At 44.9% G+C, this 57,671-nt stretch carries 53 protein-coding genes, 2 tRNA genes and 2 pseudogenes (2 of these 57 cut by a window edge); 11 read left to right on the top strand and 46 right to left on the bottom strand.

From position 1 onward, the window contains the following. A protein-coding gene (cueR, locus tag VV1_RS15725) for a Cu(I)-responsive transcriptional regulator (protein ID WP_011081098.1) crosses the window boundary here: on the top strand, positions 1–272 show its 3' portion. Its footprint begins 115 nt before the window's first position; only the last 272 of its 387 coding nucleotides appear in the window; the start codon falls outside the window, past its left edge; its stop codon occupies positions 270–272. Between the two features lie 50 nt (positions 273–322). Here the strand turns inward: cueR and vctC are convergent, their stop codons facing one another. From vctC to nifW, 4 genes and pseudogenes are all read right to left on the bottom strand, one after another. Then, the gene (gene vctC / locus VV1_RS15720) at positions 323–1,078 is read right to left on the bottom strand and encodes an iron chelate ABC transporter ATP-binding protein VctC (RefSeq protein WP_011081097.1); all 756 of its coding nucleotides are present in this window, start codon (positions 1,076–1,078) and stop codon (positions 323–325) included. A 7-nt stretch (positions 1,079–1,085) separates the two neighbouring features. After that, entirely contained in the window at positions 1,086–2,036 is a 951-nt protein-coding gene (locus VV1_RS15715; RefSeq protein WP_011081096.1) for an iron chelate uptake ABC transporter family permease subunit, read from the bottom strand. After that, positions 2,029–2,965: pseudogene (gene vctD / locus VV1_RS15710) on the bottom strand (iron chelate uptake ABC transporter permease subunit VctD). Before vctD ends, VV1_RS15715 begins: the two are co-directional and overlap by 8 nt. Before the next feature lie 499 nt (positions 2,966–3,464). Further along, positions 3,465–3,740: a nitrogenase-stabilizing/protective NifW family protein gene (nifW, locus tag VV1_RS24005; RefSeq protein ID WP_011081094.1), complete on the bottom strand. Its 276-nt coding sequence runs from the start codon at positions 3,738–3,740 to the stop codon at positions 3,465–3,467. 182 nt (positions 3,741–3,922) lie between these two features. On the opposite strand from nifW, the pseudogene VV1_RS15705 reads away from it, so the two are divergent. After that, positions 3,923–4,294: pseudogene (locus VV1_RS15705) on the top strand (MazG nucleotide pyrophosphohydrolase domain-containing protein). A 15-nt stretch (positions 4,295–4,309) separates the two neighbouring features. Next, the gene (locus VV1_RS15700; protein WP_011081092.1) at positions 4,310–4,765 is read left to right on the top strand and encodes an NUDIX hydrolase; all 456 of its coding nucleotides are present in this window, start codon (positions 4,310–4,312) and stop codon (positions 4,763–4,765) included. A 60-nt stretch (positions 4,766–4,825) separates the two neighbouring features. Here the strand turns inward: VV1_RS15700 and VV1_RS15695 are convergent, their stop codons facing one another. The 3 genes from VV1_RS15695 to VV1_RS15685 all read right to left on the bottom strand — a co-directional run bounded on the left by VV1_RS15695 (position 4,826) and on the right by VV1_RS15685 (position 7,816). Next, entirely contained in the window at positions 4,826–5,419 is a 594-nt protein-coding gene (locus tag VV1_RS15695) for a sugar O-acetyltransferase (protein ID WP_011081091.1), read from the bottom strand. Positions 5,420–5,579: 160 nt separating this feature from the next. Beyond that, a complete protein-coding gene (locus VV1_RS15690; RefSeq protein WP_011081090.1) occupies positions 5,580–6,254 on the bottom strand; it encodes a response regulator in 675 nt (224 codons plus the stop codon). A gap of 2 nt (positions 6,255–6,256) precedes the next feature. Next, entirely contained in the window at positions 6,257–7,816 is a 1,560-nt protein-coding gene (locus VV1_RS15685) for a GHKL domain-containing protein (RefSeq protein ID WP_011081089.1), read from the bottom strand. Between the two features lie 277 nt (positions 7,817–8,093). Between VV1_RS15685 and VV1_RS15680 the strand changes: the two genes are divergently transcribed. Then, the gene (locus VV1_RS15680; RefSeq protein WP_011081088.1) at positions 8,094–9,497 is read left to right on the top strand and encodes an anion permease; all 1,404 of its coding nucleotides are present in this window, start codon (positions 8,094–8,096) and stop codon (positions 9,495–9,497) included. A gap of 117 nt (positions 9,498–9,614) precedes the next feature. Further along, the gene (locus tag VV1_RS15675) at positions 9,615–10,403 is read left to right on the top strand and encodes a lipase family protein (RefSeq protein WP_040111225.1); all 789 of its coding nucleotides are present in this window, start codon (positions 9,615–9,617) and stop codon (positions 10,401–10,403) included. Between the two features lie 65 nt (positions 10,404–10,468). Here VV1_RS15675 and VV1_RS15670 read toward each other — a convergent pair whose 3' ends face one another. The 4 genes from VV1_RS15670 to VV1_RS15655 all read right to left on the bottom strand — a co-directional run bounded on the left by VV1_RS15670 (position 10,469) and on the right by VV1_RS15655 (position 12,254). Further along, positions 10,469–10,723 (bottom strand): hypothetical protein, encoded by a 255-nt coding sequence (locus tag VV1_RS15670; protein WP_011081086.1) that lies wholly within the window; start codon positions 10,721–10,723, stop codon positions 10,469–10,471. A 219-nt stretch (positions 10,724–10,942) separates the two neighbouring features. Next, positions 10,943–11,016, bottom strand: a tRNA-Cys gene (locus VV1_RS15665). 32 nt (positions 11,017–11,048) lie between these two features. Next, positions 11,049–11,135 (bottom strand) — tRNA-Leu (locus VV1_RS15660). Positions 11,136–11,327: 192 nt separating this feature from the next. Further along, positions 11,328–12,254 carry an endonuclease/exonuclease/phosphatase family protein gene (locus VV1_RS15655; protein ID WP_011081085.1) on the bottom strand — a complete coding sequence of 309 codons (927 nt, stop codon included), beginning with the start codon at positions 12,252–12,254 and terminating at the stop codon, positions 11,328–11,330. A 164-nt stretch (positions 12,255–12,418) separates the two neighbouring features. Between VV1_RS15655 and VV1_RS15650 the strand changes: the two genes are divergently transcribed. Beyond that, positions 12,419–12,799: a cystatin domain-containing protein gene (locus VV1_RS15650; RefSeq protein ID WP_011081084.1), complete on the top strand. Its 381-nt coding sequence runs from the start codon at positions 12,419–12,421 to the stop codon at positions 12,797–12,799. A gap of 238 nt (positions 12,800–13,037) precedes the next feature. Here the strand turns inward: VV1_RS15650 and VV1_RS15645 are convergent, their stop codons facing one another. The 13 genes from VV1_RS15645 to VV1_RS15585 are packed head-to-tail and all read right to left on the bottom strand — an operon-like array spanning position 13,038 to position 24,292. Then, positions 13,038–13,604 (bottom strand): OmpA family protein, encoded by a 567-nt coding sequence (locus tag VV1_RS15645; protein ID WP_011081083.1) that lies wholly within the window; start codon positions 13,602–13,604, stop codon positions 13,038–13,040. 1 nt (position 13,605) lies between these two features. Then, complete coding sequence (locus tag VV1_RS15640) at positions 13,606–14,934, bottom strand: TadE/TadG family type IV pilus assembly protein (RefSeq protein ID WP_043921118.1); 1,329 nt, start codon at positions 14,932–14,934, stop codon at positions 13,606–13,608. Beyond that, a complete protein-coding gene (gene tadF, locus VV1_RS15635; protein WP_043921117.1) occupies positions 14,888–15,469 on the bottom strand; it encodes a tight adherence pilus pseudopilin TadF in 582 nt (193 codons plus the stop codon). The genes VV1_RS15640 and tadF overlap by 47 nt, the downstream gene beginning before the upstream one ends. Next, positions 15,459–15,986 (bottom strand): TadE family protein, encoded by a 528-nt coding sequence (locus tag VV1_RS15630; RefSeq protein WP_011081080.1) that lies wholly within the window; start codon positions 15,984–15,986, stop codon positions 15,459–15,461. The genes tadF and VV1_RS15630 overlap by 11 nt, the downstream gene beginning before the upstream one ends. After that, positions 15,983–17,131, bottom strand: coding sequence for a tetratricopeptide repeat protein (locus VV1_RS15625; protein WP_011081079.1), 1,149 nt, complete (start codon positions 17,129–17,131; stop codon positions 15,983–15,985). The genes VV1_RS15630 and VV1_RS15625 overlap by 4 nt, the downstream gene beginning before the upstream one ends. Further along, positions 17,124–18,002 carry a type II secretion system F family protein gene (locus VV1_RS15620; protein WP_011081078.1) on the bottom strand — a complete coding sequence of 293 codons (879 nt, stop codon included), beginning with the start codon at positions 18,000–18,002 and terminating at the stop codon, positions 17,124–17,126. The genes VV1_RS15625 and VV1_RS15620 overlap by 8 nt, the downstream gene beginning before the upstream one ends. Next, positions 17,999–18,916, bottom strand: a complete 918-nt coding sequence (locus VV1_RS15615; RefSeq protein WP_011081077.1) for a type II secretion system F family protein — start codon at positions 18,914–18,916, stop codon at positions 17,999–18,001. The genes VV1_RS15620 and VV1_RS15615 overlap by 4 nt, the downstream gene beginning before the upstream one ends. Further along, positions 18,913–20,178: a TadA family conjugal transfer-associated ATPase gene (locus VV1_RS15610; protein WP_011081076.1), complete on the bottom strand. Its 1,266-nt coding sequence runs from the start codon at positions 20,176–20,178 to the stop codon at positions 18,913–18,915. The genes VV1_RS15615 and VV1_RS15610 overlap by 4 nt, the downstream gene beginning before the upstream one ends. After that, a complete protein-coding gene (locus VV1_RS15605) occupies positions 20,175–21,377 on the bottom strand; it encodes a CpaE/TadZ family protein (RefSeq protein WP_011081075.1) in 1,203 nt (400 codons plus the stop codon). Before VV1_RS15605 ends, VV1_RS15610 begins: the two co-directional genes overlap by 4 nt. Then, a complete protein-coding gene (locus VV1_RS15600) occupies positions 21,377–21,838 on the bottom strand; it encodes a hypothetical protein (RefSeq protein ID WP_011081074.1) in 462 nt (153 codons plus the stop codon). Before VV1_RS15600 ends, VV1_RS15605 begins: the two co-directional genes overlap by 1 nt. Continuing rightward, positions 21,838–23,163: a type II and III secretion system protein family protein gene (locus VV1_RS15595; RefSeq protein WP_011081073.1), complete on the bottom strand. Its 1,326-nt coding sequence runs from the start codon at positions 23,161–23,163 to the stop codon at positions 21,838–21,840. The genes VV1_RS15600 and VV1_RS15595 overlap by 1 nt, the downstream gene beginning before the upstream one ends. 2 nt (positions 23,164–23,165) lie before the next feature. Next, positions 23,166–23,984, bottom strand: coding sequence for a hypothetical protein (locus VV1_RS15590; RefSeq protein WP_011081072.1), 819 nt, complete (start codon positions 23,982–23,984; stop codon positions 23,166–23,168). A 17-nt stretch (positions 23,985–24,001) separates the two neighbouring features. Next, positions 24,002–24,292 (bottom strand): Flp family type IVb pilin, encoded by a 291-nt coding sequence (locus tag VV1_RS15585; protein WP_011081071.1) that lies wholly within the window; start codon positions 24,290–24,292, stop codon positions 24,002–24,004. Between the two features lie 199 nt (positions 24,293–24,491). On the opposite strand from VV1_RS15585, the gene VV1_RS15580 reads away from it, so the two are divergent. Next, the gene (locus VV1_RS15580; RefSeq protein WP_040110663.1) at positions 24,492–24,932 is read left to right on the top strand and encodes an A24 family peptidase; all 441 of its coding nucleotides are present in this window, start codon (positions 24,492–24,494) and stop codon (positions 24,930–24,932) included. Positions 24,933–24,935: 3 nt separating this feature from the next. On the opposite strand, the gene VV1_RS15575 is transcribed toward VV1_RS15580, so the two are convergent. From VV1_RS15575 to VV1_RS15530, 10 genes are all read right to left on the bottom strand, one after another. Continuing rightward, positions 24,936–25,787 (bottom strand): LysR family transcriptional regulator, encoded by an 852-nt coding sequence (locus VV1_RS15575; protein ID WP_011081070.1) that lies wholly within the window; start codon positions 25,785–25,787, stop codon positions 24,936–24,938. Positions 25,788–26,307: 520 nt separating this feature from the next. Then, a complete protein-coding gene (locus VV1_RS15570; RefSeq protein ID WP_011081069.1) occupies positions 26,308–30,168 on the bottom strand; it encodes a M6 family metalloprotease domain-containing protein in 3,861 nt (1,286 codons plus the stop codon). A 423-nt stretch (positions 30,169–30,591) separates the two neighbouring features. Next, on the bottom strand, positions 30,592–33,657 hold the full coding sequence (locus tag VV1_RS15565) for an AAA family ATPase (RefSeq protein ID WP_011081068.1): 3,066 nt from the start codon (positions 33,655–33,657) through the stop codon (positions 30,592–30,594). A gap of 8 nt (positions 33,658–33,665) precedes the next feature. Next, complete coding sequence (locus VV1_RS15560; protein ID WP_011081067.1) at positions 33,666–34,799, bottom strand: exonuclease SbcCD subunit D; 1,134 nt, start codon at positions 34,797–34,799, stop codon at positions 33,666–33,668. A gap of 146 nt (positions 34,800–34,945) precedes the next feature. After that, positions 34,946–36,082 (bottom strand): response regulator, encoded by a 1,137-nt coding sequence (locus VV1_RS15555; RefSeq protein ID WP_011081066.1) that lies wholly within the window; start codon positions 36,080–36,082, stop codon positions 34,946–34,948. Then, positions 36,066–39,284 carry a hybrid sensor histidine kinase/response regulator gene (locus tag VV1_RS15550; protein ID WP_011081065.1) on the bottom strand — a complete coding sequence of 1,073 codons (3,219 nt, stop codon included), beginning with the start codon at positions 39,282–39,284 and terminating at the stop codon, positions 36,066–36,068. The genes VV1_RS15555 and VV1_RS15550 overlap by 17 nt, the downstream gene beginning before the upstream one ends. Further along, positions 39,277–39,861 (bottom strand): SpoIIE family protein phosphatase, encoded by a 585-nt coding sequence (locus tag VV1_RS15545; protein ID WP_011081064.1) that lies wholly within the window; start codon positions 39,859–39,861, stop codon positions 39,277–39,279. Before VV1_RS15545 ends, VV1_RS15550 begins: the two co-directional genes overlap by 8 nt. A gap of 2 nt (positions 39,862–39,863) precedes the next feature. Beyond that, entirely contained in the window at positions 39,864–40,274 is a 411-nt protein-coding gene (locus VV1_RS15540) for an anti-sigma regulatory factor (protein WP_011081063.1), read from the bottom strand. 25 nt (positions 40,275–40,299) lie between these two features. Further along, on the bottom strand, positions 40,300–40,653 hold the full coding sequence (locus tag VV1_RS15535; RefSeq protein ID WP_011081062.1) for an STAS domain-containing protein: 354 nt from the start codon (positions 40,651–40,653) through the stop codon (positions 40,300–40,302). A 2-nt stretch (positions 40,654–40,655) separates the two neighbouring features. After that, entirely contained in the window at positions 40,656–41,576 is a 921-nt protein-coding gene (locus tag VV1_RS15530; protein ID WP_011081061.1) for a protoglobin domain-containing protein, read from the bottom strand. Between the two features lie 206 nt (positions 41,577–41,782). Between VV1_RS15530 and VV1_RS15525 the strand changes: the two genes are divergently transcribed. Continuing rightward, positions 41,783–43,342 carry a methyl-accepting chemotaxis protein gene (locus VV1_RS15525; protein ID WP_011081060.1) on the top strand — a complete coding sequence of 520 codons (1,560 nt, stop codon included), beginning with the start codon at positions 41,783–41,785 and terminating at the stop codon, positions 43,340–43,342. 260 nt (positions 43,343–43,602) lie between these two features. Then, complete coding sequence (gene ylqF / locus VV1_RS15520; protein WP_011081059.1) at positions 43,603–44,547, top strand: ribosome biogenesis GTPase YlqF; 945 nt, start codon at positions 43,603–43,605, stop codon at positions 44,545–44,547. Between the two features lie 92 nt (positions 44,548–44,639). Here ylqF and VV1_RS15515 read toward each other — a convergent pair whose 3' ends face one another. Next, positions 44,640–45,188 (bottom strand): GNAT family N-acetyltransferase, encoded by a 549-nt coding sequence (locus VV1_RS15515; RefSeq protein WP_011081058.1) that lies wholly within the window; start codon positions 45,186–45,188, stop codon positions 44,640–44,642. Positions 45,189–45,357: 169 nt separating this feature from the next. Here VV1_RS15515 and VV1_RS15510 point away from each other — a divergent pair, with 169 nt between their 5' ends. Further along, entirely contained in the window at positions 45,358–46,482 is a 1,125-nt protein-coding gene (locus VV1_RS15510; RefSeq protein WP_173652424.1) for an acyl-CoA desaturase, read from the top strand. An 86-nt stretch (positions 46,483–46,568) separates the two neighbouring features. Here the strand turns inward: VV1_RS15510 and VV1_RS15505 are convergent, their stop codons facing one another. From VV1_RS15505 to rbsD, 8 genes are all read right to left on the bottom strand, one after another. Next, entirely contained in the window at positions 46,569–47,552 is a 984-nt protein-coding gene (locus VV1_RS15505) for a chemotaxis protein (RefSeq protein ID WP_011081056.1), read from the bottom strand. A 432-nt stretch (positions 47,553–47,984) separates the two neighbouring features. Further along, entirely contained in the window at positions 47,985–48,200 is a 216-nt protein-coding gene (locus tag VV1_RS25500) for a hypothetical protein (RefSeq protein ID WP_011081055.1), read from the bottom strand. Between the two features lie 230 nt (positions 48,201–48,430). After that, positions 48,431–49,450 carry a substrate-binding domain-containing protein gene (locus tag VV1_RS15500; protein WP_011081054.1) on the bottom strand — a complete coding sequence of 340 codons (1,020 nt, stop codon included), beginning with the start codon at positions 49,448–49,450 and terminating at the stop codon, positions 48,431–48,433. A gap of 20 nt (positions 49,451–49,470) precedes the next feature. After that, entirely contained in the window at positions 49,471–50,391 is a 921-nt protein-coding gene (rbsK, locus tag VV1_RS15495; protein ID WP_011081053.1) for a ribokinase, read from the bottom strand. A 155-nt stretch (positions 50,392–50,546) separates the two neighbouring features. Further along, entirely contained in the window at positions 50,547–51,425 is an 879-nt protein-coding gene (gene rbsB, locus VV1_RS15490; RefSeq protein WP_011081052.1) for a ribose ABC transporter substrate-binding protein RbsB, read from the bottom strand. Between the two features lie 75 nt (positions 51,426–51,500). Next, positions 51,501–52,487, bottom strand: a complete 987-nt coding sequence (rbsC, locus tag VV1_RS15485; protein ID WP_011081051.1) for a ribose ABC transporter permease — start codon at positions 52,485–52,487, stop codon at positions 51,501–51,503. Beyond that, positions 52,484–53,989, bottom strand: coding sequence for a ribose ABC transporter ATP-binding protein RbsA (gene rbsA / locus VV1_RS15480; protein WP_011081050.1), 1,506 nt, complete (start codon positions 53,987–53,989; stop codon positions 52,484–52,486). The genes rbsC and rbsA overlap by 4 nt, the downstream gene beginning before the upstream one ends. Before the next feature lie 43 nt (positions 53,990–54,032). After that, the gene (gene rbsD, locus VV1_RS15475) at positions 54,033–54,452 is read right to left on the bottom strand and encodes a D-ribose pyranase (protein WP_011081049.1); all 420 of its coding nucleotides are present in this window, start codon (positions 54,450–54,452) and stop codon (positions 54,033–54,035) included. A gap of 283 nt (positions 54,453–54,735) precedes the next feature. Between rbsD and VV1_RS15470 the strand changes: the two genes are divergently transcribed. Further along, complete coding sequence (locus VV1_RS15470; RefSeq protein WP_011081048.1) at positions 54,736–55,356, top strand: LysE family translocator; 621 nt, start codon at positions 54,736–54,738, stop codon at positions 55,354–55,356. A 32-nt stretch (positions 55,357–55,388) separates the two neighbouring features. Here the strand turns inward: VV1_RS15470 and VV1_RS15465 are convergent, their stop codons facing one another. From VV1_RS15465 to viaA, 3 genes are all read right to left on the bottom strand, one after another. Next, the gene (locus VV1_RS15465; protein ID WP_011081047.1) at positions 55,389–55,826 is read right to left on the bottom strand and encodes an Mpo1 family 2-hydroxy fatty acid dioxygenase; all 438 of its coding nucleotides are present in this window, start codon (positions 55,824–55,826) and stop codon (positions 55,389–55,391) included. A 36-nt stretch (positions 55,827–55,862) separates the two neighbouring features. Further along, entirely contained in the window at positions 55,863–56,204 is a 342-nt protein-coding gene (locus VV1_RS15460; RefSeq protein WP_015727711.1) for an MmcQ/YjbR family DNA-binding protein, read from the bottom strand. A 128-nt stretch (positions 56,205–56,332) separates the two neighbouring features. Continuing rightward, a protein-coding gene (gene viaA / locus VV1_RS15455) for an ATPase RavA stimulator ViaA (protein WP_011081045.1) crosses the window boundary here: on the bottom strand, positions 56,333–57,671 show its 3' portion. 107 nt of this gene lie beyond the right edge of the window; 1,339 of the gene's 1,446 nt are visible here — the last part of the coding sequence; its start codon lies beyond the right edge, outside the window — the gene reads right to left on this strand; the stop codon is at positions 56,333–56,335.

Below are 57,671 nucleotides of genomic sequence, written 5' to 3'. Positions count from 1 at the left end.
ATGGACAAAAACACATCGTCGAACTCAATCTGGTATCACGCGCTAAAAATGCCGGGTTCTCTCTTCAAGAGTGCAAAGAATTTGTTCAACTGGCACAAAACCCTAACCGTAAAAGCAGCGAAGTCAAAGAAAAGACCAAAGAAAAACTGGCTGAAATTGAACAGAAGTTGGCGCATTTGCACGAGATAAAAAAGCAGTTGGAAGGTTGGGTTTCTTCCTGCCCTGGTAATTCAGACAGTCATTGCCCGATAATCGAAGAGCTCACCAAATAGCAAGGTTTTTACCATCGCCTCCTCATCTGGGAGGCGACTTACTCACTAGTTTAAAAGTAGGTACACATACGTTTACCGTCGCGCTCAATGACACTAAACGGCGTTTCGTAGATCTTCTCAAGCACCGCTTCTTCAATCACCTCTTCAACACTACCACTGGCGACAATTTGACCTTTTTTCAAAGCAATAATCTGGTCGGAATAACACGCCGCAAAGTTAATGTCGTGGATTACCACCACCACTGCCTTGTTCATCTCTTTGGCCAATCGGCAAATCGTCTGCATGATCTGCTTTGAATGGCGGATATCCAGATTGTTCAGTGGTTCATCAAGGAAAACATAATCGGTATCTTGGGCAATCACCATGGCGATAAAAGCGAGCTGCCGCTGCCCACCACTGAGTTCATCGAGATATTTATCTTGGATATCACTGAGATCAAGATACTGAATCGCGCGGTCGATCTGTTGATGATCTTGCGCCGTCAATCGACCACCAGAATGAGGAAAACGGCCAAAGGCCACCATTTCGCGAATAGTAAATCGCATCGTGATGCTGTTTGCTTGGCGTAAAACAGCCAACTTCTTAGCAAGGACTTTGTTATCCCACGTTTGAATCTCTTTCCCTTCGATCAACACCGCCCCGCCATCACGATCAAGCAAACGCGACGCCATCGACAGCAGTGTACTTTTACCAGCCCCATTCGGCCCAATAATGGAGGTGACGTTTCCTTTTTCAAATTGGCCACTAGCCGATGACACAACAGCACACTTGCCAAAATGTTTAGTGAGTTTATCTAGAACAATCATAGCCTACCTACACAATACGATTTCGCAGCAACATCGACATGAAATAGATGCCACCCACAAAGTTGATGATTACGCTGAGCGTTGTTTGAAATGTTAAGACGTTTTCCACCAGCCATTGGCCGGCTAGCAACAGTGTGACACCCAAAATGGCGCAGCCGGGTAATAACTGGGCATGACGATAGGTGTGAAACATCTCCCTAGCCAAGTTAGTCACGAGTAAACCAAAGAACAAGATTGGCCCGATTAGCGCAGTGGCGACGGCAATTAAAACCGCGCTCAACATCAGCACCTGCTTGGTTACTTGACGAACATTCACCCCCAAACTGGTGGCGTTATCTTTATCTAACCAAAACACGTCCATGACGGCGTGCATGCGATACATGAGCAGCGATGCAATCAACAGAATGGGTGCCGTAAAGTAAACCAATTGGGTATCAATATTGTTGAAGCTCGCAAACATACTGGCTTGAACCGTCGCGTAATCATTAGGATCCATGATCAAAACAAAGAAAGAGGCAACGTTATAGAAGAGCTGGCCAACAATTAAACCCACCAACAACAAAGTAATCAGATTTTTCTCTTTTCCTCGAAAATAAAAGCCGAACAATGCCATAGAGAACAAAACCATGGCCACGACGGAGAGCGAAAAATTCAAGTAGGCGTTAAGTACATACTGGCTCAAACCGCCGAAGACCACCACAATGATGACTTGCACCAATAAATAGAGAGAATCAAATCCCAATATTCCCGGTGTCAGTATGCGATTGTGCGTCACGGTCTGAAAAAGAAGCGATGCTTGAGAAATCGCAACACCCGCTAGTACCATCGCCAACACTTTGGGGATACGGCGAGAGAGAAAGTATTGATAATTGTCCAGTGTAAGTCCTTTGCCCAAAAACAGAGTCACCATCACTAGACTTATCGCCAGCAGCAGCCACATTTTGCCACGATCAGACACGTTGCTTCCCTCTCAAGATCAGATAGATAAACACAGCGCCACCCAAAATGGCGATCACCATGGAAATGGGCACTTCATAAGGGAAAATAATCAAGCGGCCAAGCAAGTCACAACCAAGCACCAGCAAGCCGCCATATAGAGCTGTCAGGGGAATATTGCGGCGTAAATTATCACCATAAAAATAGCTCACCAGATTTGGCACAATCAGCCCCAAGAAAGGCAATTGGCCAACAATCATGACGACACTGGCGGAAAGTACCGAGACTAATAGGACACCAATCACCACCACCTGCTGATAGTTCAAACCAAGGTTGAGAGCGAAGTCCTTACCTAAGCCTGCAGCGGAAATTCTTGTTGCATAGAGATAGCTGAATATTCCCACCGGAAGCGCAATGTAGAGCAGTTCGTAATCACCTTGCAAAAGGTTGGCAAAATTGGCGACCGACCAAGCAGAAAGGTTTTGCAGCAAGTCATACCGATAAGCAATAAACGTCGCCAGAGAATCAATGATGTTGCCAAAAATGATGCCGATAAGGGGAATAAACACGGCATTTTTGAACTGTATACGTTGAACAAACGTGACAAACAACCATGTTCCACCCATCGCAAAGCTGAAGATCAGTAACCAACTGTCCCCTTTGCCAAAAAACACTAAGCTGACGATGTAGCCCAACATGGCACATTCAATCGTGCCGGACGTAGATGGCGCAGCAAATCGGTTTTGGCTGATTTGCTGCATAATCAAGCCCGCGATACTCAAACCCGCACCAGAAAGCAATATCGCCAGCAGGCGAGGTAAACGGCTCGTCACGAGCAAATGAAGCGCCTGCGTGTCCCCAGACAACAACATCGCTGGTGTGAGATCCCCTACTCCGACAAACACCGACGCAAAGGACAGCAAAAACAAGAGCCAGCAATAACTTTTTCACTCTGCCCCCACGAAAGAAGAGCAAAAGGCCAATGCTTGTTTGCTTCGACTTGACGATTGATTATCAGGCCCAAAAGCGGCGAAGGAGATACCAAAGATTGCTGTTTCAGTTGCCTCTACCCCGAACTCACGGTGAGAAGCGGGCATCATTTGGCGATGAGGGTCTCTATCCATGTACTTAATACCAATTGAGAAGTGTTATCATGCGCATTCGCAATATACAGATTCACTCATTAGTATTCAACTGGTTAAACAAGATGGGGCCGTCGCATTTGAGTTTAAAGCGACATATTAGGCCTTTTTGTTATCTGCCAATGCGTGAGTTTGCGTGTGGGAACGCGCTTTAGGCATATAAAAACCGCACGCAGCTCTTTTGGCGAAAGTGGGCTGCTCCCATGCCCCACATAAATCTTTGACGTTTTCTTTAGCACGACAAAAGTGCCGGCATTTACCGCAAGTCTCCATTCCTGCTCCTTGTAACGATATTGAGTCCTTGAGATCTACCTTCGCTGACACGAGGTACATCCGCGGCATGCTTGACGTGTATGTGGGTTCAAGCGACCCCGTTGTACTTTGCAATAGGCGTTTTTGAGTGCTCTTCTTGCCGAGAACCAATCGTCCGGTTTAGTAAGAATTAAGTATCCATTAAAGCGTTTAACCAGTTCACTGCGATACTCGTCAATAAAACGGCTGTCATAGCCGATGTCAAAGTAGTCTAGTGCTTGCTCAATACAAGTGAAACTGGCGATGACGTCCTGAATCGATGGTTTGCTCATAGGAAGTATGCTTGTTATTTTTGCGCAGTGTAGGCCTATCGCCATTTCGCTTCTTTGACTTAGGCCAACTCCACTTCAACTATGTTTTTCATCAATTGATTCAACAAATTGCAACATAGATCGCTACAAACCTGCGACCTCGCAGGCTACACTCCCTCCTCATCGCGAAAGGAGCTAAGACGATGAAAGATTTCGAACAATTACTCGAAGTGGTCCGACGTAAGGCGAAGTACGATCAAAGTAACTCTTGATATTTGGGGCCACATACCTATCTCAACGAACTGAAAAAGGAAGTCGACGACGTGTTCGATGAGATCCCGCGAGAGCGTACGTGTTACTTAGAAGATGAATTGGCGGATGTACTCTGGGATTACCTGAATGCCATCGTAGCGCTCGAAAAAGAATCGGAGATCCGCTTAGATTCAATATTGCGCCGAGCCTATGTCAAATATAGCCAACGCGTAGCGGCGATTGAATCCGGCACTGACTGGGCGGATATTAAAGAGGCGCAAAAACAAGCTCTTGAACAAGAATATTCTCAATCTTCTCGTTAACGTCTAGGAACAAATATGATCCCATTTCAATCTCACGCGGTATCGGGTGTGGCGCTGTCACGTTTTGATGGCCAATATAAAATCTTGATGATGAAGCGCACTAAAGGAAACTATTGGTGCCATGTCGCAGGCGGAATCGAAGCAGGCGAAGCGGGTTGGCAAACCATCGTTCGCGAATTTGCCGAAGAGACCCAAATAAACGTAGAAACACTCTACAACGGCCAATATCTGGAACAGTTTTATCAAGTCAAAAGTGACTCTATCGTCAACATCCCTGTTTTTGTTGTCTATTGTGAAGATAATCAAGTCGTTACACTCAATGATGAACACACTGAATATCGTTGGTGCGATTTAGAGCAAGCCAAATCTTTGGCCGAATTTCCGGGTCAAGAAGCGCTGTATGATCATGTTTGGCAACACTTTGTCTTACGCAGCCCTTCACCACTCTCACGCATTCCACTTGCCAAATAGTGGGTTAAACGCATCCATCAAAGAGTGAACTGAGTGGATGCGCTATCTCACTAACGGGTTTTAGGCTTGTGGTAAATCGTCAATAACGTTATCGCGATAGAAGTAACGTTTGTCATGCTCTCCAATCGGCCGCAACACTCGGCAAGGATTACCAACGGCCACGACATTGGCGGGGATGTCTTTCGTCACCACACTGCCGGCACCAATCACGCTGTTTTCGCCAATCGTTACGCCTGGTAACACAACACTGTTCGCCCCAATCCAAACGTTATCTTTAATGTGCACAGGAATGTTGAATTGCGCCACTTTACGTCGCAGTTCAGGATCAATCGGATGTCCCGCCGTGGCGATGGTGACATTGGGTGCAATCATCACCGAGTTACCAATGTAGATGTGTGTATCATCCACCAAGGTTAAATTGAAATTGGCATAAACATTATTACCTAAGTGTGTGTGCTTACCCCAATTGGCTCTTAATGGTGGCTCGATGTAGCAGTTCTCACCGACTTCAGCCAAGAGATCACGCAAAATCGCTGTGCGTTTTTCCATTTCTGAGGGTCTGGTTTGGTTAAAATCATAGAGAATTTCCAGGCAAGCTTGCTGCTCTAACGCCACACTCTCATCATCACAAAAGTAAATCTTTTGTTGATGCATTCGCTCTCTCACACTCATTTTTCTCTCCACATAACCGTTTTGCCTTGATGACCACACCGCCACAAGGGAAAACGTTAATGTAGCAAAACCAATTGATTTCCTTCAGTTCTGTTCATTGAAATGGAGAGCGGGATAACAGATTTTCATTGCGCAGACACCATCACACGGCGAACGGTTTATTTCGGTAGCAACGCGTTGGACGGCCTACTTTGCCATGCGCTAAAAACGCATAAAGATCTCCCCTTTCAACCGCCTTGTCGAGATATCGCCTCGCCGTGCTTTTACTCACGCCAAGTAACGCGGCCACACTCGCAGCGGTGTGCTCACTGTGGCCGTGGGGAAAGAGTGAAACCACCTGCTGCAAAGTAAACTCATCCACGCCACTGGCCTCATCCACCACCAGTTCAGTGGCGTGAAAAATGCCATCCAATTCACTTTGCTTGACCATTTTCTGGCTATCCACCAACTGTTTCATTTTCATCAAGCGAAGCAAACTGGCTTGTAAACGCGTGTAGTTAACGGGTTTCACCAGATAGTCGAACGCGCCGTAACGATGAGCGAGATGCACTGTATTGGCGTCGTTGGCAGCCGTGATCACAATGCACTCTGGTTTTGGTTGTAACACCAAACAGCGTTGAACTAACTCAACACCCAATCCATCAGGCAAGTAGTTATCAATGATCACCAGATCGGGTTTCGCGGCAATGATCAATTGCTCGGCGGTCGTCAGGTTAGCCGCTATTCCTATCACTTCAAAATTATCCAGTTGAGCAATAAAGAACTGATGAAGCTCGGCGATTCTCTCATCATCTTCTACAATCACGACTTTTATCATGCTCACTCCTTCGGAAGATAAACGGTAAATAGTGTTTCTTGTTCGTCACTGTCGAGCTCTACATGACCATGAGCCTCGGACAGAATGGATTTCACTAAGTGAAGGCCAATGCCATGCTCCCCTGTAGCACTCTTGGTCGAGTAACCCCAGCGGCATAAGCTTTCCAGATCCTCATCAAGACTAGGGCCATTATTAGAAAAAGTAAGAATGAACTCTTCTTCGGTTTCACGTAGTTTCACCACCATTGTGGCATCGTTTTGCCCTTGGCACGCTTCTAAACCATTGTCGATCAAGTTCCCCACTAGTGAGCACACTTGTTCCTCACTCACTCTTTGCGTCAGTCCAGAAAGATCCCCATAACACGCAATGTTCAATGACTGGTTCGATTCTCTCGCTTTGCTCAGTTTGGCCAACAGCAACGCCGTTAGCTGAGGCATGCTTTTCACACCTTGTAGCGAGTCTATCCGTGTTTGATTTTGTGCCGCTTGCGCTAAACAGACAGAGAGCGCCTTATCAAAGGCTCCCATTTGCAGCAGGCCAGAAATGACCGACAGCTTGTTTTGATGCTCGTGATGTGTCACTCGCATGCTTTCAAGATACTTGTCGACCTGACTGATGCGATCCGAAAGGGCTTGCAACTCCGAACGCTGTCGCAGAGTAAATACCGCACCAGCTGCTTCCCCATTCGATGTACGCATGGTGACACGATTGATGATCACGCCATCTGAGCCAAGCTGCGCGACTTTATCTAAGAAATCGTCTCCATCTAAATGAAACAGGTGACTGGCGTCATCCAACTGCTTGGTCTCCTTACCCACCAGCTCGCTTTGACGAAGAATGGCTCTCGCAGCGTCGTTCGCCAAATAAATATTTCCCTGTTGGTTCACTGCAACAACCGCTTCATGAGTCGCATCCAATACGCCTTGATGGGTTTTCAACGCTTGCTTTAATTGCCAAGGCTCCAGATCTTGCATTTGTTTTTTTACATAAGACGAAAATCGCCACGACAAGAGCAAAAACAGCGATAGAGCAGAAACAGCAAACAAAAGCAGCGGTAACAGTTTTTCCCGACTCCAAAGGTTGAGCGTTTCGACAAGATACCCCACTTTAACCATGCCAACCACTTCCCCTTCAGGGGAAAAAATCGGTGAAATATAACGTACTGAAGGACCTAAAGAACCAACGCTTTGCGAGAGATATGCCTCACCCAAATTGAGTGCTCTTTGAATGTCTCCCCCAACCACGGGCAAACCGACACGCTCACTCACCGGATGTGCCAACCGGATGCCCTCTTCATCACTGACAGTAATAAAATCAGCATCACTCACCAATTGCACGACAGAAATGATCTCCGACACCAGCTGTGCATTTTCACGCTCAACAGCATCAATGAGACTGGGCAATTTTGCTAACTGCTGTGATTGCACCTGCGCACGCAAGGCAATTTGGTTATTCAGAACATTTTCTAATTGATACGCACTGTAACTCCACCAAGCAGCAATGCCAATCAGGACGGTACAACTCAGGATAAAGGCCAGCTGCCTTGTAAAGGATAATGTCATCGAATCGTGGCTAATGAGGAAAAACGACGCCTCCAGAATACCGCGAAGTGGAGAGTATTCCGTCTCTTTCGATGCAAAAACATGACTCTGATCGCTGGTTTAAATTTTATGATTTTTATTGGTTTAATTTTCTTAATCTCACGCTTTTTTCAAAGTGACTTTTCACTCAGTTACAAAATTAACAACCTAAAAATCAATACCTTAATGAAATTGATTTGGCTCACTTTTCGACACCACTGAGCACTTAAGATGAGTACAACACTTTGGAGGTTTGATTATGAATAGCACAAACTTAAAACTGCTGTCCCTTTTTGTCTTGGGTAGCGTGTTGTGGTTTTTACCCGTCCCTGATGGTTTGACAGAACAAGCGTGGCAGATGATGGTCATCTTCGTGACCACAGTGCTCAGTTTGATTCTCGCCCCGTTGCCCCTTGGTGCAATGGCTCTTTTGGGGTTAACCGCTGCAACTTTATTGGGTGTTTTGCCCATAAAAACGGCGTTGAATGGCTTTGCCCATCCAACAATTTGGATGATTGCTGCAGCCTTCTTTATTTCACGTGGTTTCATTACCACAGGATTTGGCCGCCGCGTTGGTTACTGGTTTATCTCGAAATTGGGTCATAACTCGCTGGGTTTAGCCTATGGTTTAGTTCTCACCGATCTGCTGTTCGCTCCAGCCACCCCGAGTACCACGGCTCGCTGTGGTGGTATCATTGCCCCGCTTTTCCGCTCGGTTGCCAGCGCCTATGACTCTGACCCAGAGAAAGGGACCCAAAACCGTATTGGCGCATTCTTAGTGCAGTGTATTTTCCAATGTAACGCCATTACTTGTGCCATGTTCCTCACCTCTATGGCAGGTAACCCACTGGCCGCTAACTTTGCAAAAGAACAGGGGGTCGAAATAACTTGGGCTGGTTGGGCAGCAGCGGCGATCGTGCCCGGGCTGCTGTGTCTTTTCCTCATCCCACTCGCGATGTATCTGTTCTTTCCACCAGAGCTGAAAAAGACGCCAGAAATGCGCGCGATTGCAAAAGAGAAGTTGCAACAAATGGGGGCCATGACCCGCGATGAAATCATGGTGTGCGCCACATTCATTGGCATGGTCACACTATGGGTACTGGGCCCAACACTCGGCATTCACGCTACCGTCACCGCATTGATTGGCCTCGTCTTCTTGTTGCTAAGCCGAACCATCACTTGGGACGCAGTACTCAGTGAAAAAGAAGCGTGGCACACCATTACTTGGTTTGCGGTGCTCATCATGATGGCGTCTGAACTGAATAAGTTGGGCTTTATCAAATGGTTTAGTAACGGCATCGGCGAGTCGCTTTCTGGTTTTGGTTGGGCAACCACCATTATTTTGCTCTTGCTGGTTTACTACTACAGTCACTACTTAATGGCGAGTGCGATGGCCCATATCAGCGCCATGTATTCCGCTTTCTTAGCCATCGCCATCTCAGCAGGTGTACCGCCTATGCTGGCTGCGATTGTGTTGGGTATTTTTAGTAACTTGTATATGTCGACCACCCACTATTCGTCTGGCCCCGCGCCGATTCTGTTTGGCGCAGGGTTCCACAGCTTACAGAACTGGTGGAAGATCGGCTTTGTCTTCTCACTCATCGTTATCCCCATTTTCATCTTTGTCGGAGGTATGTGGTGGAAAGTGCTCGGTCTTTGGTAATAAGTGCGCGAAAAAACGATGTACAACAGGGCTTAAACGCCCTGTTTTTTCGTTTGTCATTTTTATTTCATCTTCGCTTTGCACTATGGCTTCAAGAACTTCAGTCACATGCTCACCGTGAAACCACTCAAACGTTATCAATACGAACGCTACGCTGTTCTGTGCAACCTCGCCTATCCAAGGGTGTTTAAGCAAACACGCTATGGTTTCGATCCAAATGGACAACGCATCATCAAAAACCAATTTGGCAAAACCATGATTCGTGTGCTGTGGAGTAAAAATGCGGATGAAGTGGTGGTCGTCATTAAAGGCTCACACAGCCTTAGCGACTGGCTGCTTAACTTCGCATTATGGACAAAAAGCACCCAGTCTCTTGGTCTTCCCTATCGTATTCATGCTGGGTTCCATCACCTGTTAACTCAAGAGAGCCAGCCATCGAGGAATCAAGATCACCTCGGAATGACGGTGCTTGAAAAGCTTGAGCAAATTTTGCTTGAACGCATCAAAGAGGGGAAGCGTATCGCGATCACCGGTCACTCATCTGGTGGTGCTATTGGCTGTGTTTTTGCCGATTATTTTGAACGAAAATACCCAAAATCAATTAAACGTGTGGTCACGTTTGGCCAACCTGCCATTGGCGACTGGCGCTTTGCCAAACACTATTCTTTGGCACATAAAACCTATCGAATTTGCTGCGACCTCGATATCGTTACCTTTATGCCACCACTGCCCTTACTGTATTCTCACAGTGGAAAATTGCTCTGGCTCTATAACGGTAGAATCTATGAAAATACCCCTACTTATGAGCGCTTGGGTCGCTCAGTGCTCAGTTGGCTTATCCGACCATTCACTTACCACCTAATGAGCAAATATATCCGAAATAAAGATTTTTTTGACGAACGATAAACAGACGCTCAAAAGCAAAAAGAGACCCATGGTCTCTTCTCGATAATTTTTCATGCCGACATTCGCTACAGGGAAGCGATCTCTTTCTCTAACTGATATTTTTGGTCGGTGACGATTTTCTCTAACACAATAATACGCTGGGTCAGCTTATCGATCTGTTGCTGCATCTCTCTTTGCACATCAGCAGACGCACCTTCCGTTTTCGTCAACTCTAACGCCTTAACCTTTTCACGATGATTTAAAACGATTTTTAGCATGCCACTACCAAAAATGGCGGTGAAAATAATCAAAACAATTAAAATGTCGCCCAACTGTTCCATGTTGCTACCTCTAGTTAACGTTATCCATTAATCAAAAACGATTCATGTAGTTTATAAAATAGCTAGAGTAATAACGCAATCATTGCGTCGCAGATCACATCGCGTTTGTCGCTGAAACAAAATGAAAGAGGGAGAAGAAAAAACAAAGATTAACTCAATGATTACAAGGAATTATTGAATAAGGTCGTGAGCAAATAGAACGAAAACAAGAGAAGAGAATGGAGGCGCGTCCCGGAGTCGAACCGAGGTCCACGGATTTGCAATCCGCTGCATAGCCACTCTGCCAACGCGCCTTTTAGATAACCATTGCTGGTTTGAGTTAGGATGGTGCCCCGGGCCGGACTTGAACCGGCACGACTCGAAAGTCGAGGGATTTTAAATCCCTTGTGTCTACCAATTTCACCACCAGGGCAACGCATACTGCGATGGTAACACCACCTGCTCTAACGACCTTCGCCGTGAGAACGAGGCGTACTTTAACGGATTTTTTATTTGGGTCAATAACAAAAACAAACTTTTTGAATCAAATGGTTAGTTTGCCATCGCCTCAGTACGGTTCGCGCGCAGTATGGGGGATTTTTCAACATTCTTCCGTTTTGCACTCTCATTGAATGTTTAGATAAGTCATGATGGCTCGATGATCTGAACCAATCACTTCATCGATAGACTCCCTTTTGCAGATAGCAAAATCACTGTTGAGCCATAAGTGATCGATGGAAATTTGCAGCCATGACGGCAGTGTCAATGTCGGTAAGTTTGGCCAACTTGCAATAGGGGCAGTTTGCATTCCAGAAAAAAGCGTGTCAAAGCGCTCACTGTTCGCAGAAAGATTCATGTCGCCCATGATTAAAATATCTTTCGTCGGGCTTTGTGTCGCTTGGTATTCTAGCGCCTGAATAAGCGCGTTACGTCTCAGCCACATCTCTTTGTTGCGAGGTGAAGGTGGGTGGGCGGTAAGCAAGAATACAGGGTGTTCTTCATCCACTTGCCAAATGCCTCGGGTGAGATTTTGATAGCCTTCGATGTAAAAAACATCCATGCCATATAAAGGCTGGCGAGAAAAAATAAGCTGATGCGACGGTAGGCCCACTTTCGGCTGGCCACCGAAGCGATAGCGGTATACGTCATCCAACATTTTTAACTGCTCTAAATGTTGGGCTGTGACTTCTTGTAGCAAAACGAGATCAGGCTGCACCCGTGATAGGTAGTCGATCAATTGGTCGACATGTTGGTTAGAGAACAACATATTGTACTGAAATAGACGGACGCTATTTCGGCACTCCCCTTTCGAAACCATCCCTTTCGGCACACCAATGGCCGTGAAATAAATGATGAGCCCAATGGATGCCAGCATTGGTATCCACGCACGTAACCCCAAACTGATGAATGCGACAACCGCAAGAGGCAAAATAAACAGTGCGGGATAAGCCGATATGTTTTCGGCCCACCATAAATGGGTTTGCGCTTTTACCCCCCAGTAGAAAAGGGTGCAAAGAATGATAATGAACCACAAGCCATAACTTTTAAGCATTGCTGAGTCATACCTATTGAGCCGCTACCTTAGTTAGTCTAGCAATGTTTATTAGAGAGGCTGCTCCATTTTTCTTAAATTTCAAACTTTTCTGACACTCTCCGCACATAGACAGTCGATAGACTTGGCTATACTTCTCTTTCAATTCACTACAAGGTATCCCCATGAAAGCAAAACTAGCAGTTGCAGCGGCAACGCTATTTTTACTGGCAGGATGTCAGCAAGAACCTCAAGAAAACAATACGTTGAACGAACGTCATACCGCGATCTGCAGCTCTACAGAAAGTATGCCCGGAGGCTGGCATAACGCTGAAATCGATCACCAAGTGATGCAAGCACTCGACATGGTGCTTGAGCAAATGAACACTAACTCCCCTTTGAAAGAAGTGCTGTCAGCTCATACCCAAGTGGTTAGTGGTGTTAATTATGCTATTGAATTTCAGTTAGAAAATGGAAGCTCTTGGAACACCATCGTGTATCGCAACCTGAAAGGCGAATATCAAATTACCCAAACGGCTAAGCTAGGCTTGTTCTGTCAGCAATAAACTCGCATAACAACCTTCCCGAAGATACCAATAGCCAAACGACTTGGCGTACCAATTAGGCAACAATGAGTCACTCTCAATGAACCTTGCATCAAGGCGTTTGGCGAACAAAAAGAAATCCCCTTATCGGATTAAAATAAGGGGATTTTTAATCACTTTAAGCGGTAAAAGGCTAAATGCCGCTCAAAGCTCCGCACATCATGATCAAAATGCAGATAACCGCCAGAAAGCCCATCGGCTACTCCAAAGTGAGAACGACTCGACGGTTGCAACCATTCTGCTGGTTTTCTTCCGCCGCACAGATTGGAGTGGTTTCACCAAACGCCTTTTCTACGATTCGATTGCCCAAACCCAGATCTTTCTTGAGGAAACGGGCTACGGTGTTGGCACGTCTTGCAGACAACTGCTTATTGTAAGTATCTGAGCCTGTGCTGTCGGCATGCCCTTCCACTGAAATTTTACGATTTGGGTCAACAATACCAATATAGCTACGAATCGCATCTTGATGGATATCGGTTAAACCGAATTTGTTGTGCTGGTAATTCAGCACCAGTGACATTTTTTTCTCATCGAAGAAGCAATGTTCACTGCTGTTTTGTGCTTTTACTTTCTGCACATCACGATTCAAGACACGGGCTTCCGTCTGTCCTTCATCAACCACAATCGAGCCTTCGCTTTGTGTGGTTTTGTAATGCGTTGAGAGCAATGTTTTGGTTATGATCTGTTCTTCTGATGTATTGACACAATTGGCCTGGGCATAATTGGAAAGCAGCACCAGTAACAGTAAAGGCAGTGTTTTTTTCATTTTAATCCTTAAGTCTACCTGTCTCTTCATTAATGAGATTCAAAATATATTTGTATACGTCATTGCCTTCTTTGGCATGATAGATATTGTCGTGACCAAAGCAGTCGCCAATCCCATCGCTTTTGTCTACGACGTAGTTAACCCCAATAACCCCCATCGTCACCTTGGTCTTTGACGCTTTGTCACTAGGGTTTTCACTTTGGAAAACGTTTCTTTTTTGTGAAATTCTCGTTTTTAACTTTTCGCACAAACCTGCCTTTACAAGTCGGTTTAGATATTTATTGTATCGAACTTCACGCCACTGCCTACCTTCCAAGTAGTAGCGAACAAAATCACCATCTCTACCATCAGAAAGCAAAATAAATACTTGCTCCGGATTTAAGTCCGTGGCTTGCTCAGCCATTTGGGCTGCACCAATAATGCCTTGCCAAGATTCAGTTAGGCCGTATCGGGAAGCATAATAATTTGAACTGTTAAACTTAGTTAGAAATGCGTCATAGTCTTCAGTTAAAGGGATATCCTCGAATGTTTTAATATTGCTGGAATCGTTCCGCGAGTGGATTTTCGGTGCAGTAAACATGTTATTCACCGTGGCTGATGGTGTCCTATATGAGGAATAGTCAAACGCCGTACGCTGTCGGCCAACCTGCTTAACTGCAGTATGGTGAAACCCAATCACCGCCACTCGACTTTTCCTATCTGTTTTAAACTCCCGCAGGTCGTCCACGATTCGGTTGATCGTGTCTGCAACTACATCATATTTCGTCTTGCCACTTCCTCCCCAAGGATTCACCATCGAGCCACTCATATCGATAATGAAGTAAATATCTAGGGGTTGTGGGAGAAATTTTCTAGACGTAGATGTCCCCATAACTTCAAAGTCTTTGGTTAATCCCATCTCGCCGTCATTGTAAGAAATCCAGGAGTCGTGCTTGGTTTTAGCAGAAACAACAAAATCGGTAAAAGGTGCAAGCTCACCGCTGCGCTGCACGCAGCCGTCTTTGTACTCGCAGCGTCGATGAAACACTCGAGCCACGACTTCGCCTTTGTTGTCTGGAATATAGTGATCAACAATCTTTTGTGCGTATTCTTGGTTCTTCTCATCACCCTCTTTGGGGCTCGCAATTAAAGCCAAGCTCGCCACTTCCGCCGCTTCTGTAATTTTGGCGTGCGCCATATGCCTTTGAGTCATTTGCATAGAGAACACCATGATGATCACAAGAATTGGCAACATGCCCATAAAAATAATGCCCGCGACCCCTTGTTGCTTTTTGATGGACATACTAGACCCTCGCAAACGAAAATGACGAGGATACCGCTTTAATGACATTGCCCTCTGCCAAACCAAAGATATTGAACGGAGTTTCGTAACAAAGCGTGATTTGATACATCGGCAAGCGACGGTTACGAGAAGTAATTGGCAACAGCTCTAGTGCCTCTTCTTTAGTGAGATTGTCTAGATTTGGCAAATTACAACCGTCGGTCGCGCCACTACTAAATTTTTTATAGCGTTTTCGAAAGTTGCTTGGCTTATCGCCCTCTACCGCAAGCTGTTCGACAAATACACCAAACTTAGACTCATCAAAGCCCGGCATCATGCGCTTTAAGGAGGCTTTGGATAGATAGTTTACGGCTCTCTTTGTTTCAGAGCAGTAAGGATCGGCTCTACCACAGATATCTAGCTCACCATCAAAAAATTGCTTTCTTTCCGCCATGATCGTTGTGAGTGAATAAACGGAGCGATCGAGTTGTCCTTTGGTATTGATGGCAACAACATAGTTGGTCATCACAACAAATAAACCTGAGAAAAACATTAATACCAATGCCAGCTCCACCATAAAAGCACCTTGTTGCTTAGCTTTCACAGCCCGACCCTCCACCAATTTTAAATGCGCAACGCTCATATTCTTGAATAGCCATAAGCTCACGCTTCACTTGAAAATCTGGTAACACACCATCCAAAATCGTGTTATAGGTGTACTGCATACGATACATCGCTATCGCCATATCCTTTGGTTTGTCTTTTCGCTCAGGACAAGTTTCAATATCGTCATAACCGACGTTGCAAGTTACAAAGTCCTGATAGTTTTTGAAATAATCGACCGTAATATTGACGCTTTCTTCTTTAGCCAAATATTTCCACGCCACACCAGCATTTTCATTAATGGTTTTTTCCAACAGTTTTTGATACTCCTGTGGGGTCGTGGCGTTGGATGTCCCCGCTTTTTTGGTCTTGATGACCGACAGTGTCAAAGCATGGTCGGAAACACTAATTGAATAACTCAGCATACAGAGCTCAATCCAACTAAAGATCATGATGAGTAAAACAGGTAAACCAAGTGCAACCTCAACGGTTAAGGCACCCTTCTGCCTTTTTTTCATAGCTCGACATACCTCTTCTTGGTGTAATCCACAACAAAGGCACCTTTGATGTTTAAGCTATTGAGAAACGCTTTCGCTTCCTCTATGTCAGTAAATTCACCAATGCAGTAGCGCTTCCATAAACCATGCGTATACGAGTAGACGGTTCCGTAGTTGGCTTTTAGGAAATTGAGATAATCGTTCGGTACGGCTTTGTAAGAAGCCAGCACTTGAATACGATACAGTGATGGCGCTTTAGGCTTGAGGTTATTCACATCGAGCTTACTTACAGGCACTACGTTATTAGCAGTCACTACGTTATTAACTGGCTTGGCCTGCTCCACTTTTTTTATTTCTTCTTGCGCTTTTGGTGTCACTTGAGCAGTCTGTACAACAGTAGCTCGGGTCGTATCTTTGTTTATTTGAGCGACTTGTGGCTGCACGGCTTTCTTCCCTTTGTTCTTTCCTTTGTTGACAGTTTTCATTAATGCCGCCAACTGTTTTCTCGCCTCTTCTTCGCCCTTTTCATGTTTTAACACTTCCAGAGCAATATCAGGGCGGTTGGACTGCACGGATGAGATGATGAGATTCGACCGAACTTTGGCATCACTTGGCATAGCGACATAAAGGTCATAAAGAATTTCCGTCGCTTCGACATAACGATTTTGCAAAAGGTAGACCACAGCGATATTGTTGCCCGCCTCTCTATCCGAAGCGCCACTTTTACGACTTTCTTCGAAATGCTGAATAGCCGTTTCATACTCTTTACGTTGCGCGTAAATCTTACCAACTAGCAGATGATAGGCTGCCTCATCTCCACCTTCATCGAGGAATTTCTCGCTCTCTTGCAGTGCTGAATCGTAGCGTTTTTTCTTATAGTTTAAGTTCGCCAAACTGTAGATATAATCTGGCTCATCCAAATCTTTGGCCGTATAAGTATTGGTATAAAGTTCGGCTGACTTGATATCCCCCATCTCCAAATAGAGGTTAACCAATTTCACCTTATAACTTGGTACTTCCGCCAAATTACCCTTGTAGAATTCGACCAACTGCTGGTTTTCACCCGAACTCAATAACAAACGTTCTTTAGTTTGAAGCTCTGAACTTATGGATGAACATCCAACCATTAAACTAAATATTACGACTTTAATTAGCCAATTAGCCATTAGAGAACATCCTCATAATTCCTGGAGCAATAATCAAAATAATGATGGGCAACATAATAAACACGATCATAGGAATTGACATTTTTGCACCAAGCTTTCCTATTTTCTCTTCGAGTTCCATCATATTAATTTGGCGAATATCGGTGGCAAGTGTGCCTAACACTTGGCCAACTGAAGAACCAAATTGCAAACTTTGAATGAGCGTCATTACAAAACTTTGCGCCTCACTCGAGGGCACCATTTCATAAAACTCTTCTAGCGCTTTGTTTATTCCAATCACTTTTGAGCGCTGAACAGTCACATTGACAGTAAATGCCAGGTATTTATCAACCGTTTGCAACTCTTTAGCTAAGTACTCAAGTGTCGCTTCAATGGTCATACCCGTATGGACACACACGTTCATTAGATCTAACAAGAAGGGTAAACGTGAGCTAATGTGTCGAGTAATGCTATTCGCTCTAGACGATATATACATATCCGGTCCAACAACAAAAATGACCATTCCCAGCGCTATCGTTAGTATGAGCTCATTAGTATCTAAGACTTTTATGCTCATCAAATAAACACTAATTAAAATCGTCAAGAATAAAGGAATTATTTTGAACAAATAATAAGTCTGAGCAATGAAATCACTATAAACTCCAGCTGCTACCAATTTCTTTTTTGTTTCGTCTTTATTAAAACTAAAACGCTTGAAGAAGGATAAAAAAAGATCATCACGTTTTTTTTGTTCTTTTGTTGAACCAATTATTTTTCTAACTGATATTTCCGCTCTGGTTTCATCCCAAACTTTTAAAGCAAAAACAGCCACAACAACAGAAATAATAAGAGCGACAAAAATAAAAATAACGCCAGATAGCGAAAGGCTCATGACTTCACCCCTCGCAAAATAAACCAGATGCAAATAAATCCAATAATTTCACTAGTAAGAACGTAGTAAAATATCGGCTTCCCACCTTCCTCAAACATTACATAATTATAATTTTCTGGGCTTGTAAATTTCAAAATCAACAAGAAGACAACGGGTAAACAAGCAATGATTTTGGCTGACATTCGGGCTTCTGAAGTCAGAGCATTTTTCTTCTTGTCGATAGCGCGCGCTTCAAACATGATGCGGTTAATACGAGAGATAACCTCTTTTAATTGACCACCGCGACTCAGGTTAATGCGAATAGTCGCCGCAAAGAAAAAGTATTCTACATATGGGAAAGAGGCGGCACTTCTTGACAGAACATCATCGGGGTCCTCCCCCATCAGCAAGCGTTCCGCCATCAACTTAAATTGCTTCCCTACTTCGTTTTGTAGTTGATTCCCCACATACTCAAATGCATGAACAATACTTTGGCCTGAAGAAAGTGCACCAGAAAGTATGTTAAGCGCATCTGGAAAATCTTCTTTAAACTTAGCTGCTTTGGCTTGTTGAAGTTTAATCACGAACACAACAAATAAAGGTGGTTGTGCATACATCAGCAACGTCAGAAAATTCATCTGTAAAACGAAGTCATTAGTCAAGTAGAGCGCGATCGCCGTGACTAACAAGAACAACCCGATCTTCTTAATTGGATTGGGCATCAAAATGGTCACAAACGCTTTAAAATGACGACGAACTTTGGCGCGAAAACTCACTTCAAATTTTTGCGCATCAATGACGGTTCTTTGCCCTTTAACCCCTTCAAAATCTTGTTCGAGCTCGATAATACGCTGGATCGCTTTTTCTTGTTTCTTCTTATGCGTGACAAAATAGATAGCAAGAGCTACCCAAGAGAGCACCATTAGCCACATCATGAAAACAACTCCCGGACCGTATCTTCTAAACCAAAGAAACGAGCTCGCTCATAAATAACCGAGCGCTTTGACAAACCAGGCGAGCGAAACTCACCTTGGATCTTGCCGCTATCAAAGCTGCCTGTGGTTTCAAATCGGAAAATATCTTCCATCACCACATTGTTACCTTCTAGCCCGACAATTTCACTGATGTACATGACTTTACGGCTGCCATCGTGGAGACGCCTTACCTGGACAATCAAATCCACCGCACTCACGATGGTGCGGCGTATCGCCTCCAATGGTAGCGATGCAGTTGCCATCATCACCATGCTTTCTGTACGTGCAATTGCATCTCGCGGCGTGTTGGCGTGCAATGTAGACATTGAACCATCATGGCCGGTGTTCATCGCCTGCAACATCTCAAAAGCCTCTGCACCACGACACTCACCAACAATAATACGGTCCGGACGCATACGCAGGGCGTTGATAACTAGGTCACGAGCCGTGATCTGCCCCGTGCCTTCAACACTTGCTTGACGTGTTTCTAACCGAACGATATGAGGCTTTTGCAACTGCAATTCGGCCGCATCTTCAATGGTGACCACACGTTCGCCCTCACCGATAAATCCCGACAGCGCGTTGAGCAAGGTTGTTTTCCCCGAACCGGTACCACCAGAGATCAAAATATTGCATTTACAGTGGCTGGCGATAGACAACAACTTGGCCATTTCTATCGACATGGCGCCAAACTCAACCAAGTTTTCTAGTTTGATCTTTTGCTCTTTGAATTTACGAATAGAGATGGAGGTGCCATCAATTGCCAATGGAGGAATAACGATATTGACACGGCTACCGTCTTTTAATCGCGCATCACACAAAGGAGATGACTCATCGATGCGGCGACCAACATTCGATGCAATGCGCTTGGCAATAGTATTCAGCTGCTTTTCATTGACGAATTGGATCGGTGACTTTTCTACCTTACCGCCAATTTCAATAAAGACGTCATATGGACCATTGATCATGATGTCCGAGATATCGTCATTTTCGACCAATTTTTGCAGTGGTCCCAACCCTTTAAGTTCATCGTAAAGCGCTTTAACTAGCTCGGCACGCTTTAGCGAACTCACCTGCAGTTGTTTTTTGTCGATCAAGATATTGACCGACTCCGACAACTGCTCCGCCAGCTCTTCGTTACTGATTTCGCTTAAGGTTGAGGCATCAATCGCATCAAAAATTTCATCTCGCAAGTCGAGATAGATCTGCTTTAGTTGATTCATTTTTTAAACAACGTGAATTTTTTAGCGTTTTTAGTCTGGATTTGCTTTCCGGTAAGAGACGAAACCATTTCAGCGATAGACGTCGCGTATTTGCTCTTCATCAAGCCACTGGTGCCCATTTGAATCAGCTTTTGTTCCAAACCCGGTTCATAGGCAAAATCGACAGACGAATGGCATTTGATTCGCTCTTTGGCACTTTTTAGTGTCACCAAATAATCTTTGTGAGGACGTGTCTGGCTAAAAATCACCTGATGCTCCGCCTTACCGATTTTCTTTTTGAATCGGTTGTAAGCGCGTAATGAAGAGACAGACGGTTCACAAACTAAGTAAATCCGGTGGTATTTATCCGCTAAATCTTGGTCGTGAACCTCTTCAAAGGAACTCATCGGTACCGAATCAATAATAAAGTTATATTTATCAACCAGTTCTGAAGAAAGACTGAATAGAGTCGATGCATGATCGCTCAGGCACGCAGTGGTTTTTTCCAAGGCTAAATAGTCCAGCTTTTCGGTCACTTTACACAGATACGTGGTGGCAATGGCAGAATCGATCTCTGACTGATTCAAATCGATACTGTTTTCCTTGATTTTGTACCCCTTAACACCGAGAAAAATATCGCCATTCATCGCACCTGAATCGTGATCAACCACTAGAGTTTTTAGGTTGGCATTTTTAACCAATGCATTGGCCAACACGCTACTAATACAAGAAACCCCGATACCACCTTTTGTACCCAAGATAAGGATTCTTTTCGCAATACGTGTCTTACCGCTTTTTGATGCTTCTGCAATGTCACGCTTTAAGCTCGCTAATAATCCATCGAGCTCTTCATCCCAAAGAATGTAGCTGGCACCGCACGACTGCACACGGTCGCGTAACTTGATCGAATCAAAATTACTAATAACCAAAAGCTTGATGCTGACATCAAGACGGGTCGCAATATCAGAAACCTCCTCCACCATGTTTTGGTTATTACGCATATCCAAAATGACGTGATTTAAGGTGACGTCACTGCGATTCCAGGTTGTTTCTTCATCCAAATCGGTTACTTTGAGGGGCTTTTCAAACCCCTCGATTGCGTACAGTTCATCAACGGCAGCAAGAAACCCCGAATCGTCAGACACGATCAAATCTTGGTTGGTGTTGCCACCTTTTCTTTTTGAGGATGAACTTTTAAATAATGTATCGAGATCCATCATCAGTAAGTACTCTTCAATGGGTTAACCAAACTAATGTTTCGGTTGTGTTCTAACGCGCAACCGAATCGGTATTCATCTTTGCTTGAAAATGCGAGACTTCCACAGTTTTGACTGCGGATATGAACATACTGAGCTTGAATTAGAATGGCTTTTTTCTGTTCATTCGGCGCAATTTCAACTTCGTAGCGGATCTTGCTAATTTTTGAACTTTTTAGCTGCACCAAAAGCTTATCGATAAATTCACTCGCACTTGGTTGATAGTAGATCTTGAATTTTGCTTTCGGTTCACGCTCATTGACTTCGTTGATAAATGACATGGCGCGAGATACCGAATACTCTTTGCCTGTTGCATCAAACTCATAGCTCTCTTGAAGCTGTTCCATCACACTGGTGTTTGAAATATTGACGTTTGAACAAGCGTTCAGAAGCAAAACAAATAAAACCAATAACCATTTTTTCATTAATTGAATCCCCCTTTGTTCAACGTATCTTCCAACTCAGGTTCATTCATTGATGAGAGGTCGATTCTCAGTAGACGCTCGATATCACTGGTGCGACGGAAACTTGGTAGTTTGATGTCTTCCGCTTTGACTGGGTCAACCAAGTTCACCGTGGCGACAATGATTAATTCAGTCTTGGTTTGATTGGATTTTGTATGGCTGAACAACGCACCAAGAATAGGAATATCACCCAATACAGGGATTTTGCTTAATGACTCACGCTCTTCTGACGTTAACAAACCTGCCAATACAAAACTCTGGCCATCCTTTAGTTGAACGGTCGTTTGAGCTTTACGTGTACGTAGCGCAGGTACATTGATCAAACCATTCGCGGTCTTGTTTTCTTCGTCGATAGAGCTGACTTCTGGCAACAGTGATAAGCGAATGTTTTCCGAATCCGTCACCTTGGCGACCATAGACAACTTCACACCATATTCTTTATAAGACACGCTAATTCCGCTCTCATCACGGATCGCGATTGGCAATTCACCACCAACAAGAAAGCTTGCGGTTTCACCAGAAATCACCGAAAGATTGGGTTCGGCAAGTACACGACCAATTTGGTCGTCACCACTAGCAGTAATTACCGCAACGATGTCCTGAGCCGTAAAATCAAGCAGTTTGTTCACAAAACGCCCCGCCTGACCACTGTCTGAATAAGAGACACCTAGCTCAGATAGAAACGAGCTCGATACTTCGGCTACTGTTAGTTTGACGTTGATCTGCTCGGTAGTCAGCACCTTGAGATTGTTGATAATGTTGTCGTAAATATAAGTGGCGGTGTAATCCAAAGAATCAACTTGTCCACCGCTCGTATCTTGTAGAGTAAGCGTATTACGAGTGACGCTTTTCTTAAGCATTTCGCCGACGGTACGATAAATCTGAGTTTTTACTTCCTCACTGCTTACCACCCCGTCAAGAACAACCTGCTCGCCTACATTGGTAATGTTGATAGACTCATCTGGAAAACGGGCAATCAACGTCTGTTTTACCAATCGCAGACTTTTATTAACCACCACTTCCGCGTTATAAAGCTCATTTCCGGCTCGGTCATAGACAATTACAGAAGTCGCACCAAGACCAACACCGTAAACTACCACTTTGGTTTCATCGATGATTTTATAGTCGGCAATTTCTGGGGCACCTACAAATACAGTTGAAATTTGACGTTTCAAAGAGATAGTTTTTGCTGAACCCTGATTTAAATTCATTAGTTCATTAGAATTAACCGATAAAGAGACAACGCCAATCGTGGTGATTAGTAAACACATTAATGTTTTTTTCATTTTTATTCCTTACCACGTAATTCTCTAACGCCAAATTGATCTTCCAGAATATCGCTACTGCGAATCGATAGGTAACGCTTAGCTACGCTGGAAGGAACAATACTGATATCACCAATCTTTTGTGCCATTTCTAGCTTCAATACCTGCGGTACTTTCAACGCAATGACCAAACTATTTTGCGACTCAGAAGCTTTTGTAGTATTTACATTTCTCTCTGACTTAATGACTTGTATGACCTTTGCATCGCTAATAATGATTTTACTAACGAGATGTCCAATATCTTTATAACCAGTTTCTAGTAAATTAGATCTTGATGATGTAGTGGAAACAAAACTGACGCTGTCACCTGGTTGCAAAGTGATATTCTCAATAATATTTGAACTGGATGGTTCGTAATAATAAGGCACTTCATCTTTTTTTAGAGACAAGAACATATAATCACGATCACCAGGGTTACTGATCACATCGTTCGACAATATGGTTCCTTTGAGTAACGGTCGGTTAAAAAGCGCACCTGGTTGAATATTCAGTTCGTTCTTTAATGCGTGTCGGTTGCTGTGTGCTTCAGATAGTTTTACTTCAATTTCCTTGTACACAGACTTAGATACAATCCCAGATTTTTCAACACCTTGAGTCAATTCAAGTAAGACTACCGTGGGCTCTATTACAGGTTCTGCTGCGACAACTTCTTCAGTTTCAAACATATCACCCATAAGAAAAAACAGCGTGCTGAATATTGCAAGGGAAAGGAAAAGAATGATAACGGCTCTATTCATTATTTTGTCTTTTTTAATAAGAGAAAAATGGAGGTTTCCCTCCATTCAATATTGGGAAGTAATTAACTGCCAGCTGCACCACCACCAGTACCACCAGTACCACCAGTACCACCAGTACCACCAGTACCACCATTTTCTGCAGAAATAGCACTTGAAACACTATCCATCGCATCAGTAATTGCACCAGTCAAAGTACCATTCTTGAAAATCGCTAATAAAACGGCAGACATAGCAACGGCAATAATCGCATATTCTACTGCCGTTACAGCACGATCATCTTCTTTTAGTTTACAGATACTTTCATTGAAGTTTAATTTCCACTCAATCGCTTTTGTCATAACTTTGTTAAACATACTATCCTCTTATTAACTTTAAAATGTGTCGTTATGGGGTGAAGACAAATTAAACTAATGGAATAACAAACGCCAATGAATAAGATTTATATATCCATAATACAAAGTTATGATAAAAAAGCATTATGACACTATAAATATAATAGTTACTAAGAAAGTGCAAACTAATATAAAATAGGCTTTATTTTTGGAAACATTTATGCAACTCGCCATAACATTAATATTTTTTACAGCACTCTACGCATCATTTACTGATGCCAAATCTCGCGTCATATCGAACCACACCGTTGTTTTTACTTTTCTTTGTTGCTTTATTTTTGCTTTTCTAAATGGTTATTTATTACACTCCTTTTTAATTGCAACATTATGCTTTGCATTCAGTTTTATATTATGGCTATTAGGATTTTGGGGTGGTGGTGACGCAAAATACTTTCCAGTCATGATGGTGGGCGTAAAACCCGACTATGCAATTGAAGCCATTTGCTATATCGGCTTATTTGGTGGAATCACTGTAATAGGTGTTTATGTGTATTGCTTGATTGCCAAAAAGGAGATAAAAAAAATAGGCATCCCTTACGGAATACCTATTTCTGCATCATGCTGTTTGTTTATGCTATTAAGCTTGTTGGTCCTCAGATAGCTGTTAATGATGCTGTTCAAAAAGATCGTTGAGTTTCGCCTTTAAGCCAATTTTGTCTAACTCATCAGACATCCCTTCGCTAAACCCCACATTCATATTGACCTGTTGGCTAGTAGGAATCTTCTTGTAGTTAGGCTCTCTAACTGACCAGTCTGGACAAACCATGATGGTGCCATGGTTTTCCAACTCTTTGTTCATCAGTCTTGCAGAACTCGTGCTTACCCAACTTGAGACAAACCGCGTATCAATTTTGTTCTCTTTCAGTAATTCTTGAACCAAGGTTTTCGACAAGGAGTTGCAATAAACCACTCGGAACGGATAGCACTCATATAAGTCTATACATGCTGTGTGACTAATTACATAACTTGATGATCTTAGCTGATAAGAATTACCATTTTCTGAGCTCAATCGATTGAGACTGAATATTACATCGAAGTTAGCGATATCGATCGTAGACGTTGTACTAAAACTGGTGATCGCTAAGTCTGTATTATTCAGTGCACGAAATTCGCTCACGACTTTTTCTACGAGAATAGGACAGAACGAATCTGCAATCGCAATGTTATATTGCTCTCTCGTATCCACTTTTTCTAAATCTTTGAATAGCTTTTCATACATGGACATTGTTTGATCCGCATATTCCAATAACACCTTACCGTGTTTCGTAAGCCCAAATCCCTCTTTTCTAACAAAAATACTAGCCCCAATTGTATTTTCGATCTTTTTGATATGCTGCGACACAGCGGGCTGAGTCATAAATAGTGACTCGGCTGCAGCTGTAAAGCTTTTGTGTTTTGCAACCTGTGAAAATGTCCGAAGATATTTTACGTCGATCATTCTATGAACGGTTTTCATGACAGCTATCTACCTTGATGTTACCCAGTTTTATAGTTTTTTTGTGTACTTGGTATTTCTGATTTTTAAAATCAAGACAAAAATATCAATACGCTACGCGAGTTACAAAAAACTATTGTTTATGCAACTATAAACACAGCTTATATGATGTATTTTTCTTTGTAATAAAATTGTAAATAAAATTCTCCTCAAGCCTGAACCCATATGGGAAGAGCAGTATTATCATCATGAGGCATTTATTCGAACTGTGAATTAATCTTTATGCAAACCGACTGATGAATATGTGACAACGGTCACATACAAAACTTCATTCTGATAGTTAGCACGTCATACCCTAAATAAACTTGACAGCTGAAATTTTCTCATGAATGAGATGTTCAAGATATTTCGCAGCAAACAATAAGGATTTCAATGCATTATCGCCGAAGTTTACAGTTGATTTTATTTTGAACAGACAATAAAGAAGAGGTGAATCACCTCTTCTTTTGCTGTTAGTGGGAACTGCCGAATGTCTGGTTTCCTAGCTATTTCTTCTACGCCACAGTAAAACGAATGCCATTAGCCATGCCGATCCAAAGCCTAGAGAACCCGCATCTTCACCACCTGAATCTCCTGTTGGTGGGTTGTCTGCATCATCATTTTGACCAGAAATCGTGCTGGTTGGTGACAACTCTATTTCAAACCATCCCTGCTTGCTCTCTCCGTTATCAAAAAGAACTTCATAGTTGAATCTGTCGATCATGGTTAATGCTGTTTGAGACGGAGCTTGATAAATCAATTCCTGATTCACAATTTGCACTTCACCATGTTCTGCTGGGCGCGTAATACGCAGTTGGAACTTCCCTTTGTATTCAGATTCAAGAGGCTTCACATTCAGTGAGTTACCAAACTTGAGCTTAAGTTTGCCCTGCTTCACACTAGGCGTCGTGGCATGTACCGTTAATGTCAAACTATGAGTAACCGCCTCTCCTTGTTCGTCACGAACCGTTGCACTGAACACAAGCTTTTCATTGCCAACGGATTGAGAAGGAATCACAACGATTGCAACCGACTTATCCGCATTAAGTATTGTCGCTTTGCGCCCAGAGACTTGTTTCCAATTGAACTGGTGGTTGCTGGAATCAATGTCTTTTAATTGCACAACCGACAGTTCAATACGCTCGTCCGCACTGACTTGCAACTTAGAGGCTTTAACACTAAAAGTGTGTAAGTCGTTGACCGGCAGAATATTGATTGAAACCGTTGCAATATTTGAAGTTGTCCCCTCGGCATTCGTCACTTGGAACGTGAAACTATCTTTGCCAGCAAAGTTCGCTTGAGGTACATATTGGCCATTGTGAATCAGTCCATTTTTCGGCAGTTCAACAATCTTAACCTCTCCACCTTTGCCTGCTAATTGCTGCAAATTGAGGATAACACTTTCATCTTCACGTCCCTCAAGTGTGATGTTGTCGATCACTAAAGTCTTCGGTTTAACAAACTGAATGATCAGTGTTGCTTGAGACATCAGTCCTTGAGGGTCTTTGATCTCATACGTCACCGTTGTGCTTGTTTCACTGCCGAAAGTCGCTGGTGCGCTGAATTCAATTTCATTTCCTGAGAGGCTCGCTTTACCCAGTCCTTGCTGAGAGACGATCCGAGTTAAAGTGAGCGTCTCTCCATCTTTCTCAATATCGTTGTCCAACACTCTAAAGCGGTTTACTTCCCCTGCTTTTATTTGGCCGTGATCATTTTGTGCTTCAGGCTGATGGTTATTCACCTTCACTTCTACGTTTTGGCTGACTTCATTTTGGGCGTCATCAGTCACAGTGACCTTGAAGTGCATGACATCACTCGCTGTCACACCTTCAGGAACCACAAAACTGCTGGTTTTCTGTTGGCCATTACGTAGCGTCACTTTTGGACCAGAAATTTGCTGCCATTGGTAACTAAACGCTTTGGAATCTTCGTCCTCCACTTTGTCAACACTCAGCTCAACGAGTCCTCCAACGTACACGACGTCATTAACCACTTTGGCCGAAATCACCGGGGGTTTGTTAATCGCCAATACAGTAACAGATACTTTTGCTGTGTTACTTACGTTTCCTTCACTGTCGCGCAAACGATATTGGAACTCATCGACGCCTTCAGCTCCTAAATCAGCTTGATACTCTTTTCCGTTCACGGTGCCTTTGCTTGGCTGAGTCATGAGCTCAACCTGAAAACTGTGGCCAGGCATTAAGTTGGTATCATTGTTCATTAAGTTGAGCTGTATACTCTGGCCTTGGGTAACTTGGAATTGATCGTCCAGAGCTTGAGGAAGCGGGTTAACTTGGGTTTGTAGTAGAGCTGCAAACGGGAAGTTTCGACCTCGCGAGCTGTTCATTCGGCCACCTTGTAACGTGGTATTGTCGGCGTAGAACTGTTCTTTGCGAATGCCATCGCTGAGATAAGCATCGTAATAAGAAGTTGAAAATTCGGGAATTGCATTAGTTAGCTCAACCACAATGAGGTGACGCTCTTGTGTCAGTGCGAATGGTTGTGGGAACATCGCCCGTCCACCATCGGAATTCAGTTGCCCACGAGCAATTTCAACGCCATCTTCCGCCTTAAAGGTCACATCTCCACGCCAGTTGGTTTGATAAGGGTATTTGGTCACCTTATATTCCATAGGCTGTGTCTGATCACTTTTCTGCGCATAAAAATGGATGCCATCTAATGAGGTGTTTTCAAAATGCACATCCACCGCAAAGCCGAGTGCATTAATTCGGCGATCATATTGCGTATATTGACGTGCAAATGAGGTCATCCATGCATGTTTGCCACGCTGATCCGGCAATTGCAGTGTCAACGTTGAATGCTGATTCGTACTGACAATGTCACTGATAGTGATGCCGGTATTGCGCCCAGCTGTGTTCAACCTTAATGAAGGCGTTGAGTCATCAGAAAGTAAGGTGACATTACTGCTGCCTGGGAAAACATCACCATTGTCACTCCAGCCTCCTGCGTTTAGTTCATCTAGCCCGTCCGCTTGGAATATTTGCACCTGCATTGGACCAGTACTGTTGAACTTGTTGTCAATCACCACAGAGGTCGCCAACAGGCCTTCTCCTTGCAATGCTCTGTCGTAGTCGACTTTTCGGCGGTTTTGCAAGTAGAGTCTTGGCCCCATTTTCTGTAGGTAAGGATCAAGATAGATGACGCTTTCACCTTGAGAGGTGTTGACGGTATAACTTTGGTTACTGTTTAAAACATCTGGCTCCAAGAAGCCTGATGCTTCTTTGCTCCATGCTGTCATATTGACCGGCGTGTCGCCAGAATAAAGGTCGCCAGGTTTGCGGCCCCATGAACCACCGCCCATCAGACCCCAATGACCTATCGAACCGTCATGCTCATAAGAATACAAATCTGGAAGACCCAACATCAAATGACCGAGTTCGTGAGCAATAACGCCCATTGTTGACTGGTGGTCGCCTTGAAAATCAGCAAACAAGCAATACGCATTGATGGTGACACCATCGATGGTTTCATTGTTATGGGCAAACTTATGAGGCCAAATGTAAGGTCGACGATTACCGCCAGCGGCAGCATCGTAACCCGCAAACACAAACATCACCGAGAGTTCTGAGGGCTTGATAAAACCATCACCATTGCTGTCATATGTGGACAGGTCAATATACTGATCAAGCTCGGCATAAGCCGCCGTAAAAATGGCACGTTGTCTAGTGGTACAAGTATTGTCCTCTTTGGAGTGACAATCAGGATGCGCCATATCTAATGAAATGTTAATCACCCCATCATTCGCGGTACCTTGCGTTTCTCGTGCTGGAGTAACAACGTACTTGTTGTAACTGTTTTTGAGAAAGTAATCTCTAACGCTTTGCCCATCCTGACCAAAAATTCGGTTAGTAAAGTCATTGACCATCACTTCATCATTAAAGCTGACTTGAACCACAAGCAAAGGTTGAGTAACAGGTTGATCTGCTTGACGGATTCGTAAAGCAACAGCATGGTGCTCCGTTGTGTTGATGTCTGATGAATACCCTTCATCAAAGCTAATTCGAGCTGGTTTTACTGGGTGAAGTGATGAATTAGATGCCGCTGGACTTTGCGAAGCTTGAGTAACAACAACATCGGTTGAAACCACTCTGCCCTCACCATCAAATTCTGCGTATTTACCGTAGTACCAAGTATCACCTTGATAGAGATAAATGGTGCCTTCACGGTCTTGGTACCACGCTAACGCTTGATTCCCCATTAAACGCATTTCACGTACCGATCCATCACTCATGGTAAACTCATGCCAATCCGGAGACGGCAAAGTAGTCGCATTAAGTGAGATGGAGGAGAGCAAACTTGATATAGCGATTCCGATTTTCGCTTTTTTTATTTTTAAAGACATTATCCCGCCTTATTATTGACAATAATAGAGGCAAAATATCAACCAGACCAATTAATTACCAATTAGCATTTGGATTCATAATATAAATTAAAGTTATACTTTCACCCCTTTATGACAATCAAATGAAAATACAATAAAGATCAATAGGATAATGAACAATATCGCGTCCGGACAATAAGCTTAGAAAATTAAGAAGGTAAATAAATCAGAAGCCTACCCAAAATTGATGCTGACAATAAAAATGAAGTACTGATTATCGACTTAAATTTATAAGTCGATAAAAGAAAGTTATGGGGAAAATAAATCGCCTCGATCGTTGGTCTCAACTCACGAGGTGATTCTGTCTGTTTATACTGCAATATTTGCTCTGCACATTTCTCCCAAACGGATCGTCTGGCTATGTGCTATCACCCACTTACCACCTCAACTTGTTGAGGCATTAGCGGCAAAAGCGGACTTAAGGCGAATCGAAGAGCCCACTCGCGACGGTATCACGTCAATCCGTTGTTGCATTTGTTCTTTCAACTCTGACACATGGGAAATCACCCCGATCATCCGGCCTGTTTGCTGCAACTCCACCAAGGTTTGAATCGCAAGATCAAGGGATTCAGGATCCAAGCTACCAAAGCCTTCATCAATAAACAAAGTCTCTAAACGAATGCCACCACTGTATGACTGAACAACATCCGATAAACCCAGTGCTAGGGAAAGTGCGGCCATGAACGATTCACCACCTGAGAGTGTGGCGACATCACGCGATTTTCCGGTGTAGCTGTCTTCCACAATCAGATCGAGCCCGCGACCCGCCGTGCCCTTAAACCCTTCGGTTTTTCGCGTTAACTGGTAGCGACCTTTGCTCATTAATGCCAAACGATGCGAAGCTTGAATCAGTACATCATCCAGCAACACCCCTAACACAAAACGGTGCAAGCTAATGCGACTGCCTGTTTTGCCGCTTGCCACATCGTAGAGTGTGCCAAAAACCTTGTACTCTTCTTCAAGGCGATGATTATGCGTGTGCAGTTCAGCAATCTTCGCTTGCACGGTCTCAAGCTTCGCCACCAGTGAACGCACCGCATCCAACTCATTTTTGTTCTGTTGATACTGCTGTTCTGTCGTTGTCACCAACAGCTCTAATTGCTCAAGCTCGGGTGCTTGCTGATCTTTCAAACGCTCTTTAAGGTCGTGATAACTCTGCTCTAAACGTGTCGCCTGCTGTTGATGTTGCTCAATCTCACGTTTCCATTGTTCGATCTGTTCTGGCTCGACACGCAACGCCAAATAGTGCGGTTCATCGTCAAATGACGATGCAGACAACGCCTCCAACCATGCAGTTTGGTTTTGTTCACTGCGCTGCTGAGTCTGCAGCAACATCTCACCGTGTGCCTTAACTTCACTTTGACGCGCGGCAAGCGTTTGTTGAATCTCATCAAAACGCTTTTGGCTCGTCTCTTTTGCCGTTTGTAAAGCCGTCGTTTGTTGCTTGAGCTGCGCAATTTCCAGCTCAACTTGGGCTACATGGCTAAATTGTGCGGCAATTTGTTGGCTGAACTTCGCCAACTGTTGCGTTTTTTCTTTCAACGTTGCTCTGCTAGAAATATGTTGCTGAGCGAGTTCTTTTTCCATCTCCTCGCCCTTCGCACAACGCTCGGTCAGTTGTTTAACATGACTTTCTTGCTGAGCGAGATCCAACCCTTGCAGCTGTTTGAGTGTGTGATGGATTTCAAGAGCTTGCGCCTGCAAGGTTTCTAACGGGCTGTTAAGCAGCTCACCGAGTTGTGTTGCTTTTTCCTCAATCGCTTTCTGCTGTTGCTTAACTTGTGCAAGGTGCAGCTCCAGCTCTTGGTGATGTTGATTGAGCTGTGCGAGAGCGGTTTTTTCTTGCTCACGGGCCTGTTCTACTTGCTGTTTATGCACAGGCTCACCGACAAACTGCGCTTTTTGCGGGTGTTCGAGGCTACCACAAACTGGGCAAGCTTCCCCTTGATGAAGGCGCTGAGCCAAAATAGCGGCTTGGCCATTATGCCAACTCAGTTCTATGCTATCCGCAGACTGTTGGGCGTTGAGCCAATGCTGCTTGGCTTGCTGATGTAACTGCTCTTTTTGTTCAGTTTGTGTGAGTAAATTCTGCAGCGCTGTATTCAGATTCTGGTATTGTTCATAGTCACTGATCTGACGCTTAAGCTCACTCTCTCGCGCTTCAAGTCTCGGTATCTCTGCCGCTTGCTGCTTTGCCTTTTCAAACGCTTCAATGGCGGACGTCAGTTCCTGCTGCATCACGACTTTATGTTCTTGCACGCGTTTTAATTGATGAGCAAATTTCTGTACTTCTTCTTCAAGACGAATGATCTCTTGTTCAAACTGGGCTTTTTCCACCAGCTTGCTTTTAACCGTCTCTAATTCATACGTTCGCTGTTGTAGCTGAGGAATTTGTTCGGCATTTTTCTGCGCCTGCAAACACTGTTGTTCCAGCTCATTGCTCTGCAACAACAGTATGTTTAATGATGCGTTAAGCTCGTCAATTTTGCCTTGCTGAGCATGAACATCATTGAGTGCGTTTTTCCACTGGCGATACGGTGCGTCAAGCTGCTGAGCTTGTCGTGCTTGTTCCAGCTTTTGCGCCAAGTGAAACATCTGATCATTTTTCGCCAAATGGGCATCTAAATTCGTTTTGGCCAAAGCCAGTTTATTAAAATCCTCCACCAGAGCCTTAGCCGTGGAAAGGGATTGCTTGGCCGAATTGTAACGCTCGAGAGCGTGTTTCTCTGTCTCTTGCCACTGCATCAGTTGCGTTTTTTTGTCTGCAAGCGCCTCTTTGAGCGCCTGCTCATCACTGACATCCGCCACCTCTAGCGCCCCACGAATTTGGTTATCAAACTCTTCTTTGGCTTTACTAATCGCATTGGCTTTGTCTTTTAGCGCCCATTCAATGCGTTTGTAAATTTCGGTTTGGAACAGTTGGCCAAAAATCTCTTCACGATCTTTGGAACTCGCCAGCAGCAAATCGCGGAATTTTCCCTGTGGCAACACCATGACTTGGCGAAACTGCGTTTCGTTCAAGCCAATCAATTCCGTCACTCGCGTTTTCACTTCAGCCGTTTTGCTGGTGATCAGCTCTTCGTCATCTTGGCAAAGATAAAGCGCGGCAGTGTGTTTTTTGGTGGTGGTGCCTTCACCGCGCGCTTTTGCCGCCTCTTGCTCAGGCAGGCGAATCACCTTATAGCGTTTTCCGTGTAGCAGAAACTCTAACGTCACTTCCGTGGCTAGATGGATAGAGGCCAAATCTGAACGCATCTGCATACCTTGGCGCTCATTGCCTGTGGTTTCGCCATAAAGGGCGAAACTGATCGCATCCAAGATAGAGGTTTTTCCCGAACCTGTGGGCCCATTAATTAGAAACAGTGGGTTTTCACCCAGTTGGGTAAAATCAATAACTTCACGTTCAGCAAATGGACCAAACGCCTGCATGGTAAGTTTGAGTGGTTTCATCGCGATTCCTAAGACTTGGTCAATTGTTGAATGAGCTGGCAAATCGCGGCATCTTGCGTTTCGCTCAGTGGGTTGTCCTGCGCTTGTGCAAAGAAATCACGAAACATGTCAACTTCGCTACGAGCCAATTTAGCTTGCGATAACCCTTGCTCTACGTTCATTAACATCCCTGGTTTTTCTAAATGAAGAACATTGGGATAGACCGCTCGTAACTTTTCCATCGGGTTTAAAATGGCATGTTTGTCGTGCAAGCGAACAAGCAAATAGTCCTGATAATTGGGATCTTGCTTACCTTGTTCGAGAATATCGTTCATTTCGCCCTCAATCACCCGCATGTCATGAGGGGCATCGAGCGCAATATGCTCTGCGCAGACAAAACCGTTTTCATCCAACTCCACTAACATGAATCCTTTTTTCTGGAACTGCTCAGAAAAACTGTATTTCATCAATGAACCACTATAACGAATGTGTTCTTCCACTCGCTTTTGTGGTTGGTGCAGGTGCCCTAAGGCGACGTAATCAAAAATGGAAAAATGCTCATAGCTAACGCGGTCAGATCCACCGATGGAAAGTGGACGCTCCGACTCACTGCTCTGCGCCCCATCGACAAAACAGTGGCTCAATAGCACTTGACGCTGTTTGGGATCAAAATGCTGGCGAATTTCATCAACCAAGACGCGATGCGCCTCATCATAATTGCTCACCAGCACGCCAAATGCGTCGCGTACTTGTTCAGGATCGCTGTAAGGCATGCCATAAAATGCCACCTCGCCCGCCCTCTCACTTTTAAGCACAACCGGTTCGATCATTTGTGAGAACTGGCTAATGATATGCAGCCCTGAGGGTTTCATTTGCGAGGCACCAAAGCCCAAACGCGCAGCACCATCATGGTTGCCTGGAATCAGGATCATCGGTGTATCAAGCTCACCACAAATTTCATCAATCGTTTTGCCGAGCAATTCGATGGCCGCAGTAGGAGGCACCGAGCGATCAAAAATATCGCCAGCAACAACAACGGCATCAACGGGATGATTTCGAATATAATTGACTAACTGGTCGAGCACGACGCGTTGATCATCAAGGAGTGAAACGTTGTGAAACTGGCGTCCGAGATGCCAATCTGAGGTATGGATGAACTTCATGAATTGTCACTGCCAACAAATGAGAGAAGAGTGTGGAATATTGTTGGCCATGATAGCACAAAACCGTGCAGATTCTATGGCTGCTCAAGGCGCAAATAAGTAGCAAAACCCATCACATTCAATGAGTTCCTTTTGACAAACTCACGTTATCTGGCACTGGTTTTCTGGGTAATTTCAGCGGCGTTTTGGTGGTGATGCTCGTCATCGCTAAATCTTGCCGCGACATCTCTAAATTGCTCATGAATGTTCATAAACGAATCAACGATTCGTGGGTCAAAATGGCTTCCTTTGCCCTCTGAAATGATCGATACCGCTTTTTCATGGCTAAATGCAGGTTTGTAGACACGATGAGAAATCAGCGCATCATACACGTCGGCAATCGCCATCATACGGGCACTCAGCGGAATCGCCTCCCCTTTGATTTTCTGTGGATAGCCAGAACCATCCCACTTTTCTTGGTGAGAATAGGCAATTTCTTTGGCGTACATTAAGAAATCACATTGAAAATCAATCGACTCTTCCACGGTTTCGATCACGAGTTTACCAAGCTCGGTATGGCTTTTCATGATCTCAAACTCCTCGTCCGTGAGCTTGCCGGGTTTGAGCAATACCTCATCAGGGATGCCGACTTTGCCGATATCATGCAAAGGGGCAGACTTATACAATACATCCAACGTGCTCTCGTTGAGTTGGTCTAAAAACAGCCCTTCTCGAATCAGTTGCTCGCCCAACAAACGAATATAGTGCTGAGTCCGACGAATGTGATTGCCGGTTTCATTGTCACGCGTTTCTGCCAAAGAGGCCATCGCACCAATGGTGGCATCTTGCAAGGATTCCAGCTCATGAGTTCTGGCCTTCACTTTGTCTTCCAGAACAGTATTTTGCTGCGCCAGCTCCTCCATCGCGTGTTTGAGTTTAAGGTGATTCCGAACGCGAGACATTAAAATTGGCGGGCTGATCGGTTTTAAGATGTAATCCACCGCTCCGACGTCGAAACCTTTTTGCTCATCTTCAATCTGTGATTTTGCGGTCAGAAAGATAATTGGAATGTGCGCTGTTCTGGGATCGGCTTTGAGTTGAAGACACACTTCATAGCCATCCATCTCTGGCATCATGATGTCGAGAAGAACAATATCCGGCAGGTGAGACTGGCACGCAGAAATCGCCTGCATACCATTGGTGGCAATCAATACTCGATAGGTTGAGCTGAGCAACCCGTTAAGTAGAGAACGATTTTCAGAGTTATCATCCACCACCAACACAGTGTCACGATTCCCTTCCATTTTTCTCTCCCGAAAGCTTCCCAAGATCTAAAGGATAGATGCTCACAGCCTTTCTCAGTGATTTACTCGCTGACTCAAAATCACAATCATTCACACAACGGCAGCACGCTTCAAAATCCTCAGACTTTAGTAAAGTATTGAGTAGCACGTAGTGCTCGTCAAGAAACTCGATCGCATAAGCGTCTAAACTGTCCAACAGGCTATCTAGGGTGTGGATAATCATCAGCTCTTCATCTTTTAATTCCAGTCGCTTATCGCTACTTGGCTTGGGTCTGCCTAATGCTAACGCCAGATCCTGAAAAAAGTGCTCTAGATATCCATCCAGTTCCTTGTTCAGCTTATCGATTTCCGCTCTTTCTTTGCCATGTTGTATCGCCATTTCCAAGCGTGAAGCAATATCCGACAATCGGATCGCGCCTAAATTGGAGGCCGAACCTTTCAGTGAGTGAGCAATGATAATGGCTTGCTCAGTGTCTTGCTTATCCAGCGCAATGGTGAGCCTTTCTGGTGCGGAGATCTCTTTATCCATGAGCTGTGACAAGAGCCGGCGATAAAGCGTTTGATTACCCGCTACTCTGAGTAGTCCATTCTTGTAATCGAGTGATTCCAACGTCTCTAGTGTCCGCTTCTCTGCTGCCGCTCTCTCTGTCGACTTAGGCGTGGCAGCAGATTCGATGGATGAATCAAGCTGTTGAGTTTGCGATTGTTCGACATCGACAGGCGACTCATCTTTTTCGTTTAGCGTTCGTGGACACCATTTCCGGATGGTGTTGAACAATATCTCAGGGTCAATCGGTTTTGAAATATGATCATTCATCCCTAAGTTTAAACAACGTTCGCGCTCTTCTACCATGGCATGGGCCGTCATCGCGATAAGAGGAATGGTATCGTAACTTGAGTTAGCGCGAATTCGATGGCTAGCTTCATAACCATCCATAACGGGCATTTGTAAGTCCATGAAAACGATATCAAAGTGAGACTCGCCTTTTTCCATGGCTTCTAAATGTTCGAGTGCTTCTTGGCCATTATTGGCCACAGTGACCAGCAAACCATTGCCTTCCATCAGCTCAACAGCAATCTGTTGATTGATTTCATTGTCTTCCGTGAGCAGGACTTTCAGCCCTTTGAGATCATTTTTGCTGTCATGAGTGGGAAGCTCTTTCTTACGAATCTGCGTGGTTGGATTTCTATCACGACCAAACAACTCAACCAGCAGATCAAAAAGGTAAGATTGCCCCACCGGCTTAGAGAGAAAACCCGCGATATCGAGATCATTGGTTGCGTCCAGTACGTCTTCTTTGTCATAGGCCGTCACAATAACGATTTGCGGTTGATACTCGCTGGCGAAGGATTCTCGAATCAAACGGCTGGTTTCTATGCCGTCCATTTCTGGCATGTTCCAATCCATAAAAATCAAATCAAACTTTTCACGCTGTTCCGATGCTTTCCGTATGCAATCCACCGCTTGTTGACCTGAGTTGGCAAGCGCCACTTTGCCGGGCAAAGTACTGAGCATCTCTTGCATAATTTCAAGTGCATGCTCGTTATCATCCACCACAAGAATGCGTATTTTTTCCAGAGACTGAGGCACAATGCTTGGTGCCGAGCTGTTGGCTGGATCGGCTTTCACCAGCACATTGAAAATGAAATGGCTGCCTTTGCCCGCTTCACTTTCGACTCGAATTTGCCCGCCCATTAACTCGACTAGTCGGCGGCAAATTGAGAGGCCTAAGCCCGTCCCACCATATTTTCGCGTGGTACTGCCATCGGCTTGAGTAAAGGCAGTAAAGAGGCTTTTCATCTGTTTGTCCGTCATACCGATGCCGGTATCCGAAATACGAAATTCAAGTTCCACCAAATCTTCAACATTTCTAATGTGATGTACAGAGACTGTGATTTCACCTTTCTCGGTAAACTTAACCGAGTTGTTGACTAAGTTGATGATGATTTGCCCCAAACGCAGCGGATCGCCGAGCAAACATCGAGGCGTCTCCCGTGGTAAGTCAAAGATCAGTTCTAACCCTTTCTCAAATGCTTTCTGTCCTGTCACCATCGAAACGTTATGAAACACGTCGTCGAGATAGAATTCCGTTGTTTCGATGCTTAACTTACCCGCTTCAATTTTACTGAAGTCGAGAATGTCATTGATGATGCCAAGTAAGAGCGTCGCTGAACTGTGAATTTTGGAGACATAATCATGCTGCTTGGGGGTAAGATCGGTTTTTAACGCTAAGTGCGACATTCCGATGATGGCGTTCATCGGTGTACGTATTTCATGGCTCATGTTGGCCAAGAACATCGATTTCACTTCAACCGCCTCTTCCGCTTTCGCTTTGGCGTCATTGAGTTCTTTTTCCACCGCCTTTCTAGAGGTGACATCGCGCAGAAACAGTGCCGCATGGCACGCCCCATTGAGCTCAAAGATGGAGACCCCCAAATCGATCGGCACCATGTGCCCTTCTTTCGTTGTCGTTTCCACTTCGAAGAACCCGCCCTCAACATCAGGCTGATTTTGCAATGCCAAAGGGGCAGAAAGCACATGCGAAAGTGCATCAGGCAAACTCATATTGAGCAACGTTAAAATGTTCTCTCCTGTCGCCTCTTCGCTGCTGTAACCATAAACATTTTGCGCGGTACTGTTCCACAGTGAAATAGACAGGGATTCATCGACAATAGCGACGCTTGACGGTGCGCCATCAATAATCGTGCGCGACAGCTCTTCGCTGGCTTTAAGGTCTGCGGTACGCAGCTCAATTTCTTTCTCTAGCCCGGCTTGATGCACAGCTAATTCTTGGTTTTTCGCTTTCAATTCCGACATCAACTCATCGCGGCTCGGCTTCGCCAAAAACTGTGTCAGTTGGTTTAGGATCTCATCAGACAGTGGAATTAATGAGGGAATAGAGACGCCGATGGCCTTCTCACGTTGAAATGTATGAACACAAGCAGGGAATGAGCAAGTTTGCGGATCGAGCTCTGAGCTGGCAAGAATGACTTTCAAGCTGTCGTCATCTAGCTCAAAGCTCAAAGTAAAACGTTGAATATCTGCGAGCGTAATACGCACAAACTCACCGAGACGTAACATATGAATGTCACACCGACAGGCATCATAGCCAAAGGCTTGCAGGATGGATAGTAATCGCTGACGAATCAAAAAACGGCTACTTTCATTGTTGGTCAAGGTTAAAGAGATCGATTCAGTCATAGTAGTACCTAACTGCAATTACCGTTGAATCATCGTAGGACTTACCAAAATTGGTGGTTAAGAAATGCGTAAACGAACCAAGGGAATGGTATTGAAAGCTTCGGCAGGATTCTGGATCGATGTTTTCCTTAATGCCATCGGTGGTAAAGAGAAACGTATCACCATCTTTAAAGACATCGTGAAATGGTTTTAGTGTTGGCAACAATTCTCCGACCACTCCTGGTTGTGCGTGATACGATTGCCACTCTTCTCCGCAACGGCGTAACAAGGTGTTGCCAATCGCGACCCCTTTGAGCTGGTGCGTTAACCGATCGAAGTAAACCATTGTCATTGCCGCACCTTGAGAAGTTAAAAAATGTTCGTGCACTTTTTCCATCAACCACACGATGTCACTGGAGCAGAGCTCTTTGATGTATGACTCCATTGCCCTTGCGGTTTTCGCTGCTTTTTCACCATGGCCTAGAACATCAATAATGACAACCAAGAGCCCATGCTCAAATTCGTGAATGACAGCCCCATCGCCAGAGACATATTCGCCGCTGCAAGGATCATTGACAGTAACAAAGTCAAATCCCATCGTCACACCCACTTCTCAGCAACAATCGTGGTGCCTTTCTCTAACTCAGTTGTCAATTCAAAGCTATCCATCATGCGTTTCACTCCTGGCAAACCAAGCCCTAATGAGTGCCCTGTGCTGTAGTGATCACTGAGCGCATCTTCAATGTTGTGGATCCCCGGCCCTTTATCTCGTACGGTCATTCTCAAGCCAATTGCCTTGCCGTTTGTCAATTCGGAAAGCTCTACCCGACCAAACTCTGCGTACTTCACCACGTTCATTGCTAACTCTGATACCGAGGTGGAGATTTCACTGACTCGGCCTTCGTCAAAGCCCAATTCACGCGCTACGTTGTAACATCCCATTACCGCACTCATCACGTCGGTTTCTGATGCGATGTAATAGGTTTGTAGGCTTCTGACCACTTCTACCATATTGCGTTTCCATAACTAGCCATCATCATTCCAAATAAAGAAACCCCTGCTCTAAATCGGCGACACACAGAGTTGAGGCAAGATCAATACCGATGTCCATAAGGCCAATCACAACCCCCGGTCGAAGTCCAACGAGTAAGCAGCGACGCCCCATCACTTCAACGGTTTTCACGACATCGAGTAGGCGGTGCATACTTTCTCCATCCAGCGTTTTTACTCCCGATAGCTCTATCATGACCCCTTTTGCTCTGGTCGATTTCACCGCATCTAAAAGATCAAGGCTGAAATCTCTCAGCGTACTTTCGGTGAGATCAACTTGAACAGACGCGATCAACACATCTTGTAGTTTGGAAATCGAAATTGCACTTTGCATCGTCATCACTACTCATGAGGAAAGTGTTTCAAACCGCTCACGGTCAGCCCAACAATTTTGAATGCATTTTCGAGCGCATCTCGCAAGGTGGCATTGGTACGAACCTCACCAACATTGATGCCCAGTTGGACCATAGTACGCGCGATAGAAGGCGAAACGCCCGAGACCAGACAATCGCAACCCATTAATTTTGTTGCTTTCGTGATTTTAATAAAGTGGTTGGCTACCGCCGTATCGACGACCGCAACACCAGAAATATCCATAATAAAAATTTTGGCTCTATTCTCCGAAATCTTATTAAGTACTGCGGACATAATATCTTGAGCGCGTTTTGAATCGATAATGCCGACGATTGGCAACATCAAAATATCCTGCCAAATCATCGTCACCGGTGTCGACATCGCTAATAACGCTTCGCTCTGTTCAGAAATGCGTTTATTAATTAAACGCGAATAGGTATCTACTACTATAGTGGTATCCAAATGCAACAATTTGGTAAATGCCGTCACCAATGAGCTGTATTCGTCACTGTATAAACTGCCGTCGTACATTCTTTTGGTAAATATCACCATCGAGATGTTCATACCGGCAAAATAAGTTGGCAATGGTAAGCCGACACGGGCATGAATCTCTCCAACATCCCGTCTTTCCTTGAGGTAGGCCGAATCTATCCTGGCATCAAAGAAGGTCTTCCAGTAGCGAACTTGCGAATCTTGAACTCGTTGTAGCTTTTGCGCATCACCGAAATACTGCTCATATTCAGGGGTGTTTCTGAGCCAATCGTAAAAGTGCTTAACGTACTCATCGAGTTTGGGCACCATTATTTGACCAAATTTACGAATCAGCGCTAAATCCGCTTCAGTAAGATCATGAAGTTTCAGAAGTTCATCTGCATCTTCGACTTTATTTAATACACTTCCCAGTGACATATCGGCTTCTCCACCTTTTGTATGCAGTATTTTTCAATAATAGACCAATGCCAATAAAAGCAATGGGTAATATGAAGGTTTGTACTTTTTCCAAACTGAACTAAACCTTATAAAAGAGCAATAATAATGATTGTTATTTAAGTTAAAGCTAAAGTAAAAGTCGTGGCTTATTTTTTCATTCAGGGATATGAATCAAGAGGCAATTTATGCGAATCAATCAACCCGTGACGCAGAAAGAGGTGACTTACCCTCCTCACTACAACCTTCTCTCTGTTACCTCTCCTTCCAGTCATATCACGTATGCGAGCAAAGAGTTTTGTGATGTCGCTGGTTATACGTTAGAGGAGTTGATGGGGCAGCCACACAACATCGTGCGACACCCTGACATGCCACCCGAAGCGTTTAAAGATTTATGGGAACATTTGAAAGCGGGTAAATCTTGGATGGGAATGGTCAAAAACCGTTGTAAAAATGGCGACCATTATTGGGTTGATGCGTTTGCCTCACCCATTAAGGACAGCTCTGGCAAAGTTGTCGAATATCAATCTGTTCGGTTGTGTCCAAGCCGAGAAAATGTCGAAAATGCGACTCGGCTATACGCACAAATTCGTGCTGGCAAGACGCCTATTCAACTCAAGCTTCCTCGCACTCGACTATGGCAAAGGCAATCAATACTGTTTTTTGGCGCGACTCTCTTAAGCTTGGCGTTCAATACCGCGCTTCCCGGCTTAGGTATTTGGTCACTTCTCTTACTGTCTGTGGCGATCAGCTACAGCTCCACCCGTCGATTAGAATCGCTTTCAGCAGAAGCGCGTAAAGTGTTCGATAACCCATTGATGGAACTGGTATACAACAAGAAAGTAGACGATATTTCCGAGATAAAATTGGCACTTAAGATGCGCCAGTCTGAGCTCAATGCGGTGGTGGGACGCATTCAGGACTCCAATCAACAACTAATTGACTCTGCAAGAAATTCATCTTCAAACAGCGACAAAGCTTCGCACAACCTCAAAGGTCAAACCCACGAGACAGAACAAGTGGCTGCTGCCATTACCGAAATGCACTCCACCGCCAATGAGATCGCGCAAAACGCGCAAAGTGCCTCTGATGCGACAGATCAAGCTCACTCCGCCGCGAGTGAAGGGATGATCACCGTGCAAGACACTGTCAAGGCGATAAAACTACTGGCAGGACAATTGGATGAAACTTCAGACGTGGTGAGCCAACTCGCGCAACACGGCAAAACCATTGGTGATGTGCTGATCATCATTCAGGGTGTGGCTGAGCAAACCAACCTACTCGCCTTGAATGCGGCCATCGAAGCCGCTCGAGCTGGTGAACAAGGGCGAGGCTTTGCAGTCGTCGCCGACGAAGTGAGAAAGCTTGCGCAGCGCAGCCATGAATCTACCGAAGAAATCCAGAAAGTGATTGGATTGATCCAAAGCAGCACGCAGAAAGCGGTCTCCTCCATGAGTGAAGGGACGCACTTGGCTGAACAATGTGTCTCTTCAGCCGACTCCTCTGGGCAAAAACTGCAAATACTTCTCGACCAAGTAACGGACATTTCTGACCGAAACAACCAAATTGCTACAGCAGTTGAAGAGATGGCTCGAGTCACGGAAGACATGAGCTCTAGCGTGCAATCCATCAGTGATGCTTGCTCGGCCACCAACGTGCTCTCAAGTGACACCTGTCACCAATGTAACGCGTTGGTGAAATCCCTAGATAGCCAAGGTAAGCTGGTTTCTCAATTTAGACGCATTTGATGTGTTCAACCTATAGACGATAAGTAATAAAACGCACAACGGGCAGCCAAACCCCGTGGTGCGTTTTTATTTGGGTCGTGATACCGAGAGATGGGCTTGTTGTGAATAAGGAATCTTATCTTCGCCATCGGAGGTTGGAAGTGATAAGATCGCGCCAAAGCCGTCTGTACACACCCTAGCTGAAGTTGCTATCACAGCTTTTTAGCCAAATGCGGTATGTTTTCAGACAGACAAAGAAACACAAAGGGCAATTTATTCAAATGGTTAACAATTCAATTCAATGGTTTCCGGGCCACATGCATAAAGCCCAAAAAGAGATTGCAGAAGCGATTCCGCAGATAGATGTCATTATTGAAGTGCTAGATGCACGTATTCCTTTTAGTAGCGAAAACCCTCTTATTTCTAAAATCCGCGGTGAAAAACCCGTCGTTAAAGTACTGAACAAGCGCGATTTAGCCGATCCTGAGCTAACAGAACTTTGGATTGAACATCTTGAAAAAGAACAGAATGTAAAAGCGATGGCGATCACCACGTCACAGACTCAAGAAGTGCATAAAATTCTTGAGCTATGCCGTAAGCTAGCTCCTCATCGTGAAGAAGTCGGCAAAAACATTCGTACCATGATCATGGGCATCCCAAACGTGGGGAAATCCACCATCATCAACACTTTGGCCGGCCGTGCGATTGCACAAACGGGTAACCAACCAGCGGTGACTCGCCGCCAACAGCGCATCAACCTGCAAAATGGCATTGTGTTATCAGATACCCCTGGGATTCTTTGGCCAAAAGTGGAAAACCCTCATAGTGGTTTTCGTTTAGCCGCTACAGGCGCAGTGAAAGATACGGCGATGGAATATGACGAAGTGGCGTTTTACACCGTCGAGTACCTCGCAAAGCACTACCCTGAGAAGTTGAAAGAGCGCTATCAGATCGAAGAACTGCCAGAAACCGATGTTGAATTGATGGAAGAGATTGGCCAACGCCGTGGGGCATTGCGTTCTGGTGGTCGTGTTGATCTCCACAAGGCCAGTGAAATCCTGCTGCATGAGCTTCGTAGCGGCACGCTAGGACAAATTACCCTAGAACGCCCAGAGATGATCACGGAAGAATTGGTGGAAGTGGAACTCGAAGCTGCGCGCCGTGCGGAAGAAAAGGCAAAGAACAAAGAAGAGCGTCGTAAACGTTACCTACGTAACAAACGTTAATGAGCGTTAATAAGTGTTAATAAACGGAAGGGATGCCCCAACGGCATCCCTTTTTTACTGAACTGAAAAATGCAACATTTTACTGGCTGGCTTCAACCGTGAACGAGTGCCAGTTCAAGCCCATCCAATAGTGCTTGCGCGTTTTGCCAAGTCATCACCTTTTCTACCACGATTTCCCCTGACAGATCTTCGCGCTGACGACTCTCAGCCACCCTGCCGCCAATATGCAGGTAAAACTCAATCGCCTCGGTGTTGGATTCACTCACCTGTAAATAAAGGCCACGATCACTAAAGTAATGTTGCTGCCACTGCGCGATTTCTTTTAATAACTTGCTGCCAATTCCTCGGTTTTGAAACGCGTCATCGACGTAGAGTGAATCAATGAAGGTACCCAGCTCAAAGTCATGGTTACCGAAAGCACAAATAAAGCCCAGCAACAGCCCTCCTTCTTCGGCCAAAACGATGTGCTGACTAAAGGGAGGGTTTGTTAATCGAGTTTGCCATAACAGCAGTTTCTCGGCTGAGACCTCGTGAGTCAGGTACTGCTCACTCAAGATACCGCCATAGTGTGACTTGAGGCTGTTTGCGTGAAGTTGGGAAATCCGTTCAAAATCGCAATAATTCGCTACTTTAAAATCCATTTTTAAGTCCTTATCGCTACAAATAGTCTTTTCATAAAGAGTTAATACTACACTCTTCCCACCAGTAAAGGGAAACATTCCGTTCACATATTTTGCCATTTAGTTTGACTTACACCTGTTCGCTGATATTCTAGCGTACAACTGTTCGCTTAAATATTTGAGGTCTATCTTGCAACAACAGAAACCGCCATTCATATGGCTCAACATTGTCATCTTTGTTACGTCATTAGTACTCGCCCTTGTGGTCACACCTTGGTACGGTATCAAGGAAGGGTTTGGTTTTGAGCACCTCATCTGGTTACTCGTCACTTTTAGCTTCACCAACCTTTCCATTACTGCTGGCTACCATCGTTTGTGGAGCCATAAGACTTATGAAGCGCATCCTTTGCTCCGTGTTGTCTTTGCCATCGGCGGTGCTTTCTCTCTACAAAACAGCGCATTGCATTGGTCTTCAGATCATCGTATGCACCACAAGTTTGTTGATCACCACGATAAAGATCCCTACTCTGCGAGCCGCGGCTTCTGGTTTTCTCATATTGGCTGGATGCTGCGAGACTACAATCAATCAACCTACAACGATTACACTAACTGTCGCGACCTCCAAAAAGATCCCGTCATTATGTGGCAACATAAGTACTATGTGCCGCTGGCAATAGCGACAAACTTGGGCATCCCTTTGTTATTGGGTTGGTATTATCAGGACATCATCGGCATGCTACTTGTGGTCGGCGCACTACGTTTAACGCTGAGTCATCATTCGACGTTCTTTATTAATTCCTTAGCCCATATTTGGGGAAAGCAGACCTTTACCGACAAAAACAGTGCAAGAGACAATGGGTTCTTAGCCGTTTTAACCTTTGGTGAGGGATACCATAATTTTCACCATATCTTTGAAAACGACTACCGCAACGGGATTTATTGGTGGCAGTACGACCCAACAAAATGGTTGATCAAAAGCTGTTCATGGTTAGGTCTAACCCGCAACTTGCGCCTCACTCCACAAATGAAAATCGACAAAGCCAGAGCTGCCACACGGCTGAAAAATGCGCTCCACCAGCTTGCGCAGCGTGGTGAACAAGAGTCACTCAAACAACAATTGCAATTGGAATTCGATGGCCTAGTTGCCACGATGAAAGATTACTACGATGCAAAGAAACAGCTTCTAGAGTGTAAAAAACAGACTGCTTTTAAGAAATATGAGGTGGCGTTAGTAAAAATACGTTATCAACAAGCCAAAGAAGACTTGTTAAGCCGTTATAAACGCTGGCACGCGCTCACTGCGCATTATGCTTAGCTCCTAAATATTTTAACCCTCTAAAACAATCAGGCTCCGTTATGGAGCCTGATTTGTTAGTCGATATGAATTGTGGCGCTTGGTGCTTACGATTCAATGTTGAACACGTACTTATCCATCAAAGACACCATGCGGCCAATTTCTGGTTTGGTGATGGTGTCATTGGCACCCAAGGCCAATGCTTTCGCACGGTTGTCTTCACTCATTAATGAAGAAAACATCACAATAGGTAGAGTCTTGTAGGCTTCACTGTCTCGTAGACGTTTCACTAAGTGCATACCGTCCATACGAGGCATTTCTACGTCGGTCACCACCGCATCAATCAGTTCACTCAACGGCAAATTCTCTTCACGCGCGACTTCAATCAGATTCATTAACTTATCGTGCGCTTCACCGCCATCTTTACAGGCGATGATATTGTAGCCTGCCGAGGTCAGTGTCTCTTGGATCAGAGAGCGAATGAACGCAGAGTCGTCCACCACCATAATGGTTTTGGCATTACGCTTGGTGACCATACGCTGGTTAAGATCGACACTTCGGTCTGTTTTAACGTCGTATTTCTCCATGCTGAGTTCTGGGTTGATGTCAGCGATGATTTTCTCGAAATCGAGGATCATGATCAGATTGCCATCTTTTCGTACAACCGCAACCACGCAATCTTGTTCGCCCGCTTCCAAAAACTGACTCGGCGACTCAACATCATTCCATGAAATACGGTGAATGCGACTGATACTGTCGATTAAAAAGCCGTTCGTCATTTTGTTGAAATCAGTAACAATAACGAACTTGCGCTCAACCGCAGGACGAGTAGGTACGCCTAACCAGCCAGCCAGATCGACGAGTGGCGTTAACACATCACGCGAAGAAAACACACCAATCATATGCGGCTGAGCATTTGGGTAATCCGTTGTTTCTGGAACTTGGATAACTTCACGCACTTTCGCAACGTTGATGCCGTAATAGCAAGTTTTCGTCTCACCGTTAGGCAAAACCTTCTCCAAATGAAACTCGATAATCTCAAGTTCATTGGTTCCACTTTCGGTCAAAATTGTACTACTTGAATAGCTCATGATTTCAAATACTTTTCATGGTTAATAAACCACCTGTTGCCAGGCTACGGTTTTTTATCGATTGTTTTCTTTTTAACTGCTTGGCTCAGTTTTGTAAATCGGCAAACAACTCAATAGTTCAAATATTTAAACAAAAACTGTGATTCACCACGTTTGCCAGCAAAAAATGCCCGTTATCTTCAATAATAGTCGCAGTTTTTTAATTCGCTGAAGTTTTCTTCATTCGCTGAATGATTCCTGTTTCCTTATATGCAACTAACCATGGAGAGTGATAGCGTGCGCGCTTCAAACCGCCCATCATGGATGGTGCGATACACAAGATAAATGTCAAAGAACAAACGAAAACTAGAATGCAGGAGAAAGGGGGCAAGTATCGCTCAAGGAAAGACAAAAAAGGCACCTACGTTAGTGCCTTTTCAATTGCTCTCTCATTTACTCATGAGAAAGGTATTTTCGTTTAAACTCAGATGCAGAGGCAAATACAAGCAACAAAACAAATGTGAATAGTGTCCCTAGGCCGTACCATAAGTTTTCATTGGCTAGTAGCTCGTAGCAGCTTACCGCAAAGATCATGAGCGCTACTAGTAGGTTAAAACGGTGTATCCAAGGATGTTTAACCGAAAAATGGGCGTATTTTCTACCAATCATACTTCAACTTATCAAACCTTACTTATTAATGTATCAATAAGACCACACGCTATTCCAATAAACAACTCTATTTCGCTATTTTTGGCTGAAAATCACATCCTTAAAATTTTCAGACGATATAACAAGCGAATCATTCGGTGAGCTAATTATTCCAAGCGAAGTCACACCTAGATTGGCATAAAAGCAAACAACTATGTAACTATTTTTTACTTAGAGTTACTAACAATGAACTAGATCTCATTGTCATGCCACTCAACGACACTGTTTCTCTCAATCAACGTCGGTTCAAGCTGTACTACCTGCACTTCTGCGGTCTCTTTATTAATTTTCTTTAATAGGGTCTCTACCGCTGCTTGGCCTAAACGATATTTGGGTTGATGAATAGTGGTAAGCGAAGGCGTCATAAATTTAGCGATGTGAATATCGTCATAACCGATAATAGAAAGGTCATGAGGAATCTCCACCCCCACCTCATTGGCAGCATTGATCACCCCCATCGCCATCATGTCATTGCAAACAAACAAAGCGCTTGGCAAAGGGCCTTTGGCGACGATTTTTTTGAATGCTTGATAGCCGCCTTCACATTCAAAGTCCGCTTCCACAATCCACGCAGGGTTGAACGGCAATCCGTGCTCATTGAGCGCCCGCTTATAGCCTTCATAACGCATTTGAGCTTGATGTTTAATCAGTGGGCCAGTAATACAGCCAATCTCTTTATGCCCCATTTGAATGAGGTGATTCGCGGCAAGATAGCCACCACGTAACGAGTTGTCCTGAATCTTATCGCTACTAAACAGCATCGGCCCCCAATCCATGACTACCACGGGAATATCAGGGTAGCGCTCAAACACATCCAAACGCTCACCTTCAAGCGAAGAACACATCAGAATCAAACCATCGACGCGTTTTTGCAGCAAGGTCATTATCGACGATTTCATCCTCTCGTGGTCGCCTTCCGTATTGCAGAGAATTAAGTTGTACCCTTTTTGATAACAGCTGCGCTCTACCCCTTTAACCACTTCACCAAAAAAAGGGTTGGTTGAGGTCGTCACAAGCATTCCGATGGTATTGGTTCGGTTGACTTTTAAACTGCGGGCTAAGGCGGAAGGGGCAAAATAGTTGAGCTCTTTAGCGGCATGATTCACCCGTTCTGCAATTTCTTCACTGACAAAACGGGTCTTATTAATAACATGGCTAACGGTTGATGTGGAAACACCAGCAAGCTTTGCAATATCTTTCATCGTAGCCATGTTGTTCTCCTAATTATTGGCTAACTGTGCGCGGCTAAAAACTCATCGACCTCTTTACGGGTTGGAATAGAAGTTTGCGCTCCAAATCGAGTCACTGAAATCGCCGCCGCTGCATGAGCAAACTTAATCGCTGATTCTAAAGGCATATCCTCCAATAAACCAGTGACCAATGCCCCATTAAAAGTATCTCCCGCGGCGGTTGTATCGGTGACGTCGACTTTAAATCCGCAGATGCGTTGCCCCCTGCCATTTTCGCTGAGCCAAACCCCTTTAGAGCCAAGCGTAATCATGACGATCTCAATGCCTTTTTGATGTAAGACATTGGCGGCTTGCTGAGCGCTTTCATCATCCACTACCTCAATCCCGGTTAACACCTGAGCTTCTGTCTCATTTGGTGTGATCACGTCGATGCATGCTAATAGCTCGTCAGATAATGTGCGCGCTGGTGCTGGATTTAAAATCACATTAGTTTTTGCAGCTTTAGCTTCTCTGGCCGCAAGCTCTATCCCGCAGATAGGGGTTTCTAACTGCATAAGAAGAAATCTAGCATCACGGATACGTGGCAAATCCGATTCAATGGCCACCTCGGTTAATTTGGCATTGGCTTCCGCCGAGATACAAATACTGTTCTCGCCGCTGTCTGCGACTTGAATCATTGCGATGCCTGTTGGGCAATTGGGCTGCATCTTCACGCCATCGATTTGAATACCGTCAAGCTTGAAGTTTTCACGAATATTGATGCCAAACGAGTCATCCCCAACACAAGCGATGAAGCCCGTATCTGCGCCTAAACGTGCAGCGGCAACGGCTTGATTGGCCCCTTTCCCACCCGGAATCACTTGATAATTTCGCCCATGTAACGTTTCCCCAGGACGTGGGAAGGATGGGACTTGAAGCACATGGTCTGCGTTAACACTACCTAAAACCACTAACTTGTTCATTGGGTATTCCTCAGCTCTTGAATGAGCTTTGTTCATTGTAAAACGACACTGATGACGTTGAGTTTTCTGCTTACTAGAGAGCAAAGCGTGAACCAAAAACTCAATGGCATCGGGCGTTTATGCCTCTGACCAACGTCAGAGGCATAACGTGACAATTATTTCGTTACGACTTTCAGTGGAACAGGGATGTAATCTTCAACCTGTTCACCTTTCAGCACTTTGTCTGCGGTCTCAATACCTAGCGCACCGATAAGGTCTGGCTGCTGGGCAATAGTCGCGGCCAGTTTGCCACGATTCACCGCTGCGATACCGTCATCCGTGCCATCAAAGCCCACAATCATCACCTCTTTGCCCGACGCTTGAATGGCGCGCAACGCCCCCAATGCCATTTCATCGTTTTGTGCAAAGACCGCTTGGACATCTGGGTTTGCTGCCAGTAGGTTTTCCATCACGTTCAGACCTTTAGTGCGGTCAAAATCCGCAGGTTGGCTCGCAAGCAGTTCCATATGACTGCCTTTAACCGCATTCATAAAGCCTTCTCCGCGTTCGCGCGCCGCTGATGTTCCAGCAATACCTTCAAGCTGGATCACTTTCGCTTTTTCGCCCACTTTTTCGACGATGAAATTACCGGCCATTTCACCGCCCACCACGTTGTCTGACGCAATATGACTCACAACGTCGCCACGGCTTGCACCACGGTCTAAAGTTAGAACAGGAATCTTGGAGCGGTTAGCAATACGAATCGCATTCGAAACCGCATCCGAATCGGTTGGGTTGATCAAAATCGCTTTAACGCCACGAATGGTCAGATCTTCCACGTTCGAAAGCTCTTTGCTCGGGTCGTTTTGCGAATCCAAAACGATCAGGTTGTAGCCCAGCTCTTTTGCACGCGTTTCCGCTCCATCTTTCATGGTGACAAAGAATGGGTTATTCAGCGTCGAAACAACGATCGCCATCGTATCTTGCGCCTGCGCACCAAGAGAAACGGTAGAGGTTAGTAGTGCAGCAGAAATCAGTGTTGCCAATTTTTTCATTGTTGTCGTCCTTTGTACTTTTGTAGGGGTGCCAAGCCGAAACTTGGCTGTCAGAGAGTTATTCCAGAGTTCAAATCATTTATTTTTGTTATCCACCATTACCGCCAGCAAAATAACAGCAGCTTTGGCGATCATTTGGTAGTAAGAAGAAACATCGAGTAAGTTCAGCGCGTTGTTTAGGAAACCGATGATTAACGCACCAATCAACGTACCCATAATCCGTCCTTTACCACCCATTAAACTGGTACCACCAAGCACCACGGCGGCAATCGCATCAAGCTCATAGCCCATCCCTGCCGTTGGTTGAGCCGAAGATAGACGTGATGTGACGATGATGCCTGCCAAAGCAGCAAGTAGGCCGCAAATCGCGTAAACACCGATTTTGACTTTGTCGACGTTGATACCGGATAGACGAGTGGCAGACTCGTTCCCACCCAGTGCATACACATAGCGACCAAAGCGGGTGTGATTAAGCAGATACCAAGCGGCCGCAAACACCACCACCATCAACCAAACCGGTACCGGAATGCCTAGCGCATAGCCAGTGCCAAACCAAGCAAACGCATCGGCAGTATCGGTAAAACCCGTAGAGATAGGACGGCCATCGGTATACACCATGGTGACACCACGCAGCAAGGTCATCGTCACCAGTGTGGCGATAAAGGCTTGAACTTTGCCTTTGGCGATAATAATGCCGCTAATGGCCCCCAACGTTGCCCCCGCTAACAGCGCGGTTGGCACCGCGATGAATACCGGGACTTCCATCGCGACAAGGCTAGCAGCAAACGCGCCACATAGGGCCAACACCGACCCCACACTCAAATCGATGCCCGCAGTCAGAATAACCAAGGTCATCCCCACGGCGATGATCGCGTTCACCGAGGTTTGACGAAGAATGTTGAGAATGTTGTCTACGGTGAAAAAGTTTGGATTGAGAAAAGAGACCACCACGATGAGGAAAAGTAACGCGATGAGCGATTTCTGCTCAATGAGCCACTCTTTACTGATCCAAGTTTTGTTTGTCTCATTTGATTTTCTTTTGCTCATGATTTCACTACTCATGCTGCTTCCTCAGATACTTTTTTGCCGACGGCACAGGCCATCAGTTTTTCCTGATCGGCGTGTTTTGCTTCAAACTCACCAGTAATGCGACCTTCATGCATCACTAAGATGCGATCGCTCATGCCGAGCACTTCTGGCATTTCAGATGAGACCAGAATGATGCTCATCCCTTCGGCTTTGAATTTGTTGATTAACTGGTAAATTTCTTTCTTCGCGCCGACGTCTACACCCCGAGTCGGTTCGTCTAGGATCAAAACTTTCGGTTTGGTCATCAACCCTTTTGCAATGGCCACTTTTTGCTGGTTTCCGCCAGAAAGATTGCCAATAATTTGCTCGCGAGATGGCGTTTTGATGTTGAAAAGTTGGATAAAGTCATCCACAGCAACCACTTCATCTTGATGTTGGATTTGCACACCTTTGCTTAGCTTATCAAGCGCACAAAGTGACATGTTTTCTTTCACCGAAAGGCCAAGGACGAGGCCGTCGCCTTTGCGGTCTTCTGAAATGTAAGCAATGCCATTTGCCAAACCATCTTGTGGGCTTATCGGATTAATGGTGCGATTATCAAGATTGATCACGCCTCTCTCACTCGGCAAAGCACCATAAATCACTTTCATCAGCTCTGTTCGACCTGCGCCCATCAGACCTGAAATACCCAAAATTTCACCTCGTTTTAAGGTAAAACTGACATCGTGTACGCCAGACCCCGTCAGACCAATCACTTCTAAACAGGTTTGACCGTGCACCACGTCAATTCTTGGGTATTGCTCTTCAAGCTTGCGCCCAACCATCATCTCAATTAAGCCATCTTCGTCTGTTTGCACGACTTCGCACTGACCGATAAATTTGCCATCGCGCAACACCGTGATGTCATCACAAATTTCGAAGATCTCTTTCAAACGGTGGGAGATGTAAACAATGCCACACCCCTGCTCTCTCAGCTCTCGAATAACCGAAAACAGCGCCTCTGTTTCGGTGTCCGTCAAGGCGTCTGTTGGTTCATCCATGATGATGACTTTGGACTCAAAAGAGAGCGCTTTAGCGATTTCCACCATCTGCTGCTCACCCAGACTTAACTGACCAAGTAACGTCTTTGAGCTGTGCTTCACTTTCAAGCGCGCGAGCAGTTTGTCCGCTTCCGCGTACATTTGGGGCCAATCAATACGCCCAAACGCCGAGGTAATCTCTCGACCAAGAAAAATGTTCTCTGCGATGGTCAGTTCACGAATAAGGTTTAGTTCTTGGTGAATAATGCTGATACCAGCTTGTTGTGAATCTCTTGGCCCTTTGAACTGCGCTGATTGACCTTGATAAACTATCTCACCTGCGTCTCGTGAATAGATACCGGTAAGCACTTTCATCAAGGTGGATTTTCCTGCTCCATTTTCTCCCATTAAAGCCATCACTCTTCCTGGGTAGACATTGAGCGAGGCCTTATCTAACGCCTTCACGCCAGGAAATGCTTTTTCAATTTCACTGAGCTGTAAAATCGCTTGGTTCATACTCTCTCCTCAACCACCTAACTTGGTGAAACCTGTCAATGGGTTAGAACACAACGCCAGCTTGAAAAATCACATTGGCGTAAGGGGTGCATTCACCGGTGCGCACCACCGCTTTGCTCGACTCCGTACGTTGCTTGAACTCTTCGTGAGAAACATGCGTCAGTGACAACACTTTGCCTGTTTTTTCTTCTTCACATTGAAGCTCAGCCACTAATGCCTGATAAAGCTCAGGGCTTACCTCTGCAAACTCCGTGGCCACAATTGCCCCTTCGATTTGCGATTCAGAGAGCATCACTCGTACGGTTTCAATAAAACTTGGCACACCGTGAGTCAACGCCAAATCAATGCGAGAGACGCCATCTGGGATCGGCAAACCAGCATCACAAATCGTGATCTCGTCCGTGTGACCTAAGGTGGCCACGAGGTAGGAAAGTTCAGAGTTTAGCAGGGCACTTTTTTTCATTTTTGTTTCTCAATTTGGGTGAACTCTATCGATTCGCGTTAGAGAAAAAATCTCATCGAAACGTTTCGATGAGATAATAGAACGCGAATGAAAATTTTCTATCGCCTTTGTATCAATGTGTGATTGAGATCGTTTTCGAAGTGGAATGGGGAAAGAAAACAGCGTGATTAGTCACAAATACATTTCGACAAATGTCACGAATTGAGTATGCTATGCAGAGTTATTTGTTAGTAATTGTATCTTTACGTTACTTTTGTCCCATATTGTGAGGCATTTTCGCTCCATGAACTTCGCGCTACTTTCTGCTTTCATCCCAACCTTTTTCTTTGTCTCTATCACCCCGGGGATGTGTATGACTTTAGCCTTAACCCTTGGTATGAGCATTGGATATAAACGCACACTTTGGATGATGCTCGGAGAGCTGGTTGGTGTTGCGGTTGTTTCCGTTGCAGCGGTCGTCGGTATTGCCGCCGTTATGCTCAATTACCCTATGCTGTTCATTAGTTTCAAAATATTGGGCGCGACCTATTTGGTTTACTTAGGCATCCAAATGTGGCGCTCTCGTGGAAAGCTGTCTCTTTCTGCTGAAACAGGCCCTGTCAGCCGCGCGAATAATTGGCAATTGATTATGCAAGGGTTCATTACTGCCATTGCCAATCCGAAAGGCTGGGCATTTATGATTTCTCTCTTACCCCCTTTTATCGACAAAAGCGCGCCACTACCACCACAGCTTTTTCTGCTGGTCGGAATTATTCTGATTTCAGAGTTTGTGTGTATGACGCTCTACGCCACTGGTGGTAAAGGTTTGAAACGCTTGCTTGGTCAATCACAAAACGTGCGTCGCTTGAACCGAATTGCTGGTAGTTTGATGATTGGCGTCGGTATCTGGTTGTTTTTCAGCTAAAGCCTTCTATAAGAGAATCTGTTTATGCGCCATTATTTATGACGCATAAACACCCAAACCGGACCAATCAGCAAAAACTTCAGGTCCTCAAAAAACGAAGGCTTTTTCCCTTCAATCTTGTGGCCGACAAACTGAAAAATCCACAAGACAACAAAAAGACCAACAGCCATCTCAGTTAAGGGCAGCCCCAACAGTTCAACACTCCAAGCGAGCGCGATACTGGCAAGGGTATAACCCAGCATCATCAAAAAAACACTAAGCGACAGCCGATAGTAGAACCACCAAACTGGCAAAGCGGCAACCCAGACCCAGTTCAGCGACAGAACAGGCAGAGGAAGCGAAGGCAGCGACCAAATCAGCGCTACGATCGAAAAGAAAATCCCCGGCACAGCAAAGGTATGGATTTTTTGATTGGTCGAATTTTGATGACTTTCACCGTAGGCATCCAGCCATTGTTCTAATGAGCGCATCCCCTTACCCCCAATAGTCTTATTGCATCACTTGATTTAAGGACGCTGCGACTTAGGCAGCTTGTCCACCACCAATTGATATGAACGTTGGCACAAATCTTCAATCAAACCCGATTCCACATCGCCATTTAAGTACACAGTGATCCAGTGGCGCTTATTGGTGTGGTAACCCGGTGTGATGGATTCAAACTGAGACGTTAACACTTCGCCATCTTCGGGCTTCGCTTTAAGTGTAATGTATTCTCGCCCTTCTCGGCTGGCTAGAATCGCAAACATTTTGTCTTTGACCTTAAAGACTAAGGCTTCCGGGCCAAATGGAAAGCTGCTTTCTGCGCAAACAAAAGTATCAAGGTAGGCTTCAAGTTCTTTGGTGGTCATCATCAATCCTTCAACCGTTTTTATGGCTTACATTGTACTTACCATGCCACGGCTTAAGTTGAAGTTAAATCACGACATGCAAGATTGTGAAACGGCACAAAAAAAGAGCTCGAGGAGCTCTTCTTCGTTTACCACTTTTTCAATAAGCGTCCAACTAGGCCTGGGTGATAAGCCCAACAATGGTCGAACATCGACATCAACGCAGGGTTACCATATTTCGACAAACTTACGGCGTGGAAACGGTTCTTTTGCTCTTTCAAAGCCTCTACTTTAGCCAGCATTTCTTCTGACTGTCTAGGAGCAATAAAATCCGATAACACCACCAAATCTGCATTACGGTATTTATCCCCGCTCATGAGTTCGATCGATTTCATCAGTACAGGTTCAAATGCCGTGCCGCCGTGAAATGTATAGGTGAGAAAATCCGCCGCTTCACGCAGGCCATCTTGCTTGGTCAGCTCGTAAGTAATTTGCTCTGTTGAGAATAACATGACATAGCAGTCACGCCCTTCAGCTAACGCAATCTGCATCAGCGCGTAAGCCATTGCTTTGGCACTCTGCTCAGGGAAACCACTCATCGAACCCGACGCGTCAACGCACAGCACAAACGGCCCTTTCTCAATCTCTACTTGCTGATTATCCGGCTTTTGCGCTCTTACCTTGCGCAGCGTTCTCGACTTGCCCTGCACGCGATAATTCATCAAACGTTTGTCAGCCAAATGTTTGTAGAACACCACTTCCAGTTCTGGGTAGGCCAAAAACATGGTTTCGTTTGGCAGCAATTTGTTGAGATCATCACTTTCATGGATGCCGACGATATCATCCGTCGCTTCGTCGCTTTTCTCCTCGACCATCTGCAACTCTTCTGCCGGAGTGCGTTGTAGATCGGGATCATCCACTTCGTTGGCCATGCGACCTAACTGCTCAGCAATTTCCTGTAATCCATTGTTCTTTTTCAGAAACTCAGCGTAACGCTTCATGACAGAAACGTCTGTTTTACTGAGCTTGGCCGATGCCATGTCCCAAAGTCGCCCAACGCTTCCTTCATCACCAGAATCCGTCACTTTGTCCATGTTCTTCATGGTTTCCATGCGTTGATAAAGATCGGTGAGGACTTTCTCTTTATTGACTTCCAGTTCAGTCACCTGGGCTTGTTTGATGGCTTCAAACAGACTTTGATACCACTGATCGCAGAAATAGTGAGGAAACATTGGGTTATTTAACCCTTTGTTTTTGTCGAGCAAACGTCTTGCTTGTAGATAGAAGGCGGAATGCCATTCCAACTTACGCACGACATCATCAATACGTTCGAAAAACTCATTTTCCGTCAGGTGAATCACTTCTTGATAGAGCGACAATTCTTGTTGGAAGCGTTCTGTTTCACACACTTTGGTAATGCGGCGCTTTACACTGCCACGCCATTTGGACAAATGGTTTTTCACCGAGGCTTTCACTCCTCGGTTTTCC

Origin of the sequence: Vibrio vulnificus CMCP6 (assembly GCF_000039765.1) — a bacterium.
GTDB classification, from domain to species: domain Bacteria; phylum Pseudomonadota; class Gammaproteobacteria; order Enterobacterales; family Vibrionaceae; genus Vibrio; species Vibrio vulnificus_B.
This window is presented reverse-complemented; position numbering and strand designations above follow the sequence as displayed.

What these genes read in the sequence shown, in the direction of transcription:
- VV1_RS15530 (WP_011081061.1), bottom strand. Translation starts at nt 41,576, where the DNA reads ATGTCACTGGGAAGTGTATTAAATAAAGTCGAAGATGCAGATGAACTT.
- VV1_RS15525 (WP_011081060.1), top strand. Translation starts at nt 41,783, where the DNA reads ATGCGAATCAATCAACCCGTGACGCAGAAAGAGGTGACTTACCCTCCT.
- VV1_RS15590 (WP_011081072.1), bottom strand. Translation starts at nt 23,984, where the DNA reads ATGGAGGGAAACCTCCATTTTTCTCTTATTAAAAAAGACAAAATAATG.
- rbsK (WP_011081053.1), bottom strand. Translation starts at nt 50,391, where the DNA reads ATGAACAAGTTAGTGGTTTTAGGTAGTGTTAACGCAGACCATGTGCTT.
- VV1_RS15460 (WP_015727711.1), bottom strand. Translation starts at nt 56,204, where the DNA reads ATGACCACCAAAGAACTTGAAGCCTACCTTGATACTTTTGTTTGCGCA.
- VV1_RS15555 (WP_011081066.1), bottom strand. Translation starts at nt 36,082, where the DNA reads ATGGAAGGGAATCGTGACACTGTGTTGGTGGTGGATGATAACTCTGAA.
- VV1_RS15700 (WP_011081092.1), top strand. Translation starts at nt 4,310, where the DNA reads ATGATCCCATTTCAATCTCACGCGGTATCGGGTGTGGCGCTGTCACGT.
- VV1_RS15630 (WP_011081080.1), bottom strand. Translation starts at nt 15,986, where the DNA reads ATGAAAAAAAGGCAGAAGGGTGCCTTAACCGTTGAGGTTGCACTTGGT.
- VV1_RS15515 (WP_011081058.1), bottom strand. Translation starts at nt 45,188, where the DNA reads ATGGATTTTAAAGTAGCGAATTATTGCGATTTTGAACGGATTTCCCAA.
- VV1_RS15570 (WP_011081069.1), bottom strand. Translation starts at nt 30,168, where the DNA reads ATGTCTTTAAAAATAAAAAAAGCGAAAATCGGAATCGCTATATCAAGT.
- VV1_RS15575 (WP_011081070.1), bottom strand. Translation starts at nt 25,787, where the DNA reads ATGAAAACCGTTCATAGAATGATCGACGTAAAATATCTTCGGACATTT.
- rbsB (WP_011081052.1), bottom strand. Translation starts at nt 51,425, where the DNA reads ATGAAAAAATTGGCAACACTGATTTCTGCTGCACTACTAACCTCTACC.
- VV1_RS15600 (WP_011081074.1), bottom strand. Translation starts at nt 21,838, where the DNA reads ATGAAAAAATGGTTATTGGTTTTATTTGTTTTGCTTCTGAACGCTTGT.
- VV1_RS15605 (WP_011081075.1), bottom strand. Translation starts at nt 21,377, where the DNA reads ATGATGGATCTCGATACATTATTTAAAAGTTCATCCTCAAAAAGAAAA.
- rbsA (WP_011081050.1), bottom strand. Translation starts at nt 53,989, where the DNA reads ATGAACCAAGCGATTTTACAGCTCAGTGAAATTGAAAAAGCATTTCCT.
- VV1_RS15545 (WP_011081064.1), bottom strand. Translation starts at nt 39,861, where the DNA reads ATGGGATTTGACTTTGTTACTGTCAATGATCCTTGCAGCGGCGAATAT.
- VV1_RS15645 (WP_011081083.1), bottom strand. Translation starts at nt 13,604, where the DNA reads ATGAAAAAAACACTGCCTTTACTGTTACTGGTGCTGCTTTCCAATTAT.
- VV1_RS15690 (WP_011081090.1), bottom strand. Translation starts at nt 6,254, where the DNA reads ATGATAAAAGTCGTGATTGTAGAAGATGATGAGAGAATCGCCGAGCTT.
- VV1_RS25500 (WP_011081055.1), bottom strand. Translation starts at nt 48,200, where the DNA reads ATGATTGGTAGAAAATACGCCCATTTTTCGGTTAAACATCCTTGGATA.
- VV1_RS15685 (WP_011081089.1), bottom strand. Translation starts at nt 7,816, where the DNA reads ATGACATTATCCTTTACAAGGCAGCTGGCCTTTATCCTGAGTTGTACC.
- vctC (WP_011081097.1), bottom strand. Translation starts at nt 1,078, where the DNA reads ATGATTGTTCTAGATAAACTCACTAAACATTTTGGCAAGTGTGCTGTT.
- VV1_RS15610 (WP_011081076.1), bottom strand. Translation starts at nt 20,178, where the DNA reads ATGAATCAACTAAAGCAGATCTATCTCGACTTGCGAGATGAAATTTTT.
- VV1_RS15470 (WP_011081048.1), top strand. Translation starts at nt 54,736, where the DNA reads ATGAACTTCGCGCTACTTTCTGCTTTCATCCCAACCTTTTTCTTTGTC.
- VV1_RS15680 (WP_011081088.1), top strand. Translation starts at nt 8,094, where the DNA reads ATGAATAGCACAAACTTAAAACTGCTGTCCCTTTTTGTCTTGGGTAGC.
- VV1_RS15640 (WP_043921118.1), bottom strand. Translation starts at nt 14,934, where the DNA reads ATGTCATTAAAGCGGTATCCTCGTCATTTTCGTTTGCGAGGGTCTAGT.
- VV1_RS15670 (WP_011081086.1), bottom strand. Translation starts at nt 10,723, where the DNA reads ATGGAACAGTTGGGCGACATTTTAATTGTTTTGATTATTTTCACCGCC.
- VV1_RS15585 (WP_011081071.1), bottom strand. Translation starts at nt 24,292, where the DNA reads ATGTTTAACAAAGTTATGACAAAAGCGATTGAGTGGAAATTAAACTTC.
- VV1_RS15550 (WP_011081065.1), bottom strand. Translation starts at nt 39,284, where the DNA reads ATGACTGAATCGATCTCTTTAACCTTGACCAACAATGAAAGTAGCCGT.
- VV1_RS15655 (WP_011081085.1), bottom strand. Translation starts at nt 12,254, where the DNA reads ATGCTTAAAAGTTATGGCTTGTGGTTCATTATCATTCTTTGCACCCTT.
- VV1_RS15650 (WP_011081084.1), top strand. Translation starts at nt 12,419, where the DNA reads ATGAAAGCAAAACTAGCAGTTGCAGCGGCAACGCTATTTTTACTGGCA.
- VV1_RS15500 (WP_011081054.1), bottom strand. Translation starts at nt 49,450, where the DNA reads ATGGCTACGATGAAAGATATTGCAAAGCTTGCTGGTGTTTCCACATCA.
- VV1_RS15695 (WP_011081091.1), bottom strand. Translation starts at nt 5,419, where the DNA reads ATGCATCAACAAAAGATTTACTTTTGTGATGATGAGAGTGTGGCGTTA.
- VV1_RS15625 (WP_011081079.1), bottom strand. Translation starts at nt 17,131, where the DNA reads ATGGCTAATTGGCTAATTAAAGTCGTAATATTTAGTTTAATGGTTGGA.
- VV1_RS15595 (WP_011081073.1), bottom strand. Translation starts at nt 23,163, where the DNA reads ATGAAAAAAACATTAATGTGTTTACTAATCACCACGATTGGCGTTGTC.
- ylqF (WP_011081059.1), top strand. Translation starts at nt 43,603, where the DNA reads ATGGTTAACAATTCAATTCAATGGTTTCCGGGCCACATGCATAAAGCC.
- nifW (WP_011081094.1), bottom strand. Translation starts at nt 3,740, where the DNA reads ATGAGCAAACCATCGATTCAGGACGTCATCGCCAGTTTCACTTGTATT.
- VV1_RS15615 (WP_011081077.1), bottom strand. Translation starts at nt 18,916, where the DNA reads ATGATGTGGCTAATGGTGCTCTCTTGGGTAGCTCTTGCTATCTATTTT.
- VV1_RS15620 (WP_011081078.1), bottom strand. Translation starts at nt 18,002, where the DNA reads ATGAGCCTTTCGCTATCTGGCGTTATTTTTATTTTTGTCGCTCTTATT.
- VV1_RS15580 (WP_040110663.1), top strand. Translation starts at nt 24,492, where the DNA reads ATGCAACTCGCCATAACATTAATATTTTTTACAGCACTCTACGCATCA.
- VV1_RS15540 (WP_011081063.1), bottom strand. Translation starts at nt 40,274, where the DNA reads ATGGTAGAAGTGGTCAGAAGCCTACAAACCTATTACATCGCATCAGAA.
- rbsD (WP_011081049.1), bottom strand. Translation starts at nt 54,452, where the DNA reads ATGAAAAAAAGTGCCCTGCTAAACTCTGAACTTTCCTACCTCGTGGCC.
- VV1_RS15505 (WP_011081056.1), bottom strand. Translation starts at nt 47,552, where the DNA reads ATGAGCTATTCAAGTAGTACAATTTTGACCGAAAGTGGAACCAATGAA.
- VV1_RS15465 (WP_011081047.1), bottom strand. Translation starts at nt 55,826, where the DNA reads ATGCGCTCATTAGAACAATGGCTGGATGCCTACGGTGAAAGTCATCAA.
- VV1_RS15560 (WP_011081067.1), bottom strand. Translation starts at nt 34,799, where the DNA reads ATGAAGTTCATCCATACCTCAGATTGGCATCTCGGACGCCAGTTTCAC.
- rbsC (WP_011081051.1), bottom strand. Translation starts at nt 52,487, where the DNA reads ATGAGTAGTGAAATCATGAGCAAAAGAAAATCAAATGAGACAAACAAA.
- VV1_RS15565 (WP_011081068.1), bottom strand. Translation starts at nt 33,657, where the DNA reads ATGAAACCACTCAAACTTACCATGCAGGCGTTTGGTCCATTTGCTGAA.
- VV1_RS15535 (WP_011081062.1), bottom strand. Translation starts at nt 40,653, where the DNA reads ATGACGATGCAAAGTGCAATTTCGATTTCCAAACTACAAGATGTGTTG.